This is a genomic window from Bradyrhizobium sp. Ec3.3, assembly GCF_000472925.1.
Classification (GTDB): domain Bacteria; phylum Pseudomonadota; class Alphaproteobacteria; order Rhizobiales; family Xanthobacteraceae; genus Bradyrhizobium.
The window spans coordinates 333-58,003 of record NZ_AXAS01000037.1; the positions used below are offsets into that span (position 1 = coordinate 333).

52 protein-coding genes and 5 pseudogenes (1 of these 57 only partly in view) are annotated in these 57,671 nt (G+C 59.1%); 43 read left to right on the forward strand and 14 right to left on the reverse strand.

Features of this window, described 5'->3' with window-relative positions; genetic code table 11:
- Positions 1-780 precede the first annotated feature (780 nt).
- The 4 genes and pseudogenes from YUU_RS0129765 to YUU_RS56775 all read right to left on the reverse strand — a co-directional run.
- Positions 781-1,125 carry a hypothetical protein gene (locus tag YUU_RS0129765; protein WP_027525659.1) on the reverse strand — a complete coding sequence of 115 codons (345 nt, stop codon included), beginning with the start codon at positions 1,123-1,125 and terminating at the stop codon, positions 781-783.
- Positions 1,126-1,866: 741 nt separating this feature from the next.
- The gene (locus YUU_RS55270) at positions 1,867-2,703 is read right to left on the reverse strand and encodes a hypothetical protein (protein WP_027525660.1); all 837 of its coding nucleotides are present in this window, start codon (positions 2,701-2,703) and stop codon (positions 1,867-1,869) included.
- A 602-nt stretch (positions 2,704-3,305) separates the two neighbouring features.
- Positions 3,306-4,247 (reverse strand): M35 family metallo-endopeptidase, encoded by a 942-nt coding sequence (locus tag YUU_RS60410; RefSeq protein ID WP_198031854.1) that lies wholly within the window; start codon positions 4,245-4,247, stop codon positions 3,306-3,308.
- A gap of 1,242 nt (positions 4,248-5,489) precedes the next feature.
- Positions 5,490-5,776: pseudogene (locus YUU_RS56775) on the reverse strand (transposase); the annotation flags it as partial.
- 302 nt (positions 5,777-6,078) lie between these two features.
- Between YUU_RS56775 and YUU_RS0129785 the strand changes: the two are divergent.
- The 7 genes from YUU_RS0129785 to YUU_RS0129820 all read left to right on the forward strand — a co-directional run bounded on the left by YUU_RS0129785 (position 6,079) and on the right by YUU_RS0129820 (position 12,998).
- On the forward strand, positions 6,079-7,035 hold the full coding sequence (locus tag YUU_RS0129785; protein WP_156944577.1) for a hypothetical protein: 957 nt from the start codon (positions 6,079-6,081) through the stop codon (positions 7,033-7,035).
- 242 nt (positions 7,036-7,277) lie between these two features.
- Positions 7,278-7,703, forward strand: coding sequence for a DUF3540 domain-containing protein (locus tag YUU_RS0129790; protein ID WP_198031855.1), 426 nt, complete (start codon positions 7,278-7,280; stop codon positions 7,701-7,703).
- 3 nt (positions 7,704-7,706) lie between these two features.
- The gene (locus tag YUU_RS0129795; protein ID WP_027525665.1) at positions 7,707-9,485 is read left to right on the forward strand and encodes a tetratricopeptide repeat protein; all 1,779 of its coding nucleotides are present in this window, start codon (positions 7,707-7,709) and stop codon (positions 9,483-9,485) included.
- Between the two features lie 506 nt (positions 9,486-9,991).
- Positions 9,992-10,876, forward strand: a complete 885-nt coding sequence (locus YUU_RS0129800; RefSeq protein WP_027525666.1) for a hypothetical protein — start codon at positions 9,992-9,994, stop codon at positions 10,874-10,876.
- 217 nt (positions 10,877-11,093) lie between these two features.
- The gene (locus YUU_RS52105; protein WP_371260512.1) at positions 11,094-11,819 is read left to right on the forward strand and encodes a hypothetical protein; all 726 of its coding nucleotides are present in this window, start codon (positions 11,094-11,096) and stop codon (positions 11,817-11,819) included.
- Positions 11,820-12,004: 185 nt separating this feature from the next.
- Positions 12,005-12,343 (forward strand): hypothetical protein, encoded by a 339-nt coding sequence (locus YUU_RS52110; protein ID WP_051389957.1) that lies wholly within the window; start codon positions 12,005-12,007, stop codon positions 12,341-12,343.
- Positions 12,344-12,575: 232 nt separating this feature from the next.
- Positions 12,576-12,998 carry a hypothetical protein gene (locus tag YUU_RS0129820; RefSeq protein WP_156944578.1) on the forward strand — a complete coding sequence of 141 codons (423 nt, stop codon included), beginning with the start codon at positions 12,576-12,578 and terminating at the stop codon, positions 12,996-12,998.
- A gap of 121 nt (positions 12,999-13,119) precedes the next feature.
- Here YUU_RS0129820 and YUU_RS52115 read toward each other — a convergent pair whose 3' ends face one another.
- Positions 13,120-14,367, reverse strand: coding sequence for a sedoheptulose 7-phosphate cyclase (locus YUU_RS52115; RefSeq protein WP_051389943.1), 1,248 nt, complete (start codon positions 14,365-14,367; stop codon positions 13,120-13,122).
- Between the two features lie 1,578 nt (positions 14,368-15,945).
- Here YUU_RS52115 and YUU_RS0129840 point away from each other — a divergent pair.
- The 4 genes and pseudogenes from YUU_RS0129840 to YUU_RS0129860 all read left to right on the forward strand — a co-directional run.
- Positions 15,946-16,481, forward strand: a pseudogene (locus YUU_RS0129840) (lactate dehydrogenase); the annotation flags it as partial.
- 138 nt (positions 16,482-16,619) lie between these two features.
- On the forward strand, positions 16,620-17,027 hold the full coding sequence (locus YUU_RS56785) for a cupin domain-containing protein (RefSeq protein WP_084801603.1): 408 nt from the start codon (positions 16,620-16,622) through the stop codon (positions 17,025-17,027).
- A 1,030-nt stretch (positions 17,028-18,057) separates the two neighbouring features.
- On the forward strand, positions 18,058-18,450 hold the full coding sequence (locus tag YUU_RS0129855; RefSeq protein ID WP_027525673.1) for a DUF6788 family protein: 393 nt from the start codon (positions 18,058-18,060) through the stop codon (positions 18,448-18,450).
- A gap of 1 nt (position 18,451) precedes the next feature.
- A complete protein-coding gene (locus YUU_RS0129860; RefSeq protein WP_027525674.1) occupies positions 18,452-19,858 on the forward strand; it encodes an ISNCY family transposase in 1,407 nt (468 codons plus the stop codon).
- A gap of 689 nt (positions 19,859-20,547) precedes the next feature.
- Here the strand turns inward: YUU_RS0129860 and YUU_RS58980 are convergent.
- Positions 20,548-20,730 (reverse strand): hypothetical protein, encoded by a 183-nt coding sequence (locus tag YUU_RS58980; protein WP_156944579.1) that lies wholly within the window; start codon positions 20,728-20,730, stop codon positions 20,548-20,550.
- A 25-nt stretch (positions 20,731-20,755) separates the two neighbouring features.
- Here YUU_RS58980 and YUU_RS52120 point away from each other — a divergent pair, with 25 nt between their 5' ends.
- On the forward strand, positions 20,756-21,592 hold the full coding sequence (locus tag YUU_RS52120) for an SDR family NAD(P)-dependent oxidoreductase (protein WP_084801604.1): 837 nt from the start codon (positions 20,756-20,758) through the stop codon (positions 21,590-21,592).
- Positions 21,593-22,103: 511 nt separating this feature from the next.
- Entirely contained in the window at positions 22,104-22,298 is a 195-nt protein-coding gene (locus tag YUU_RS56790; RefSeq protein ID WP_084801612.1) for a 4Fe-4S binding protein, read from the forward strand.
- A 616-nt stretch (positions 22,299-22,914) separates the two neighbouring features.
- Here the strand turns inward: YUU_RS56790 and YUU_RS52125 are convergent.
- Positions 22,915-23,352 (reverse strand): response regulator, encoded by a 438-nt coding sequence (locus tag YUU_RS52125; protein WP_051389944.1) that lies wholly within the window; start codon positions 23,350-23,352, stop codon positions 22,915-22,917.
- 157 nt (positions 23,353-23,509) lie between these two features.
- Between YUU_RS52125 and YUU_RS58985 the strand changes: the two genes are divergently transcribed.
- From YUU_RS58985 to YUU_RS58990, 11 genes are all read left to right on the forward strand, one after another.
- Positions 23,510-23,695 (forward strand): hypothetical protein, encoded by a 186-nt coding sequence (locus YUU_RS58985; protein WP_156944580.1) that lies wholly within the window; start codon positions 23,510-23,512, stop codon positions 23,693-23,695.
- Positions 23,696-23,726: 31 nt separating this feature from the next.
- Entirely contained in the window at positions 23,727-24,617 is an 891-nt protein-coding gene (nifH, locus tag YUU_RS0129885; protein WP_027525675.1) for a nitrogenase iron protein, read from the forward strand.
- Between the two features lie 100 nt (positions 24,618-24,717).
- A complete protein-coding gene (locus tag YUU_RS0129890) occupies positions 24,718-25,410 on the forward strand; it encodes a nitrogen fixation protein NifQ (protein ID WP_245288135.1) in 693 nt (230 codons plus the stop codon).
- Positions 25,411-25,513: 103 nt separating this feature from the next.
- The gene (irrA, locus tag YUU_RS52130) at positions 25,514-25,909 is read left to right on the forward strand and encodes an iron response transcriptional regulator IrrA (RefSeq protein ID WP_051389946.1); all 396 of its coding nucleotides are present in this window, start codon (positions 25,514-25,516) and stop codon (positions 25,907-25,909) included.
- A gap of 138 nt (positions 25,910-26,047) precedes the next feature.
- Entirely contained in the window at positions 26,048-27,226 is a 1,179-nt protein-coding gene (gene nifV / locus YUU_RS0129900) for a homocitrate synthase (protein ID WP_051389958.1), read from the forward strand.
- A gap of 143 nt (positions 27,227-27,369) precedes the next feature.
- On the forward strand, positions 27,370-27,696 hold the full coding sequence (gene nifW, locus YUU_RS0129905; RefSeq protein ID WP_027525678.1) for a nitrogenase stabilizing/protective protein NifW: 327 nt from the start codon (positions 27,370-27,372) through the stop codon (positions 27,694-27,696).
- A gap of 691 nt (positions 27,697-28,387) precedes the next feature.
- Positions 28,388-29,515, forward strand: coding sequence for an electron transfer flavoprotein subunit alpha/FixB family protein (locus tag YUU_RS0129915; RefSeq protein ID WP_027525680.1), 1,128 nt, complete (start codon positions 28,388-28,390; stop codon positions 29,513-29,515).
- The gene (locus tag YUU_RS0129920) at positions 29,512-30,819 is read left to right on the forward strand and encodes an FAD-dependent oxidoreductase (RefSeq protein ID WP_027525681.1); all 1,308 of its coding nucleotides are present in this window, start codon (positions 29,512-29,514) and stop codon (positions 30,817-30,819) included. The genes YUU_RS0129915 and YUU_RS0129920 overlap by 4 nt, the downstream gene beginning before the upstream one ends.
- Positions 30,820-30,857: 38 nt before the next feature.
- On the forward strand, positions 30,858-31,154 hold the full coding sequence (locus YUU_RS0129925) for a ferredoxin family protein (RefSeq protein WP_027525682.1): 297 nt from the start codon (positions 30,858-30,860) through the stop codon (positions 31,152-31,154).
- Positions 31,155-31,332: 178 nt separating this feature from the next.
- Positions 31,333-32,145, forward strand: a complete 813-nt coding sequence (locus YUU_RS0129930) for a class I SAM-dependent methyltransferase (RefSeq protein ID WP_027525683.1) — start codon at positions 31,333-31,335, stop codon at positions 32,143-32,145.
- Positions 32,146-32,343: 198 nt separating this feature from the next.
- Positions 32,344-32,541 carry a hypothetical protein gene (locus YUU_RS58990; RefSeq protein WP_156944581.1) on the forward strand — a complete coding sequence of 66 codons (198 nt, stop codon included), beginning with the start codon at positions 32,344-32,346 and terminating at the stop codon, positions 32,539-32,541.
- Positions 32,542-32,821: 280 nt separating this feature from the next.
- Here YUU_RS58990 and YUU_RS0129940 read toward each other — a convergent pair whose 3' ends face one another.
- Positions 32,822-33,172 (reverse strand): hypothetical protein, encoded by a 351-nt coding sequence (locus YUU_RS0129940; RefSeq protein ID WP_156944582.1) that lies wholly within the window; start codon positions 33,170-33,172, stop codon positions 32,822-32,824.
- A 225-nt stretch (positions 33,173-33,397) separates the two neighbouring features.
- Between YUU_RS0129940 and YUU_RS0129945 the strand changes: the two genes are divergently transcribed.
- From YUU_RS0129945 to hypE, 18 genes and pseudogenes are all read left to right on the forward strand, one after another.
- Positions 33,398-33,883 carry a hypothetical protein gene (locus YUU_RS0129945; protein WP_027525686.1) on the forward strand — a complete coding sequence of 162 codons (486 nt, stop codon included), beginning with the start codon at positions 33,398-33,400 and terminating at the stop codon, positions 33,881-33,883.
- Positions 33,884-35,039: 1,156 nt separating this feature from the next.
- Positions 35,040-36,365 (forward strand): DUF3422 family protein, encoded by a 1,326-nt coding sequence (locus YUU_RS0129960; protein WP_027525689.1) that lies wholly within the window; start codon positions 35,040-35,042, stop codon positions 36,363-36,365.
- Positions 36,366-37,896: 1,531 nt separating this feature from the next.
- On the forward strand, positions 37,897-38,988 hold the full coding sequence (locus YUU_RS0129965) for a hydrogenase small subunit (protein ID WP_027525690.1): 1,092 nt from the start codon (positions 37,897-37,899) through the stop codon (positions 38,986-38,988).
- A 22-nt stretch (positions 38,989-39,010) separates the two neighbouring features.
- Positions 39,011-40,801, forward strand: coding sequence for a nickel-dependent hydrogenase large subunit (locus tag YUU_RS0129970; protein ID WP_027525691.1), 1,791 nt, complete (start codon positions 39,011-39,013; stop codon positions 40,799-40,801).
- A 15-nt stretch (positions 40,802-40,816) separates the two neighbouring features.
- Positions 40,817-41,554: pseudogene (gene cybH, locus YUU_RS52135) on the forward strand (Ni/Fe-hydrogenase, b-type cytochrome subunit); the annotation flags it as partial.
- A 15-nt stretch (positions 41,555-41,569) separates the two neighbouring features.
- Positions 41,570-42,151, forward strand: coding sequence for a HyaD/HybD family hydrogenase maturation endopeptidase (locus tag YUU_RS61450; RefSeq protein ID WP_027525733.1), 582 nt, complete (start codon positions 41,570-41,572; stop codon positions 42,149-42,151).
- 30 nt (positions 42,152-42,181) lie between these two features.
- A pseudogene (locus tag YUU_RS61455) lies at positions 42,182-42,469 on the forward strand (HypC/HybG/HupF family hydrogenase formation chaperone); the annotation flags it as partial.
- A 177-nt stretch (positions 42,470-42,646) separates the two neighbouring features.
- Positions 42,647-42,928, forward strand: coding sequence for a hypothetical protein (locus YUU_RS61460; protein ID WP_245288129.1), 282 nt, complete (start codon positions 42,647-42,649; stop codon positions 42,926-42,928).
- 163 nt (positions 42,929-43,091) lie between these two features.
- Positions 43,092-43,943 carry a hydrogenase expression/formation protein gene (locus YUU_RS0130000; protein WP_027525692.1) on the forward strand — a complete coding sequence of 284 codons (852 nt, stop codon included), beginning with the start codon at positions 43,092-43,094 and terminating at the stop codon, positions 43,941-43,943.
- A gap of 55 nt (positions 43,944-43,998) precedes the next feature.
- Positions 43,999-44,136 (forward strand): rubredoxin, encoded by a 138-nt coding sequence (locus YUU_RS52150; protein ID WP_371260513.1) that lies wholly within the window; start codon positions 43,999-44,001, stop codon positions 44,134-44,136.
- Between the two features lie 94 nt (positions 44,137-44,230).
- Positions 44,231-44,626 carry a [NiFe]-hydrogenase assembly chaperone HybE gene (gene hybE / locus YUU_RS52155; RefSeq protein ID WP_245288130.1) on the forward strand — a complete coding sequence of 132 codons (396 nt, stop codon included), beginning with the start codon at positions 44,231-44,233 and terminating at the stop codon, positions 44,624-44,626.
- Positions 44,623-45,702, forward strand: coding sequence for a nickel-dependent hydrogenase large subunit (locus YUU_RS0130015; RefSeq protein ID WP_027525693.1), 1,080 nt, complete (start codon positions 44,623-44,625; stop codon positions 45,700-45,702). The genes hybE and YUU_RS0130015 overlap by 4 nt, the downstream gene beginning before the upstream one ends.
- Complete coding sequence (gene hypA / locus YUU_RS0130020) at positions 45,695-46,036, forward strand: hydrogenase maturation nickel metallochaperone HypA (RefSeq protein ID WP_027525694.1); 342 nt, start codon at positions 45,695-45,697, stop codon at positions 46,034-46,036. The genes YUU_RS0130015 and hypA overlap by 8 nt, the downstream gene beginning before the upstream one ends.
- Entirely contained in the window at positions 46,036-46,929 is an 894-nt protein-coding gene (hypB, locus tag YUU_RS0130025; protein ID WP_027525695.1) for a hydrogenase nickel incorporation protein HypB, read from the forward strand. The genes hypA and hypB overlap by 1 nt, the downstream gene beginning before the upstream one ends.
- The gene (gene hypF / locus YUU_RS0130030; RefSeq protein ID WP_027525696.1) at positions 46,926-49,187 is read left to right on the forward strand and encodes a carbamoyltransferase HypF; all 2,262 of its coding nucleotides are present in this window, start codon (positions 46,926-46,928) and stop codon (positions 49,185-49,187) included. The genes hypB and hypF overlap by 4 nt, the downstream gene beginning before the upstream one ends.
- Complete coding sequence (locus tag YUU_RS0130035) at positions 49,187-49,423, forward strand: HypC/HybG/HupF family hydrogenase formation chaperone (protein WP_027525697.1); 237 nt, start codon at positions 49,187-49,189, stop codon at positions 49,421-49,423. Before hypF ends, YUU_RS0130035 begins: the two co-directional genes overlap by 1 nt.
- On the forward strand, positions 49,420-50,562 hold the full coding sequence (gene hypD / locus YUU_RS0130040) for a hydrogenase formation protein HypD (protein WP_027525698.1): 1,143 nt from the start codon (positions 49,420-49,422) through the stop codon (positions 50,560-50,562). The genes YUU_RS0130035 and hypD overlap by 4 nt, the downstream gene beginning before the upstream one ends.
- Positions 50,559-51,599 (forward strand): hydrogenase expression/formation protein HypE, encoded by a 1,041-nt coding sequence (gene hypE, locus YUU_RS0130045; protein WP_027525699.1) that lies wholly within the window; start codon positions 50,559-50,561, stop codon positions 51,597-51,599. The genes hypD and hypE overlap by 4 nt, the downstream gene beginning before the upstream one ends.
- Before the next feature lie 682 nt (positions 51,600-52,281).
- Here the strand turns inward: hypE and YUU_RS60415 are convergent.
- From YUU_RS60415 to YUU_RS0130085, 4 genes and pseudogenes are all read right to left on the reverse strand, one after another.
- Positions 52,282-52,797, reverse strand: coding sequence for a hypothetical protein (locus YUU_RS60415; RefSeq protein ID WP_027525700.1), 516 nt, complete (start codon positions 52,795-52,797; stop codon positions 52,282-52,284).
- A complete protein-coding gene (locus YUU_RS52160; RefSeq protein WP_371260514.1) occupies positions 52,754-53,413 on the reverse strand; it encodes a GNAT family N-acetyltransferase in 660 nt (219 codons plus the stop codon). Before YUU_RS52160 ends, YUU_RS60415 begins: the two co-directional genes overlap by 44 nt.
- Before the next feature lie 17 nt (positions 53,414-53,430).
- A pseudogene (locus tag YUU_RS61465) lies at positions 53,431-53,624 on the reverse strand (branched-chain amino acid ABC transporter permease); the annotation flags it as partial.
- A 555-nt stretch (positions 53,625-54,179) separates the two neighbouring features.
- Positions 54,180-54,863 carry a helix-turn-helix domain-containing protein gene (locus YUU_RS0130085; RefSeq protein ID WP_027525702.1) on the reverse strand — a complete coding sequence of 228 codons (684 nt, stop codon included), beginning with the start codon at positions 54,861-54,863 and terminating at the stop codon, positions 54,180-54,182.
- Between the two features lie 440 nt (positions 54,864-55,303).
- On the opposite strand from YUU_RS0130085, the gene YUU_RS59000 reads away from it, so the two are divergent.
- Positions 55,304-55,672: a hypothetical protein gene (locus tag YUU_RS59000; RefSeq protein WP_156944583.1), complete on the forward strand. Its 369-nt coding sequence runs from the start codon at positions 55,304-55,306 to the stop codon at positions 55,670-55,672.
- 442 nt (positions 55,673-56,114) lie between these two features.
- Here the strand turns inward: YUU_RS59000 and YUU_RS52165 are convergent, their stop codons facing one another.
- Positions 56,115-57,023, reverse strand: a complete 909-nt coding sequence (locus YUU_RS52165) for a hypothetical protein (protein ID WP_051389949.1) — start codon at positions 57,021-57,023, stop codon at positions 56,115-56,117.
- A 129-nt stretch (positions 57,024-57,152) separates the two neighbouring features.
- A protein-coding gene (locus YUU_RS52170) for a hypothetical protein (protein WP_051389950.1) crosses the window boundary here: on the reverse strand, positions 57,153-57,671 show its final stretch. Its footprint extends 696 nt past the window's final position; 519 of the gene's 1,215 nt are visible here — the last part of the coding sequence; its start codon lies beyond the right edge, outside the window; it ends in the stop codon at positions 57,153-57,155.

Consider the following 57,671-nt stretch of genomic DNA (forward strand, 5'->3'; position numbering starts at 1 on the left):
ANGNANGNAAANGNNNAAANGGGAGCAATGAAGGGCGGAGGACNGCACGAATTCTTTGTGGTGAATCTGACCAATGAAAAGCTGAANGGGCACGTTTTGTGGAGAAGCGGCGGCAACGAGATCAAGCTCGATGTCAATGGTCTTGAGCCCGGCAGGGGTTCGCCGCGAAAGCAGTTTTTCCCGTCGAGCGGTAACCGGGATTATTGGCGCTGGTCGGAACGGTTCAGGGAGTACCAGCTGAANTGTTACGATGGCGACACCTATGCTGTCGTAACCATCAGCCGCTACGGAATCGGGGTGCTTGTTACCGCCACGAGCCCCGATACGTGGAAATGGTAGCATAGCGCGACGCGGTGCCGCGCTTCGCGGCCTCGACCATGGCCGCAGTCCCACGCCTCATCCAACTGGCCCAACTTGTCCGTCACCGTCGCCAGCCTGAGAGTTGCGGGCGGACATCCCTGTCGTTGCCAAGCAGATACCCCATCCGCTCCGCGTGCTTAGACCGCCCACGCGGTGGCTATAGCTCAATGCTTCTGTCCGCTCTCGCGTGCCTTGCCATCTCTCCTAAGGGTCGGCAGGAGAACCTTCTCGATATAGGTACGGAAGCTCACGCCATCGATTGGCCCCTCGATGAACCATGGCGCATCGATCCGGTCATGGCGCACGCCGGCTTGAGTTGTTGCACTCTCGGCCGATCGCCGAGAGACTATTGGCAGGCAGGCCCTTCGGCGCTGCAAGGCCCGGGCTCACAGACTCACATCTTGCAGCCAGTCGCATTGTTCAGCGACGAGCGTGATGCTTGAGATATAGGCTCTCATCACACCACTGCGCCGTGTAGATCTCGTTCATGATGGCAAACGTTGTCGTGGGCTCAACGTCGGTCGGCAGGAGGGACCATTGGCGCAGTAGCCAGAGCATGGCATCTGGGAGGTATTGGTCGCCGTGAGCAAAGTCCTGGGGAACATACTCTCCGATGTCCGGAAGGCCGTGCAGTGCTTGCGAACCGCCTTGCCCGGAGGACGATGCACCGGCTGTGGACGATGCCGCTACCGCAAATGATGGAACAGTTCCGGGGCGCACCTCCACCGGTCCCTGGTGTTCAAACCCAGGTTGCGGAATCAGCATAATGTCAGCGCCGAGCAAAATTATTTAAGGTCGCGACCTCGCTTCTTCCTCTCCCTGCCCACTGCGCCGAATACAGCCAACCATGGATCCGCAGATGTGTCGGCCGAAACGGCCCCGGCAGGAGTCCGTGTGTGTCGAGTGCACGGATCAGCACGGGAGGAGCCGGTTGGATGCCGTGCTCCCAGCCCAAACTGACCATACTTCCAAAATCGGCCTCCGACGGGCGAGCGACGAAACTCGATGACGCTTCCGGAGTACCGGCAAATGAAGATCGTCCGGTGGCTTGACCCCACAGCGGCGATGCATCGTCGATGCCGCTTACAAACGGGGGAGGTACCTGCGACGCGCCGTGCTGCGGAGCGCCTTCGGCCGCCGCATCGTCTAGAAACGACATGATCAGTTCTTGATCGCCCTCACTGAGGTCGAAGTCATCTGTCCATCCCGCAGCCTCCGACGATGCGCCAGGCGCCGCCGAGCCGCCATACGCCGAGGATAGCTCCCCACGTCCGGCAGGCGATAATGGCCGAAGCACAGCGTAGGCCGGGGTAACTTGAGCATCGTGACGCGGCTCATAGCTCGTGGACACATCCGGCGCGACAACCATGTACTGAGTGCCCGGCCCGGCGCTCGATTGCGCCGGCTCGCGGCACAATTCGCGAAGGTGCCCCAACGCAGCCGGCAACTGGTGGTTATTATAGTGTTCAGCATCCTGGGTCTGCGTATTGTCGTACAGGCGGCTAGCTATCGACCTCTTTTTTGCGCCTGGAGCCAATTACTGAATCCGCGTAGAGCAGAAGCGTAGTTGCGGACAGTGGCTGGTTGCACAGGCAAGGGTGCCATCCTAAAGTCGGAAATAAGCCTCTCATCCTCAGCACACATCGCTTTGATGGGGCGGCCAGCGCTGCTGGTGATAAGATGCCCGACCGGCCTCCCGGCAACGACGTTTTGAAGACATGTCAACGCCAGCGAAAGAAGTTGCGGCGAAGAAGGCTTGAGGGTGCTCGTATAGACCTGCAAATCGGCATCCAGCTGGCTCAACCGACCGGCCATTGGCTGCCTTCCAGTCTGGCGAAGCCAGACGCCGAACCTACTCGCTACGCTTTCCAGCGTCTCCCTGTAGTGTTTTTTGTGGTCTCTTTCGGTTTCTATTGCGAGTCTTGAAATGAGTTGCGCATCACTTTCGAAGAGCTGATTCTGCCGGTCAGAGGGCCTGGGTCCGGGGGTAAGACGCTCGATCGCCCTCCCGGCACCGACAGCTCGAAGGTGTTCCAACGTTACATCAAGAGCTCGTCGGTCAGAAACGCTGAGCGCGGTCGTATAGGCCTGCAAATCGCCATCCAGCTGGCTCAACCGACCGGCCAGTGGCGGCCTTCCAGTCTTGCGAAGCCATCCGCTAAACTTTCGCGCGACGCGACTCTTCCATAGCACGTAACGTTTGTGGAAGCCGGGTTCCTCGGCTTGCTTTGCGAAGAGAGCAATTAGTGCCGCATCAACTTCGTAGGGGCCCGGTTCTGGCTGGGCGGAAGAGTTACCGGATGAGCCGTGCTTTTGCTTTTTGTGCGGCGGACTGTCCGTCATCGTCGATCCCTCCTTCAGAACTTACTCAGCGCGTAATCAGTCAACCACCGTTTGCAGGCGTTTGGAGCATATTCTGCGTCGGATTTTGAGCCAAGGGTCAATCGGTGGGCGACGCTGTCGTCCGCGAAGCGAGGATAGCAGAAGCCTGCAGATCCACGCTTAAAGTCCAGTCGATCTCGAGGGTGCCAGTGTGGAAATCGTCGACAAGCGGGTCTGTGAAGCATCGACGCAAATTTCGGCGTGGCGGCGATGCAGCAAGAGAAGTGAGAAAGTCCCTGCCCCATCTCACCCCGATGCGGCCGCTTGCGGTAATCGAAGCGAAGTACAGGGTTAGGTTACCTGTCTGGAAACCGAGCCTCGTCCAGCCTAACTCTGCCCAATCGGCGGTGGGAATTGGAAGCTCGGGGAACTCGATGAAGAGAGTTTCGATCTGAGCCGTGTCATAGGCGAAGCGCCGCCCTCCTTCTTGCGCCACGCGATCAGCACATGTTTCGTCCCAGGCGCCAGATCGAGCGCCGCTCGTTCAGATGGATCGACCGGGATGAGGCGGCAACCGGAGTGCAATTCGGATCGAATGCTGTCGCTGGCGTTCCAAAGAAGGCTCATCGGCGGCTGACCTCTTCGGCGAACAGGCCGTAACTATCGGCGTTGGTCATGTATTGGGTTGTCGATAGGCGACGGAAGCTTGGCTCGTCGAGATAGGCATGGTCGTCAGTGCCCAAAAGCAGATGTGTTGCCTCATGCACAACGGTTGCGGATCGGAGGCGGTCGGAATTGGCGAAGTGCCGTTCATGCAGATTGATCCCGCTGTCGGGGAGCAAGCGCCGGATGTGATTCATGGCATAAGATCCACCAATCACTCCCATGGTGAGGGTGCCGAAGAATATCGCAGCTAGTGCTCCGGCATGCTCTACGCGCAGTTCCTCAACTGACCCACTGCTACGGAACGACGCCGAGCCACGCTCGAACGCCATCCCTCCTGCCAGAAACAGACCCAAACCAGACCATCCCGAGCTCACCGAGCGGGACCGCAACGATCTTGGAACGATACGCCACTCCGGCCAGGTCACTGGGCCGGCCCTGACATAAGCAAGCGTGGCGTCGTTGGATCTCGGCCGGATCCGGTATAGAGGAGCGTCGACGAACCACGCTTTGAAACGCTGCCCTTGTGTTATTGGCTTGTGGCGATTGAGATAGGTGGCCACCTTCCTATAGCTTGCGAGGATTTCCCGGATGTCGGCGAGGTCCTGTCTGCGAGTGCCCGCGACACCAAAATATCCGCTCAAGGCCGGTCTCACCTCTTGCTCGACGTCTTCTCGCATGCGGGGATCCAAATAGGCTTCTAGCTTCTGGATGGTGATGCGGACGAAGCCATTCGCCCGTTCATGGTCTCTTGCAACAGTGTCTTCGTAGTTGTGCAATAGTTGAGGCGTACCGCGTACCTCGACCCTGTTGGTGCCTGAGGGATTGATCACCGAAAACGGGTCATCATTGATATAGCTGTCGATATTGATGATGTGGGCGTCATCGGGATAAGGATTCATTTTTCGGCGCCCCATCAGGCCGGGCAAAGGGCCAACTGCCTGGAGTTCCTGCCCGTCAGACGTGAGCCTCCGGAGGTGAGGCCGCGCCGACTTGAGAGAGTCATGAACGTCCCCATCGAGTGTTATGGACTCTTCCATATCGGGAGCCAGTAATCTTGGGGGGGACCGAGTATCAAGACTGGTGCTACGTTCGCCGGTCAATAACGTCTCGGTTTGGCGGACGATGATGTCGTCTGGTCTGCCTAATAGCCCGAACGTGGCTGTGTAGCTCACGTGACCGATCATGAAATTTGTTTGCGGACGAAACGCGCTCGGCAGTACTCCATTGGAAAGCATTGCGGCCCTGAGCTCGGGCGACGCGGGTTGGTCGCCGTGCTGCCAACCCCGAGCGTACATTGCTAGATTTGGAGTGGCAGGCGCGTATACACTTTCGTCCGGCAAATAGGTGGGCCACGGCCTCCGGGCGGGGCTAGGTGTATTCCAATTGTCGGCAGGCAACTGGCTGACTAGGTCCACTCCCAACCGAAACTCCGTCGAAAGCGGGAATGTCGCGGGTTCATCAACCACTGCCAAAACTCCCCTTCTGCTTCTTGCCGACGAAGCTCCATAGCTCGTCCTACTTAAGGCGTTCGGTGCGGATCTCAACCATGATGTCATGCAATCCCATGCAACCCATGCCAGGCGGCGTGTCGAAAAAAATACTTAAAAGGCTTCAAAAACGCTATTCCTGACACTTCACGGACACTCGCGAGGTTAGTCATCGAGAGTGTTGCGTTTTTCCCGGAAATAAGGTGGCATCAACGGGAAGCTCTGCTTCCGATCAACTGACGATTTCCTAGCGGCGCAATTCTGCGACGCTCGCTGCGGAAAGGCCCAGTTCCTTCAGAACCTCGTCGGTATGTGCCCGAGCATGGGCGGCGGCAGGCCGGGTTGCGCTCGTCTCCGACGAAAGTGACGGGATGTCCGACGCAGTTTAGGCGACCCGCCGCCGGATGATTGTATTCCATGATGAGCGTATCCGCCTTGGTGTGCGGATGTTCTAGCCGTAATTCTCAAACGGCCAATTGCTCTGCGACGGGGATAGGAGGATCTGGCGAAGGCGACGAGGGGCCGTGGCGCTGAAGGCGCGGGTGGCGATTTGATTTTGAGCGTCTCCGTTGGGCCTTGTTGGTGATGTCGCCGATTGGACGCGTCGCGGCTTCGCGTGTCAGGCCGGCGAGGCGCGAGCCTTGGCGGCTTCGGTCAGACGGCGAGCCACGTGTCCCCACTCCTGGCGGCTGGGCAGGCCGACGCCATGGCGATCTTGATGCGGCGGACGCTGATGCACACCAGTGCGCCGATCTCAGGAGCTTGAGGCGGATGGTGCCGCAGGTGGCGTCCGCAAAGGTGGTTTCGGCAAGGCCGATGCGCCGCAGGGCACGGATCAGCACATAGGCCATCGGGCCGAACCACAGCCGAAGTGTTGGCGCGCTGGTCGCCGCGGAAGTGCGGTCGACATAGAGGTCGAGCTTACACTCCTTGATGCGGTTCGCTGCCGCCCAACTTTGGTAGGTCGACAATTCTACAGTCTGTGTGAATGTGGGCCTGTTGATGAATGGAGCCAGCGCGGCTGGCGCTGGGCGTCATCTCTGGTCTTGTCATTGGTCCGGGCCGCGCCAAGGCTGGATCGGACGATTTGTCAATCGGCGGGTCAGCGGCAACCAGAGTGGGCATGCCAACCAACACAACGGTGCCAACCCGAATGCCTTCGGGCTTTCGATATTGACGTCTCAAATCCGCTTGGTGACGCAGCGCTAGGGCGCCTACAGCCAAACGATTAGGGAATTCAACGATGCCAAATGCCAGCATGCGACTGAGCGTTCCAGAAACTTTTTCTTCCCCTCTGACCAAGTCGAGTTATCTGCGCCTCGGCTCTTATTCGGACGAAGAGGCAAACCTTGTCACTGGTCTCACGGCGACAGTCAACGATGATCCGGCAGTGACCCGCGAGCATGAGAGCGACAACGCTGGCATACTTGCCTTCACCAACAAGGACTTCCAGACAAATGTCGAAGGCGCGGCACTGTTGAAAATCGGGTGCGGCCAAACGATGGAGGTCACGAACGGCAACGTCCAGCACAAGGTGCCAAAGGGCATCTATGAGATCTCCGCCGAGAATGGCGTGTCAATCACTGCTGGCAGCGCTGTGACGTCCGCAGACATCATCCTGACGGCTTCGAACCGGGTCAAATTGGTCAATAAGGGTGACAAAGTAGAAACAACCACTGGCAACACCGAAAAGCGGATTATGGGCAACACGGAGGAATTCTTCGACGGAACAAAACTCACTTGTATGCGCGGCGCGGCTACCCAGCTGACGATGGGCAGGAAAGTATCAATCTTCTTTGGAGAAGCGTTCACCTATAAGATTTCAAGATCATGTTCATTTAATCTGAGCGATACGCAATCTGTCACGGTTGGCAACAACCTCAACGTTGTCAGAGGCCACGACGTCAAGCAAGTGATCGGCAAGTCGACTAAGTGTGTTTTTGGACCCGACTTCAAGTCGGCAGATAGTAGTCAAACAATTCTCAAGACAAGCAGTTTCAAATACGTGCCCGTTGAAGACCTGAAGGTGGTCGGCCGCGACAGCAAGATCTGCAAGACCAGCATGTCCGTTACAGAAAAACATGTGAGGCAGGGCAAGTTAAGCACGGCGCAGCACGAGCTTGTCATCCGAGCAGCAGAGACCATGTCCCGCACCGGTAAGAGGGAAGTCATACAAAAGGACCAGACAATCTTCCTGTAGCTGACCGGTGAGCAAGAATGACGATGACGATCCGCGCCACAAACGCCCACATTTTGTCGACGGCCGAGCGCTTGCTAGAAGGCGAACATAACACGGCCCGTGTCGTGTCAGTCAGCGCATTGCGGTGGACGTCGAATTCGCTAGCACTCAGCACAGCTGACGGTAGCTGTCGGATATCCCTCGCCCGACCTTAGCCACAGGACATGGTGTGCTCGCTACCTACGTGGATCAAGCGTTTTGTCGTGACCGTGCTCGAGCGGGCGGCTTTCAACGGTCCTGTGGTCGGCCTACTTGGAGGTCACAACATTACGATTGAAGCCAAGACCATCACTCTTGCGGCGCGTCAGCGCGCCTCCTTTTGCGCCGATAGTGTCGATCTGCAGGCCAAATTGTTTTCGGTACTCGCGAATAAAGGCACCTGGATCGGTAAACTCTACACGTTAATGGCGGATCATGTCCGATCCTCGGCGCGGCCCCAGGAAGCGAGCACTGGGTCGCTCACCGTAAAGGTAGTTGACCGTGCCACGGTGATTGAGCGCATCGACGTTTTGCAGACCGAAACCCGAGCCATTAGGGTTACTGGCATTGCTTCTGAGATAGCCCACATCAAAGTCGTCGCGCTGAGCGAGGAACTCCGTCTCGACGGCAAACGCGTCACGGTTGCGTAGCCGATGCCGTCCGCTGGCATGTCCGCTCCGAGCTGGCAAGACCGGGTTAAAACGGCCCAGGAGTTTATTGCCGCCGGCCGTATCGAGGAGGCAGAAGCGCTACTGGAGGAGATCCCTGCCACAAGCGATCCGGATGCGCTCAATGCAAGGGCCACATTGGCGCTTGCGCGGCGACAGACCGAGTTTGCGTTCGATATGCTGGCTGAAGCGGCGACCATTTACCCCGAACACGCGAGCCTCATCACCAATCTCGGTATCGCCCACCAATTGCTCGGCCGCGCTGAGGAGGCGATGATCTGCCTCGAACGCGCGGTTGCTCTCGCCCCGCGCAACAGTGCGATTAAGCTAGCGCTCGCTCGAGCCCTGTTGAGCCGCGGCAACGTTACGGATGCCCGCGCGATAACGGAGACCGTTGTCGACAACGAGCCAGGCAATACGCGCGCTCTCCTTCAATTCGGAGCCATCGAGTTCGCGTTAGGCCACACTTCGTCGGCTGAGACCGTCCTGCTTCGTGCGCTCGAGATTGCTCCAGACGATCCTGATGCGCTGGGCCATTTGTCGGCACTTATGCTCGAACGAAGCCGATTCGACGAGGCGCTCAAACTTGCCGAACGCGCGCATCTGCGCACCCCACTCGATACAGACGGCCTCTTGCATCTGGCTTATTGCCGCGCCGCAACAGGGCGCTGGTCGCAAGCGGAGGCGACCTGCGAGAAGTTACTGGCCTATGCGCCGGCTCATGTTGGTGCCCGCGAAATCTTGGCCCGCGTTACGATTGCCAAGGGTGAAATGGACCGAGGCATTGCGCAACTGACGGAATTCGTTCGCGCTCAAAAATCGGACCACTCCGCCGCGATTGCTCTGGTGCGTGTCCTGCAACTCGTTGGCCGGTTCAATGAAGCCCTCAAGCTTGTCGACCGCGTCGCGCAGGCGCTGCCAGAGAATGAAGCAGCGAAGTCTTTACAGAAAACGCTCGAACTGACGCTCGGTCGCTTCCCGTCACCCGATCCGACCGCCTTAGAGCCTGTGACGCCGATAAGCGTCCCCTCGACGACCGGCGCACTCGAGTTCGTAGCGCTCGTTCGCCTCTTGCGCCGGCTGACGAGCCAGCAAGATGTGCATGTGGTCGCGGAGCCACGTTATCAGGCTCTTCTTGCCCACCTCGCTGAGCCGGTGATTATGGACGAGCCGAGGCCTGGACTCTCAGCTACGCCGTTGCAATCGCTATTGCGCATTCTGTCGATCGACGCCTGCACCATTGCAGATGACGTTCCGTACCTGCGTCCCGATGCCGAGCTATTCGCCAAGTGGCGCGATGCTTTGGCCGTGTTCGCAAGGCCGTTGGTAGGAATCTTATGGGAGAGCGGCGCTCTCGGCCTATCGATGGAGCAGGTCGCCGCTGTGATTCCACACTCCGTCACGCCGATCAGTTTGATGAGTGGAGCGCAACGCCACGACATGAAGCGATGGCGTCTGCCGATCGATGCCGGTGTGCATATCGAGCGCCCCGCGGAATTGATCGCAGCGATCGCCAATCTCGACGCCGTGGTTGGGCCCGACAGCTTCGCCGTTCATATCGCCGGAGCACTCGGAGTTCCCGGCGTGGTTTTCGTGCCATGCGGTTATCCCTGGTATTGGGCCCAGGCTGGCGGAAAGCCACTGTGGTACCCGTCGTTCGAAGTCGTCGCGCAGGAACGGTTCGGCCATTGGTCTGAGGCGATCGAGCAAGGTGGGCGTAAACTGGAGGCACTGCTGCGCGGGTCAACGAGCGAATTGGGGTAGCGTGCTCCCTCGATCACATCTGGAAGGCTGCGGCCATTTAAAGACAAAGCGAGATGGCCCGTTTTTGGGGCCCTCAGTTAAGTTGGAAGGCGGCCGCTCCGTCAAGCGCCAATAGAAACGCCCGGCATTTTGCGCGGCGTTTCTATTTGGCGGGTACTATGCTGGATAGTAACTGGGAGATGATCAAGGGGGCCCCGGCCATCACATAGAGCAGCTAACAGCTAGATGGAGCGGATGATGACGAAAAGGACGAGACGGAGTGTGCTTACCCTGATCGCCGCCACCCAGCTTTGGTAGGTCCGCAATTCTACGGTCTGTGCGAATGTGGGCCTGTCAGTGAATGGAGCCACCCCAGCGCAGTTGGCTGAAGCGCCGGCCAGGGATCCAAGTCATCGCCCGCGATCGTGCGGGACTGTCGCCCTATCCTGATCAAATTCACCCCCTCCCGCTTTTGGCGCTGAGGTGGAGAACTTGCTACGATCTAGCTTCGGACGCGGGAGATTTGCGTGGGCCCAGACAATTTCGATCCATTCGATCCAGTCGATCCAGGTTGGCTGCAGGCGTACGACGCCATGTTGCAACAACAGGCAGAGCCGGCCGCGCCAGGAGCGGTAGATCAGGTCGCGCACGAGGACTCTGAGCAGCACTTGGCCGAGGAGCGCCAAGGCGGTGCTGCTCCCATCGCAGGGGGCCGCCCACCGCGCTCAAACCCTGACTATCCTCATCTGTCCGATAACGACGAGAACCTCATCAGCTCGGCTCTCGAGGCCAGGGTTGTGCGCGAGAATCTAACAGAAGGAACAGCACGCAAATACGCTAGCGTTCTTCGTAGATTGGGCGATCATCTCGGGGCGCGAGGGCAAGCCATTGATGCAATCGATCACGATTCCTTGGTCGCTCACGCCCAAAAGTTTTTTTCGGATGTCCCTCATGTTGGCTCCGCGTTGACGTCCCTTAGGAGATATCGTGAGCTTGGACCAATTGATGTGGGTGCTGCTCCCATCGCACGGGTCCTGCCGCGTTCAGACCGTAACTATCCTCATCTGTCCGATAACGACCAGAACCTCATCAACTCGGCTCTTGAGGCCGAGGTTAAGCGCGGGAATCTAACAGAAGGAACAGCATGCGCTTACGCTCGCGCTCTTCGTCGATTGGGCAATGATCTCGGGGCGCGAGGCCAAACCATTGATGCACTCAATCATGTTTCCTTGGCCGCTCACGCCGAAGCGTTTTTTCGGAATGACCCGCATGTGGGTTCCGCGTTGACGGTCCTTCGGAGGCATCGCGAGCCTGTCTCTGTGGAAGACGAGATTCTCATCGACCGGGAAAGAGGCTCATCTCATATCAAGTTGCGATTGTACGAAAACGTACAGACCCTTGAAGGGAGATAAATTCATGCGCTCTATGAAGCGCGGGTTGCCCGGTGCGTTGTGCTATACTTTCGATGCTGCCGCTCTTGAGTGCTCATAGCGTTCAGGCGCGGTGCGCGGGTCATTCTTATCTCGGCCCCTCTCATTTGGGACATGCGCATCGCGGCTGATGCGGTTTGAATGAATTCATTGGAAGTGATGCATTTGGACAGTTGATATTTGAGTAGCGGAGATTGCGGTGTCGGATCATTTGGGAATCGCAGCCATCCCCCGTCGCCGGTATCTCGTTCTTGTGATGCTCTGGGCTGCACTCCTGCTCCCGTTTATCAGCCAAGCCACAGCCCAATGTACGGCGCGAGACGTCCTGCAGAATCGACTGAAGCTTCCGACTGCCGAGCAAGTTCGCACGCCTAAAGCTCCGACTGCATCCGCGGCCGATATCCAGACCTGGAAAACAATTGAAGTCGGTACCCTCGCGGGCTCGTTTGCTCTTGTTGGGGCATTGGATGCAGCAGGTTGCAAGAGCGGCGGCCAGGCTGCGGAAATTCTCGCCCGTCCCGCCGCTACCGTTAGCGCGACCAAAACGGACGTCGAGCTGGTGGCGGTACCTGCGACAGAACTCGGCTTTGAAGGCGACACCGCGAAGCTGGCGGAAATTTATGCGCTGGCGCAGCAACTGGGCTTCCAGCTTGCAACGGCAGAAATAGGCGCGCAGTTGCGGCTGCAGTATTTCGAGCAGCCCATCGGGGAATTTCTCATCGTCGGAATGGAACCGATCAGGACCTGGGGCGGCGAGCCGGTCATTCTGAACATTGCGAATGGCGGGGCCGGGCTCATCCTCATTGGGCAAGATGGCAGAGCTGACGCCGACATACCCGCGATGTCCCGTATTGTTTTCGTGAGATCTATTAAGGCGGCGCCAACGCAAGGGATCGGCGAGGCCGCGGCAGTCGCGCATCGTTGATGCTGGCGGCGACACGAACGATCATTGCATCTGACGTATTTCAAGAAAGGTGTGCTCAATGTCCAATCGATTAACGATCGAAGCGCCGACCTACGAAGTAAGCGGCTCGTCGATCACGACGGGCCGACTGGCGGCTATCGCACCGGCTAACGCCGAGGGCGGCTAAGATGTTCAGGAAGCTTCTTATGCCTGCGCTACTCCTCGCGGTAGGGTTCGGACAAGGTCCCGCGCATGGCCGCGATGAAGGCCAGTATGTGAACTCGCCCATGAAGGCGTGGTTCGAGAGCCTGCGCAGCAAGAATGGCGAACAATGCTGCGCCGAAGCCGACGGCAGGTTTATCGCCGACGTCGATTCGGAGAGCAAGGACGGACATTACCGCGTGCGGATCGAGGGTGAATGGGTCGACGTTCCCGAAGATCGCGTGATCACCGCACCCAACCTGGTCGGGCGTACAATGGTTTGGCCCATGTATATGGACGGTCATCCGATCGTCCGCTGCTTCATGCCGGGAAGCATGACCTGAGGGAGAGATTTGTGCTGATACCTCGAGGTTTTGCAGGCGTCCATCCCGCGCAATTGTGGAATGACGGAGAAGCGTATCGTGAAACAAAAACAGGGAGGACATCCATTGCTGACAAATCCCCGATCTGAAAAAAATCGAGAACCCACGTCGGACACGTGTTCTGGCGACGTGTGTTTGTTCTGTTGTGGCTCTGATCGGCGCTAGCGGTGTCACGATGGGCACAAGCGGGATCATGCTTCCTGAGACGATCGGACGGTACGAATGCAACGTGTTCGGTTTGCCTGACCAGGACCAAATAGGCGACCGGAGCGGGCATGCCCTGGTCAGCCAGCAATACACGTGCCTTGGAACTTACGGTATGTTGATGGGCGCGGTGTATAGCGCGATGGTCATCGGCGAAGCCGACGGCCCTCAGACATCCGACTTTTTCGGTGGGGGGGATCCACTGAACCAGCGGCGGATTAGCGGTGACGCAACTCGTCGAATCGAGGGCACCCTCGTGATGAAAGACTGTATTCCTTCCGGCATCGCGACATCTGGACGAGCGCTCGTCAAATTCGCCTCCGGCAGCCTGATCGCAGTATCGGGAAAGACCCTCATTTTTAGCACCAAATCGACCGGCCCAAACAGGTTTGACCTGGAGTTCACGGACTGAGTGCAGTAACGCAGCGATCCACGAGCGTTATGGGAGAGAGACGATGATCGCTCTGATGAATCTGCCCTGCAAGCCCACATGCAAGATCCGTCCAAACTGCCACGTTGACCTAGCCGTATCCTCAGAGGCGGAGCGCGTTTCGAGCATTTTCGTGCTGATTCCTGATTGCGTCGTCCACTGGCAGTCTCGCTGTGGTGTGAGACGCCTTTTGTAGATACTCAATCGTTTCTCCAATGAGCGACATCGAGAGGCAATTGGTGTCCTTTACAAAAGTGTGCCGGCCAATCCCGGTGGGCACCACTAAGTTGAGCGCGCCATTTCTGTGTTTTTTTGTGGCGTCAAACGCGCCCTCGACCAGTGATCCGTCCAGTTTTGCATGATAGATCGGCAGCCCCGCGTTAGTGAGCAGGTGAACAATGCGCAGCGCCTCCCGCTCTGTTATCAACGACAATCGCGACGCCAGAATTGCGCTAAACGCAATGTCAATTGCGACGGCGAAACCGTGATGCAGTTGGTAACCTGTCGCTGCTTCCAATGGATGGCTTAAGGTGTGACCAAAGTCGACCGCACGCTCCAATGTTACCGTCTCAAAAGGGTTCTCGCTGAGCTGAGTAAGCATTCCCGAAATCGACCGCCTCAGAACCTTCTTTGCGACAGCCTCTGGCTCTTGAAATCGCGTTCGCGTCAGATCGGTGACCGTCGCCTCAACATCCTCGAACAACGCACTATCACAAACGCACGCAAGCTTCACGATCTCGGCGATGCCCTGGAGGATGCCATCTTCGCTGAGGGTTCTAAGGAACGTCGGAATGACAGCGACCGCTTTCGGCGGGTAAAAGCAACCGATGTAGCTCTTGAGGACGCCAAAGTTGACACCGCCCTTGAGTCCGATGCCCGCGTCCACCTGCCCGATTAGGGTGGTCGGAATCCGCACATGAGATATACCCCGTCGCAGAAGAGAAGCGGCGAGACCAACGATGTCGGAGCACACGCCGCCGCCGATCGAAACAAGAACACCGCGGCGATCGATATCCGCTTCTTGGGCCTGACGACAGACAGCCATGACAGCATCAATAGATTTTGTTGTTTCTGTGCATGCCAGCACGAACACACGCGGCTCGACGTCTAGCACCGACCAACAAGCGCTGAGCTGTTGCGAATAAAGGCGATAAACGGTTGGCGTCATAACGACGAGGATACGATGGTCGTTCAGATGAGTCTTGATCCATCGCGTGAAAGAGGCTGAAGTGACATCCTCAAACAGGTCGACTACAAAGCGCCAAGAGCGGCTCGCTCCAAGCGATAGTTCAAGCTCCGGCGCAGCGACGTCGGGATGTTCAGTCGGCGAAACGGCCAGCGAAGGTTTCATGTCGATCTCCTAGTAGTCCTCTAACTTGACGAGTCTTTCGGTCAGTCGCCCGAGAAATGAGCATTGTCACCAAGGGTCCTCCGATGGTGGTGCGCTCCGACAGCTGCGAGCGAAGGTGCCTTGGATGCTCCTTGAGGTGGATGTGCCGCGTGATCCGGCAAGTGCCGTCGTTCGGACAATCGGCTGTGGATCTGACAAGTTCCCGCGTGCAACCGGCACGCTTCAGTGACTGCTAGGATTGAGTTCGCGCGGATTCCTTGCATGGCTTCGAATACCGCCGCGAACAGGTTGACACGATGTGAGTGTTTTCCGACTTTGATGAAGGGCTTGGCACCAGCGCCAAGCACACTTCCTGGCGCTTGTTTGTCGACACGCAGAATGGAGAGGCAGAATGGAGAGAAGGTGTCAGCCATCACTGTCGGACCTATTGTGGGACAGCAGCCGGACGCAACCCGACGGCCCCACAGCTTGCATGGTACAACGACAGGAGATCGCAGATGTTGGAGATCATTGATACCGATCTCCAAGTCGCTTAAAATAGACTCCGTCCAATCAAGCCGCTCCTCAACGACACGCAGGCGCCACCGAAGTATTTGGGTCGGCGGCTGGGCATACGCTCTGCGACAGAACGACCAAGCGCTACGTCGTGCATAAATCCTGCTTCAGTTGATCAGCTCTCGAGAGCTTCAGCACCTGCAAGTTTTGGTAGGCGGAGCCCCAAAGTGGCAAGCGAACCCGATCGCGATGGACGCGCGCCATGGAAAGTTGCCCCCTCGGCGTCATGAGGAATTGCCCCCTCCTAGGATAGCCGAGGAGAGAGTGAATGAACGAGGAACGAATCACGGAAGGCTCGTCGTGGAGTGATCCGCGGGGCAGGTGATGAAGACGCCGGATGACGTGGCGGAGAAGTTGCGCCAGAGGGCGTGCGGGTGGGGTCTGAAGCGGATTGCGCGCCAGCTGTGCTGCAGTCATCACACGGTGAAGGACTACGTGGCGGCGGGCGGGGTGAAGGCGTTCAAGTCGCCTGAGCGCCCGGTCGCAGGGCTGCCGAAAGCCGCCAGATCCCCCGCGAATAGCTTCGAGAGATACGAGCTCAGATATGTCCTCATCTGGGACCCCCGCGGGACTGGCACTAACGTTGCCGCCAGTGCTGGAAGGACGCGGCAAACATTTGAGAAAAGATAAATTCTCGAAGTTCGCCACGCCCGGCGCGGCATGGGGTGGCCGAGCTCATTATCTAGCGGTGGCTATCTGATCGGCACCGCTGGGACGGTGGTTGTTGGTTGTGACGACCTCGTTCATTCGGCTGGTAGCGGCTCGACCGTACTCCGCTGCAGACGTTGAGGCGTCCGCCCCGGACATCACATGGGGCGCCTTGCGACCTCGGAAAGGATCATGAGCCCAGCGACGGCATCAGGCCCAATGACGCCAAACGGCTACCGGGGCGGCATCACGTCACCACCCGCGCTCGCCCTGTCTACGCAATATGGCGGGCTCCGATAGGTCGAGCGCTACCACCGTCAAGAAAAAAGGAGAGATCACTTGACATCAGTTCCGCAATTAAAGGGCCGAATGACATGGATTCCGGCCGCCGATGTCGTCGCCTTCGTCAAGCAGACGATGGATGCCGAGATCAGGATCCATCACATGCCAGAACTGGCGTCGTGGACCGTGGAGGCACGTCAGCTCGCATGGATGGCGGCGGTACGTCGGAATGTGGCACCGACCGCTGGCACGCCGGCGAGTTGCTCGCCGACGCGCTCAACAGCAGGGTGCCGCAGATCTTCGACACCATCAAGGAGGAGATGAGCGAGCGGCGCGTGCTCAATGTCGTCGACACCGAGGCCGCGAAAGCAAAGCTCCAAAAGATCAAGGACGCCTTCCAGCGCTGGATCTGGTCCGATCCGGATCGCACCGATCGCCTGGCCAGGGTCTATAACGATCGCTTCAACAACATCGCGCCAAGAGCCTTCGACGGCTCCCACCTGAAGCTTCCGGGTGCCTCTGGCGCCTTTGTTCCTTATGGGCACCAGAAGCGCGGTATCTGGCGCATTGTCTCGGCCGGATCGACGCATCTCGCCCATGCGGTCGGAGCCGGCAAGACCATGAAGATGAAACAAACCCGAACTCGATAACCGTAACACGATTCCGAGGGTTGCGGTCACTTCAAAACCGAACCGCCGTCACGGCGACGATTTTGCCCTCGGCTTGACATCCCGGTAGTATGACATATTCAACACTAAGATAAAGCGATGCGGTTTGAGAAGGTCGTCATGCCTGACCCTGATCTTTTCCCAAAGACATTTGATCGCTGCAATTTGTTCGAACTGCCTCTCGAGCGAGAGTGCGCCCACTGCGGGGAAGGGGATGTATTTTCCCGTCGCATTGCTGTACCGGGCAATTTTGCAGGCTCGTGCAATTTTGTTGATTACGCAGAAGTCCCTCCCGGCTCGTCCATTGGACGGCATCGGCATAAGCCGAATGAGGAGGAGTTCTATCTCGTTCTTGATGGGCATGGTGAAATGTGGAGAGACGGCGATGTCTTTCCTGTCCGCGCTGGCGATCTGATCCGCAACAGCCCAGGCGGAGCGCACGGTCTGAGGAACGTTGGTTCAAAAACCATCCGTCTGTTTGTGTTCGAGCTGGCAGTAGCGCCATGATCTCGCAAGAAGATCGAACGGCGCTTGTGGTCGACGCGCAGGGAGCGGATTTATGCCTTTTGGCGCTCGCGCGAACATAAAGGCTGAAGTACGCCATGACAGGCTTTGCTTCTAGGTGAAATGGGCCTAGCTGTCCGGGTTAACGTATTGATCGTGACATTAGCCGGTGGATACGGAGCTAACACGACGCGGTCAGCCCTGACATCTTGGGACGCGAGCAGACGGCGCAGGAGAAAAGGGATGGTTGAAGCGTCCGGCGCAGGTTGTCAGGAAGAAAGTGCGCCAGCTCCGGCACACATCGCCCGTGCATTCTGACAATGTGTCCGCTCATGAATCAAGTTGCGTGGGAAATCTGAGGCGGCCCAGTCGGTCAACGCATCGCCTCCGCAATATTCTGACTCAGAGCTCGATGGAGCTTGAATCGCACGTTACGTCAAGTTGTAGATCGCACCATAGGTGATACCGACCTAGGAAGGTGGCGATTTATGACGTTCTCACAATGCATGTGGGGAAAGGAGGGGGTTGCTCTCCTCTTCATTTTGCTTTCCATCTTCTTTGCTAGCTTTGGGTTCGCCTATGCCGCGCTAGAATCACGGTTTCGGCGACGTGACCAGTACAGACTGGACGTGCTTGATGCGCCCCCCAGTGTCGGCTCTCCAGACGCCTGCGACCGCGAGAGCCGATAAGGGCAGGGATGATTTCCGAGTAGCGGAAGGTTCTCTTATCGTTCAATGGCTCATGCAGTGGAGAGCGGGATGCATACATCGAATCCGCAGCTGCTCATGAGAATAACGAGCCGCAGCTCCCGCACGCACGTATTTGAGGGCTCTCCCGCGTCCGCGTGGCAAACGCACGAGGCAGCGTGTACACCGAGATGATGTTGTACGAGGTAGCAGCCACGAGGGGGCAACTTCGAAAATCCAAACAACTAGCCGCTCCTAGTTACTTTCCGGCGCAAAATTCGGTCTGGTTCGCCTTTGAATAGAATCGGCCGGTGGGCTGAAAACTGCAAGGTCGGACGGAATTGCAGTTGACGTTGGTCGCTGCTGCTGATGCATTCTTGCGGATGAAACGCGCGCAAGCTCTCCGGGCCCGCCAGAAGCTGGCCAGCAAATTGCCGGTCACCGGCGAGATTCTGCGTGGCTCGCTGCTGGAGCGTACTGTCCGACATACCAAAGATTGCCCGAAATGCGCGCGCGGCGAAGGGCACCAGGTCTTCGTGCTGACGGTGAGCTACGCCGGTGGACGAACCCGGCAAATCAGTGTGCGCCGCGAACGGGTTCCCGAGGTTCGCCGCTGGCTCGACAATTATCAAAAGCTGAAGGAGGCGATCGAGACGATCTGCGAGCTCAATCACGATTTGCTGCGTCCGGAGAGAGCCGCGACAAAGCGCCGAGCACGCGGGGGCAAGAGCCGTGATTAAGATGCGGCGGGCGCAGCTGAGCTTCGGCGACGGATTGATCACTGAGGAAGTGAGCGATCTTCGTGAAGACTGGATGACACACGCCGACCAAGTGCTGGCGGACGAACAAATCGTAGCTGCCGTGTACGAAGCGTTGGCGAAGCGGCATCCCAAGAGTCGCAGCCGCGGCCGACCGGGCGCTCCAGCCGAAGTGGTGCTCCGCTTGTTGATTCTCAAGCACATCCGTAACTGGAGCTATGGCGTGCTGGAGCGCGAAGTGCGCGCCAATCTGGTGTACCGGGACTTCACCCGCGTCGGCGCCGCCAAGACGCCCGATGCCAAGACCATGGGGCGCTGGGGCGTGGCGGTGGGGCCGGACGTGGTCAAACAGATTCACGAAAGGCTGGTAAAGCTCGCACGAGACAAGGGGGTGACGGAAGGGCACAGAATGCGCGTGGATACAACGGTGGTGGAGACCAACATCCACTATCCGACCGACTCGAGCTTGTTGGGAGACGGTGTTCGGGTGCTGATCCGCACAATGAAGAAGATCACAACGATCGCTGGCGAGGTCGGAGCCGCGCTGTCCGACCGTAGCCGGACCGTGAGGCTGCGGGTGCTGGAGATCGCGCGCGCGGCGCGCTCCAAAGCCAAGCAGAGCCGGGAGAAGCTCACGCGGGCGTATGGCAAACTGCTCAGTTCGACCAGCCGGGTGGTGGGACAGGCGAAGCGGTTCTCCAAGGAGATCGCCGAACGAGTGAAGCGCGCCTCGAGCGCCCGCAAGCAGCTGATGCTGGAGGGCCTGCGTCAGGAACTCGATGCGATGGTGCCGCTCATCAAGCAGGTGATGAAGCAGACCAGAGCGCGCATCTTCCGTGGTGATACGCGCTCTGAAGGCAAGATCCTCAGCCTGTTCGAGCCATCGACAGAAGTCATTCGCAAGGGCAAAGCGGGCAAGCCCAACGAGTTCGGCAAGATGGTGAAACTACAGGAGGCCGAAAACCAGATCGTGATCGACTATGAAGTCTACGCTCAGCGACCGCACGATTCGGAGCTGCTGATTGCAGCCATCGAAACGCATCAAACGATGCTCGGACGTGCGCCACGCCTCGTGGCGGCAGACGCCGCCTTTTACTCCGCAAAGAATGAGGCAGCCGCGAAAGCGAAAGGCGTCAAACGCGTCTGCATCCCCAACCGCTCAACCAAGAGCATTGAACGCAGGTGCGAGCAGAAAAAGCGCTGGTTCCGTAACGGCCAAAAATGGCGGACCGGATGCGAGGGCCGCATCAGCGTAGCCAAGCGGCGACATGGGCTTAACCGTTGCCGCTACAAAGGCGAGGCCGGCATGAAGCGTTGGGTCGGCCTCGGTGTCGTCGCCGACAACATCGTCAATATCGGCCGTGCAATGGAAAAGCGGACCGCCCCATAGACAGCCTCGCCATCTGACTCTGCAACACCCCACCGGTCACCTCCGGCGACTTTTGCGTTGCCGGACGCCCTCGACCACTCTCTCCAAAACATCAATTTTGCGCCGGAAAGTAGCTAGTCCACTGTTCGTGAAGCTTACAAAGCGATTGGCACATTCGACGTGCATCGGGCGAAGCCGTCGTGCTGTTGAACAGAAACGTTCCAAGACGGTACTGCGCGATTCGCGTCGAATGTCCTGTTAAGCGGCGCCACCGGATTAATGGTCGCAAAAGCGAGAGCGTCAATGGCACGGCGCCTTTCTTGTAGCTTGTCGTTTTGTCGTGCAAACGCAAATTTGCGGAGCTTACCAACTGACGCTACGTCCGATTCAAGTTCTATCGAAGCGCTCGCGCAAATTTTGCTTTGCTGCTGTGGAGCAGGCTATGCGCCTCAGTTTTGCCACGCTAGTCGCTTCAGTCAGAGCAGCATCATCACGGACGTACTGGTGGTGCTAGAGGCGGGACCCGGCGCATTTTACACGCTGCAAAGTGCGCCGGGCGCCTCGGTTGATCGCGAGCCGCAATGCGTCGAAGTCTGAATCGATAGCGCCGAAGTGCGTTGTCGGAGGACGGTTGGTGGGCCTTGACGCGTCGTCTCGAGCTGCAAACCAGCTGGAAAACCAATGGGGGCACCTGCACGAACATGGCCTTGTCAGCCCGCATCGCCACCTGAGCCGACCTCAACGCCGCATTTAATTCGAGAGGCAACGAGCTTCTGCACCGAACCGACGAAGATGTCGGTCAGCTGACATCTGGCCGAGGGCATCGCGTCCTGCATTGCCGGCCTTGGTCCAATAATTGCTAATTCCCGCTCGTAGATGCCGAGGTTGCGCATCTAATCAAGTCCTAAAGGAGCTCGCTTGCCCCTTCATGAATCAAAAGGAGACAGCGTTGCTGGCCCGACCTCCGCGCCGGATCTCGCGCTCTGTCCGTTTCACGACGATAGGTCGCACGCGCAGGCTGGCGGAAGGAAGACGCTTGTATTAACCGGCGCTTCGCGCGGCATTGGCCACGCGACGGGCAAGTTGTTTTCGGAGGCTGGCTGGCGAGTCATCTCCTGTTCTCGACAACCCTTCGATAGCCGATGTCCCTGGGAGTCGGGAGTCAATAACCATGTGCAGGTTGAATTGAGCGATCATCGCGCGTTACCGGGCGCGATTGCCGAAATCAAGAAGCGGCTCAATGGAGAGCCGCTTCACGCGCTGATCAACAATGCGGGCATCTCCCCAAAGGCGTCGGACGGAGGCCGACTGAATTCGCTAACAACATCCATCGGAACTTGGATGAGCGTATTTCACGTCAATTTGGTCGCGCCGATTCTGCTTTCCCAAGGTCTGTTCGAAGAGTTGAAAGTGGCATCTGGCTCGATCGTCAACGTCACCTCAATCGTTGGCACTCGTGTGCATCCTTTCGCCGGTACAGCCTATGCGACCTCCAAGGCGGCGCTTGCCTGTCTCACGCGCGAGATGGCGCATGATTACGCTCCGTTCGGGATTCGGGTCAACGCGATCGCGCCAGGCGAGATCAAGACCGACATCCTCTCGCCGGAAACCGAAGCGAAGCTGGCGCCGATCATACCGCTACATCGTGTCGGCACGCCCGATGAGGTTGCGAAGGTTATTTTCTTCCTCTGTTCAAGCGCTGCGAGCTACGTCACAGGTGCGGAAGTGCCGATCAATGGCGGACAGCACGTGTGATATCGGCGGACAGAGCAGACGCGAAAGTACTCTTAGTCGCGCTGGCTTAAGACGAGATATCGGCTTGTCCGTCGTGCATTGTCAATTCGACGGTCGCAAACGGGACAAAATGCCCGCATAGACGACAAAATGGCTGTCGCTAGTCCGACAGCGTAAGTAGAACTTCCCACATGACCTACAGTGATTCGAAATTTGAAGCCGGAGAAGTGCGAGGCAGTCGGGTGAGGCGCCGTTCATAGTGACAGCGCGAGCTGCTGGTAGGCTTGGTGCAACTGAACACGGGAAGAGCCTACGTCGCCTCTCTCGGGATCGCTGCAGATCGGCTACACGCTCAGGACATTGGTACCTTAATAATTCTGGCGGGCATCACGAATGCGAGGTGCCGTCTGGCTCGCGATAGCACACGTCTCACGGATAGTGTCGGGCTATCCAATCTCTCGTGTGTGGCACGATGCTTGAAGGGAAAATGCCGAAGTCGAACGGTATCGTTTACTCACAGGAGTCGCAATTCATGGCTTACAAGATCGTCGCCTCGCAATGCTCGGTTTGCGGTGCATGTGAGTTCGAGTGTCCGAACGGCGCGATCAGTCTAAAGCGCGACACATATGTGATTGATCCCAAAAAGTGCACAGAGTGCGAGGGGCACTGCGATACGCCGCAATGCGCGGTCGTCTGTCCAGTCGAGGGCACATGCGTCCCCGCCTGACGACGTCGAAGAGGATGTTGCCCCGACCGATAGAGTCGATCGAGAGATAGTCGGCGCATGCGCGCCGAATTGTCAAGCGGCGCGGCGAGCTTGCGGTAGCCTGCCGGTCAGTGTCATCGTCGCCAGCGATTAATAGATGATTGGCAGCTTAGCAGAGTGTGCGCGGCATCGCGCTCGACCAATCGCTATCGCTTTGAGGCTCTGATAGCCAGAAGGGCTCTGTCGGAAGATCGCAGAAATTCACCGGAGAGGGAACGGACTTGCCTGAATGCCTCCATGACCGCTGGAGGCCTATTGGACCATGACCGGGACAGCCCAGGCGTCGAGGACCCCAAGAGCCCGAATTTCAGGACATAATGCGCGCGGAGGTCGAAAGAGATGGTCTCCTCCTTTCGACGAGTTCGATCGGAGCATCCCGAGGGCGGCCCGAGGCGGTGATGTTGGAGGTCTGCGGCGCAAAAGCTCGCGGTCGAAGCGGGCTTCAATCCGGTGTCTTGCCCAAACCGCCAAGGCGGAGCTCAAAAAGTAGATAAAGGTCTCATGCCGCTCGCAGAGGTCGTCTGCTTGCTGGCGCAGGTGGACTGCAATTCGGCATCCGAAGACGCATAACAAACGCCTAATCGAACGCGACACAAATGACATGGGATGGTTCGCCAGGAAGGTCCGGTACGCCCAAGGCTGCACTGACGGCACCGCAGACAGAACTGAACGAGATTGGATTGCTGATGACCCCGTGTGCGCCCCGTTCAAGCCCGGCCTGCACCACAGGATCGGAGTTCCTTTCCGCTACGAGGAGGATCTTGGTGCTCGTGAACACTCTATTGAGTTCGTCCAGAACCGTCTCGCCTCGGTCCCGCAGGATGGCAATGCCGATCAGTACCACGGCGGGAGTCTTCGTGGACGACGACATAGCCTCATCCACCGCGGCAAAAGCATGTGTCTGATAGCGCTCGCGCAAGATGTAGTGGAGCGCGGAACGCACCACCTGCTCAGGTTCGATCAGGAAAATGGTCGGACGGTCTTCACTCGCTGAAACGTCGGTTTCGAACTGCATGGTACCCTCGGCTCGTTCATTGATGCGCCTCAAGCAAGCTCCGGACCGGATTACGATCAGCGATGAGCGGTAGGATAACTGCCGTTTTGGCTAGTCGGTAAGACGAGCGTTGCCTTGTTTCGGACGAGCGAGAGCGACGAAACGTCGAGCCTTGCCGATGTCGGACTTGCAACAAAGCCCATCTGGACCGGTATCTATCTCCACTTACTTCGTTTTTCGTCCCGAACAGGCGCTGGCACGCTCGTTGCAAAAGTCATTACCCGAGGGCGAGGCTGTCGAGCATCGTATTCGACTGCGCCGTGATGCGGCGAGCTGGACGATGGATCACGACAGAGCGCAGTAGGCAGATCGTCAATCGGTTGATGGAGAGCAACATGGCTTCACTGAGACAAATCGCGTTTTATGGCAAGGGTGGTATCGGCAAATCGACGACCTCGCAGAACACCCTCGCCGCACTCGCCGAGATGGGTCACAAGATCCTGATCGTCGGCTGCGACCCGAAGGCGGACTCGACCCGCCTGATCCTGCACGCCAAGGCTCAGGACACAATCTTGAGTCTCGCGGCAAGCGCCGGCAGCGTCGAAGACCTCGAGCTCGAGGACGTCTTGAAGGTCGGCTACAAGGATATTCGCTGCGTCGAATCCGGTGGTCCGGAGCCGGGCGTCGGGTGCGCCGGCCGTGGCGTCATCACCTCGATCAACTTCCTGGAAGAGAACGGGGCCTACGAGGACATCGATTACGTGTCATACGACGTGCTCGGCGATGTCGTCTGCGGCGGCTTTGCAATGCCGATACGTGAGAACAAGGCGCAAGAGATCTATATCGTCATGTCCGGCGAGATGATGGCGATGTATGCCGCCAACAACATCTCCAAGGGCATTCTGAAGTATGCCAATTCGGGCGGCGTGCGGCTGGGCGGCTTGATCTGCAATGAGCGGCAGACCGACAAGGAACTGGAACTGGCGGANGCGCTCGCCAAGAAGCTCGGCACCCAGCTGATCCACTTCGTGCCCCGNGACAACGTCGTCCAGCACGCCGAGCTNCGCCGCATGACGGTGCTGGAATATGCGCCGGACTCCAAGCAGGCAGACCACTATCGCAATCTTGCGACCAAAATCCACAACAATGGCGGCAAGGGCATCATCCCGACCCCGATCGGCATGGATGAGCTTGAGGACATGCTGATGGAGCACGGCATCATGAAGCCGATCGATGAAAGTCAGGTCGGTAAGACTGCTTCCGAGCTCGCCGCGCTGTCAGCGTAATCCATCTTGCCGGCCTCCAAAGGAGGCGCGCATCAAGACTGATAGGATCCAACCAATGGAGTTGTCCGTGAGCGCAGCGCAAGAGGGGCTAATCGCTGCGATGTCGATTCCGTCGGGTGGGACCCCCGCTGACAGGCAGCTTGTCGGAATTGAACTCTACCATGGTTTAACTGGCTGCGATCCGGCAGACGCTGACGTAAGGGATAATGACAAGTTTGACCGGCATGTGTTCGCCTCAGTTCTTTGTGCCGCTGTAATGGATGGAGGGCCGCTTCCGGAGCGCACGGGCCTGACCGCGGATGAACTCAATGAACTCCTGGCACAATGTTTCCCACCCGCGCCAGTGCAGGCCATCATCTCGATGGAAAACTCCGGTTCAGCCAGTGACGAAGAGATCATGCTGCGCGACCTCCTGCTCGGCGAGCGATCGGTCAAGGGCGAGATCAGTCGCTGGCTCGCTGCCATGGTCGCAAGGCGTGCGATGGAACCGAACCATTTGTGGGAAGATCTCGGATTACGCGAGCGGGCCGAGTTGACGCGCTTGTTAATGCTCCATTTTGCGCCGCTGGCGGCGCAAAACACCAAAAACATGCGCTGGAAGCGCTTCTTCTATCGCAGATTGTGTGAGAACGAAGGTTTGGTGATGTGTACGACGCCGGTGTGTACGCAATGCTGCGACTTCAATCACTGTTTCGGTGAGGAGAGTGGCGAGAGCCGGATGGCGGAGCGTCGCCGCGAACATTTGCGGGGAATAGAAAGTCGTGCCGGAGCCGCAGGCAACCCGCAGGTGTGAGCAATCGACTATGCGCTCCGCCAGAAGCTGCGAAGGACCCCCGCATGCTGCGATGCCTGGATCCTTGCGCTTTGGCCTTGCCGGAAATTGTGCGAAAGCGTGCATGCGGCGGCTGCGTGATGCGGGCCTGCGGCCGACGCGCCGGCGCGTGCTGCTGGCTCAGTTGCTCTTTGCAAGGGATGACCGCCATGTCACTGCCGAGATGCTCTTCAGCGAGTCGATCGAAGCCAACATCAAGCTCTCGGTTGCGACCGTATACAACACGCTAAACCATTTCACGCAAGCTGGCTTGTTGCGCCGGATCACGCCCGACGGCTCAAGGTCGTTCTTTGACATGGATACAAGCATACACCCGCATTTCTATCTCGTCGGCGAAGACATTTTGATCGACATCCCCGAAAAGCTCCTGCTCGCGCGGATGCCCGAGGCCTTACCGGACCACCAGATCTCCCGGCTCGACATCATCGTCCACATTCGCCGTAAGCCAACCGACATCTGATATGTCCGACTTTCGACATTGTTACATTTACGGCAACTTCAGTCGCTGCTTAGAAGTGAAGTGATTTCAGGCAGTTCTTCAACCACCGCCCTGGCACGGCTGTTGCTCACCATTCAGCGGGAAGGACGGAATCTGCACATGGCCTTCGGTGGAACGACTCTGTCAGGCAGCTCGCACACACGACAGATAGTCCTGAACGACACCACGTTACGCGACGGCGAGCAGGCTCCCGGCGTGGCCTTTACAACGGCGGAAAAGCTATCGATCGCGCGCGCGCTAGCCAAGGCCGGGATCACCGAGATCGAAGCCGGTACGCCGGCGATGGGCCATGAAGAAGTCAGCGCGATCCGCGCTATTGTCGAAGCTGGCCTGGCCGCGAGAATCATTGGTTGGTGCCGGATGAAATCTTGCGACGTCAATGCGGCAATCGATTCCGGCGTCTCAATGGTCAATGTCTCGATCCCATCCTCCGACGTGCAAATCGCTGCCAAGCTCGGCACCGACCGGGTTGCCGCGCTCGAGCAGGTGAGGCGGGTCGTCGGTTACGCTCGCGACAACGGGCTCGATGTCGCAGTCGGAGGCGAAGATTCCTCGCGCGCCGACGTCAACTTCCTGATCGAGCTGATCACCGCAGCAAAAGACGCGGGGGCCCGGCGCTTTCGTGTCGCCGATACGCTCAGCGTGCTCGACCCGGACGCAGCCTTTGCGCTGGTGGTGGCGCTACGTGCCGCCACCGATCTCGAGATCGAATTCCACGGCCACGACGATCTGGGCCTCGCCACCGCTAACACGCTCGCCGCAATCAAGGCCGGCGCAACGCACGCCTCGGTGACTGTGATCGGCCTCGGCGAACGTGCGGGCAACGCGCCTCTGGAAGAGGTCGCTGTCGCGCTCAAACAGCTCTATGGATGCGACACGGGCGTTGTGCTCCCGGAGCTCGACAATGTCGCGGCTGTCGTCGCGGCCGCTGCCGTTCGCAGCGTTCCGCTCAATAAGGCGATCGTCGGTGAGCATATCTTTACCCACGAATCCGGTATCCATGTCGATGGCCTCCTGAAGGACCAACGCAGCTATCAGGCGCTCGATCCGCGGCTGTTCGGTCGCTCTAACCGCTTTGTCGTCGGCAAACACTCAGGGCTAGCCGCTATCACGGCGCTGCTGAACGAATTGCAGGTTTCCGTGAGCGCTGAGGAAGGCAAGGCGATCCTTGCGCGGGTAAGGCAGCATGCCGTCGAGCATAAGGGCGGGGTCGCGCGCGAGACTGTGATGGCGATCTGGCGCGAAGTCCGCGAGCGCTCCATGCTCAACGGAATGTGAGGCCGCCGCCATGTCCCGAATAGTCGCCATTTATGTCATCGAGGCCCTCGTTAAGCCGCCACGCCAGCGGTCTGCCCCTCGTTTGACAGGCATGCCTGGCCCCCCATCATTGCACACGGTAGAAGAAAAGATGGAGAAAGCGAATGGCTGACGGAATCCTTTTGCGATTGAGCAAGGCGGCTGCGGCCGAGGAGTTTTTTGATTTACTCGGCGTCAAGTACGAACCCAAAATTGTCAACGTGGCCCGGCTCCACATACTGCAGCGCATGGGGCAGTATCTCGCAGACGAAGACTTGACCGGTGCGACCGATGCAGCGGTCGCAGAACGTTGTAAGGCCGTGCTGGAGCGGGCATACACGGACTTCGTTGGCTCCTCCCCAATCGATCAACGCGTTTTCAAGGTTCTCAAAGAAGCGACCGCGCCACAGGCGAAGAAGGCGTCAAACTTGGTGCAACTGGAGACGTTTTAGTGACAGCACTTCATCATACTCGGGTTTGAAAAACTTCTCTCACTCCTCCTGGTCGTCCCACTAGGACGGGAGTACGCAGCGTAGTCCCAGATTGCTCGGAGGCCGTTGTGTTTGCGAGACCTCGGAAGTTGCGACGCCGTGCTCACACTCCGTTGCGGTGGCTATGTCGCGTGGAGGCGACCATAAGATGGACCTAACGCCTCTGTTCGGTCTCCGACGCGTGTCGCCGTATCCTTGTCAGCTCTAGCGCTTCTGGCTGGACGAAAGTCATGTCGCCGTGGTCGTAAGCCTCTGTATTGATATCAACTTTCGATCACGCCCACAGTTGGTACGACACTTGCTGTCTCTATTCGCAGCAAAGCCTTGGAGAAGCGCATGCATTTCGACGTCTGCTACAAGCAAGTCGCGGCTTTCCCGCGGATTCGAGTGCACGCCCTGAGCAAGACCATCATGCTTCAGAGGGGGAAGACCAACCCTCAAGTTCTGCTTTCTCTCCCGCAATGTGGCTTCTGCGGCTTGCCGTCAGTGCCAACGCTTGTTTGGACCGGAGCCGCGCGGCAAAGGCAGCTGTAACCGAGATCCGGCGAGGAACGGCCGCTGGGCTGAGAGAGATGATCGTCGAGCGTCAGGCGAACCTGGAAGCCGATCTCGCGGCTGGGCGCTCGGCTAACAAGGTAAGGAACCCAATTCCATGAGCTCTACACCCAAAAGTCGCGCTCCGGCCGTCGCCTCAGGGCGCGCCGCGACCAAGAAGGAGTTGCCCGATCGCTTTAAGGCTTACAAGCATGTCTGGGTTTTCGTCGAGCAGGAACGTGGTGTTGTGCATCCCGTGTCCTGGGAACTCATGGGTGCTGGCCGTAAGCTCGCCGATAAGCTCAAGGTTGATCTCGCCGCTGTCATCATCGGCCCGGAGGGCGAGGCGACGCAGCAGGCCGCTGCCCAGTCCTTCTGCTATGGCGCCAACCTCGCATACATGGTCGCCCACAATCTCTTGGCCGACTATCGCAACGAGTCCTACACCAAGGCCCTGACCGATGTCGTCAACACCTACAAGCCGGAGATCCTGCTATTGGGAGCCACTACGCTCGGCCGCGATCTCGCGGGCTCGGTCGCCACAACGCTGCTTACGGGACTTACTGCGGATTGCACAGAGCTCGATGTCGATACTGATGGATCGCTCGCTGCGACGCGGCCGACCTTCGGCGGCTCTTTACTCTGCACGATCTACACGCTGAACTACCGTCCGCAAATGGCTACCGTCCGCCCCCGCGTGATGCCGATGCCAAAGCGCGTCGCACGCCCGGTCGGCCGCATCATCACCCACCCACTCGGTCTCGTCGAAGACGACATCGTCACAAAAGTTCTCTCCTTCCTGCCCGACCGCAACTCAGCAAAATCAAATCTTGCTTATGCCGACGCGGTCGTTGCGGGCGGGCTTGGGCTCGGATCACCGGAGAACTTCCAGCTGGTACACCAGCTCGCGACCGTGCTTGGGGCCGAATACGGCAGTTCGCGACCGCTCGTGCAGAAGGGCTGGGTCACCTCTGATCGCCAGATCGGCCAGACCGGCAAGACCATCCGACCAAAACTCTATATTGCCGCCGGCATTTCGGGTGCGATCCAGCACCGTGTCGGCGTCGAAGGGGCCGATCTCATCGTTGCCATCAACACCGACAAGAACGCGCCAATTTTCGACTTCGCTCACATAGGCATCGTTACCGATGCCATACATCTGTTGCCGCCGCTCACCGACGCGTTCCGCGCGCGGCTGTCGCCACATTCCCGTGACCGGAAGCAGGTCGAAGGAGTCCGATCATGATCGCGGAAAAATTCGATGCCATCGTCGTTGGCGCAGGCATGGCGGGGAATGCGGCAGCGCTCACCATGGCCGAGCGCGGTATGAAGGTATTGCAGCTCGAGCGCGGCGAGTATCCGGGCTCAAAGAACGTGCAGGGCGCGATCCTCTATGCCGACATGTTGGAGAAGCTTGTTCCCGATTTCCGTGACGAGGCTCCGCTTGAGCGACACCTGGTCGAGCAGCGCTTCTGGATGATGGACGACCGCTCGCACACCGGCTTGCATTACCGCTCCGATGACTTCAACGAGGAGAAGCCGAACCGATACACCATCATCCGCGCTCAGTTCGACAAATGGTTCTCGCAAAAGGTTCGCGAAGCCGGCGCCACAGTATTATGCGAAACGACGGTCACAGACCTGGCCCGAGACGCCCATGGCAAGGTGATCGGCGTACGGACCGATCGGCGCGACGGGGAGATCCATGCTGACGTCGTCGTGCTGGCGGAGGGCGTCAATGGCGTGCTCGGTACGCGCGCTGGCCTGCGCGAGCGGCCGAAGCCCGAAAAGGTTGCGCTCGCAGTCAAGGAAATGCACTTCCTGCCGCGGGAAACCATCGAATCGCGCTTCAATCTCAGGGGTGACGAAGGCGTGGTGATCGAGGCCGTAGGCACGATTTCTCGCGGCATGACCGGCATGGGCTTTATCTATGCCAACAAGGAATGCATCTCGCTGGGTATCGGCTGCTTGGTCGCCGACTTCCAGCGCACCGGCGAGACGCCTTACGGCCTGCTCGATCGCTTCAAGCGGCATCCTTCGGTCGCGCCTCTGATAGAAGGCTCCGAGGTGAAGGAATATTCTGCCCATCTGATCCCTGAGGGCGGCTTCAAGGCAATCCCGCAACTCTACGGCAAGGGCTGGGTCGTGGTCGGCGACGCCGCGCAGCTTAACAACACAATTCATCGCGAAGGATCAAACCTCGCGATGACGTCGGGCCGGATCGCGGCGGAAGCGATCCTTCAGATCAGGTCGCGGAACCAACCAATGCTCCCGCAGAACCTTGCGCTATACAAGAAGAAGCTCGATGAATCCTTCGTGATCAAGGACCTAAGGAAGTACAAGGATATGCCGGCGCTGATGCACACCCGGTCGCAAAACTTCTTCCTGACCTATCCGCAACTCGTCTCCAAGGCTATGCAGAACTTTCTGCGTGTCGACGGTACGCCTAAAGTCGACAAAGAGAAGCTCACACTTAAATCGTTCACCAAGGCGCGATCGCGGAGCGGCCTGTTCGGCGACGCCTTTCGCCTCATGCGCGCCTGGCGGTGAACGGAGAAACAGCAGCGACCAACGACGGAGACCAAACGATGTCGATCGAGCAATCCATGCGTGTCGAGGACAAGCTATTCTATAACCGCTATCTCGTCGATACCGGCCGTCCCCACATCAAGGTGCGGCCGCACACCAAGCCTTCGCCGCAGCTTTTGTCGATGCTGAAGGCCTGCCCGGCGCGCTGCTATGAACTGAACGAACAGGGCCAGATCGAGGCCACCGTCGATGGCTGCGTCGAATGCGGCACTTGCCGGATAATCTGCGAGGAGACCGGCGACATCGAATGGAGCTATCCCCGAGGCGGCTACGGCGTGCTGTTCAAATTCGGCTAAGCCAATACGGGCGGCTTTCACAACGATCCGAAACCACGTGCAAACTTCGAGGCACCTTCCGTGGGACTAGCCGCGGGCTAGACCGCGAGAATAATGGCTCTTCAGCCGAATGGCAGGCCCTATTAGGGATTCTGCGCATGATCAGAGCAGATCTAATTCAATCATCGCAGAGGGCTTGATGACGACTGAACATTTCGCCTCCTACGTTCTGAGGGGCGGAGAGGAGGGGCGGGCGCGTCTTGCAGTGATCGCCCGTGTGCTGGCTGAGCCGACGCGCTTGCTGCTCAATCGATCCGAGCCGCTCGAGGGCTGCACAGCCGTCGATGCGGGCTGTGGCAGCGGCGATGTGACGTTCGAACTGGCAAAGAGGGTCAGCCGAGCCGGCCAAGTCATAGGTCTTGACTACGACGAAGACAAAATCGTCCTTGCGCGAGCAGAGGCGAGGCGGCGTGGCATCCCCAATGTCGAATTCTGCTGCGCAAACGTCACACACCATTGGCCGGTGCATGGCGCGTCGCTGGTAAGCGTGCGGTTCGTGCTGACCCATCTCGTCGATCCTGGCGAGGCGCTCGACCAGGCGTACGAGGCGCTCCGTCCTGGGGGCATGATCGTGGTGCAGGATATCGACTGTGACGGCGAGTTCTGCGATCCGGCGTCGGCTGCATTTCTGCGCAAAGGCGAACTCTTTGTTGAGGCGGTGCGGCGACGTGGCGGCGACCCCTTGATCGGCCGCAGGCTTCTCCGTCCTCTCGAAGCCGCTGGCTTCTCTGATGTTCATTCCTCAATGGTCCAGCCATACGGGCGAAATGCTGACGTCAAACGAGTCCCGTTGCTGACCTTCGCGGCTATTCGCGACGCGCTGATTCGGCTGGGGCTCGCTAGCATCGAGGAGATCGGCGGCGTCACGGCCGAACTCGAAGCGTTCCTCGATAGGCCTGACACGACCGTCGGGCTGCCACGCATCTTTCATGCTTGGGGGCGAAAGCAGTGAAGCTTGAGTCTGCCGCTTGGTATCAAATCAAGCCGATTCCGCGATCGTTGGGCAGCGCGTGGGGGCGGGCGTGCCCTAAGCCGTCCTCGCCTGGGCCGCGGGCGCGAACAGTGACCACCAGCGAACGCAGACGATAAGGTTGCTCAGCGTTTTTCTCACCACCTCACTCCACCAAACGAAGTACGCCAGGACAAAGCTGTGACGACGACGATCAGCGAGGATCTTGCTGCCATGCGCAGTCATCGTAATCGCATCCACCGCTATCGCGGTTTGCTTGAGGGGCAACCGACTGACCTTGAACGACAATATCTCGAGCAACGTTTGTCCGAAGAGCGCTGTGCCTTCGATGCCCTAGTGGCGGGTAGCTTTCCCCTGGTTTTCAGAATCCCAACATGAAGCCGGTCGAAACCATCTGTTCCTGTCACATCAAAGGTCGCCACCTTGTGCCAGGTGTCGCCCAGTGTCAGGCCACTCAATGCTCTTGGGATCGAAACGCGGCGCGCCAGAGACTGTATTTGCCGCAAGCCAAATCGTTGTGCCGCTCGTTGGACTATCCGCCTTTCGCGAGCCAGGCGCTCCGCAACAGGACCTTACGACATCGAGAGCCATCGAGCGTATCATCTGCGGCTCGTGATCGGCGCCCGCGTGTCATCAGAGGTGGCGCTCCTGCATATCATCAAACGTTGTACGCGAAGTAGGAGTCTTCCTTGTAATCGAACATGTAGGCTTCACGACGCGTGACCTTCACTGAGAAGCAGGATGACGTGTCATGATCAAAGCCGCTGTACGCCCCTGAGCCGTCCGGCATAAGCTCGAAATGAGATCCCTCTCCCTGGTGGTATAGGTTCGGTAAGTCGCCGCTGACGCAACTATGGCTCATGTAATCATATCCGCTAACTCGGTCCTCACGCACCAAGGCGCTGATGTGATGGGCATCAATCTCGTATTCGTACACCCTGATGACAAGACGCTGGAGACTATGAGCCAATGCGACCGCCGCAGCGGTCGCCCGAATGCGCGGTTTCACATTGTCTCCTTGCTGATTGGCCGTCGAAACCAGGCGAGGGCGGCTGATGTCTAGCCCCGAACGCGCCAAGCCCACCTGTCGATGACTTGGTAATTTCGTGCCTAAGAAAGCAAGCGGTGTGCCGAACCGCGATCGGGGCGAGATCGCGTCCGAAGAGGACTTGAATCGGACGTTGCGTCAAGTTGTACGTAGCGAGCAAAACTGGTTCCAGAAGACATAGCCAAAATGAGACAATCCTTCTTTGTTGCTACAGTATGTACCGTATTCGGCTTGATTGGGATGAGTGGAGGTGCGCTCGCGGACACAATCGGGCACTACGACTGCACCATAGTCGCGACAGCTCGAGAGCCGGTCGGCGATCGGAATGAACACGACATCGTCAGCTTCCAATATACGTGTCGTGGCGTAGATGGGTTAATCAAGGACGCCATAGTCACAGCAATATCTGTCGTTGAGTGTGATAACGACAAGGGAACCTATTTGGCTTCTTTCGGTCTTCACCGCTCGCCCGCTGGCTTCGCGGCTGAGCAGCTGTTGGATGGCGTCGGCTACATTGTCATAGAGGGCGACAGAGCTGTTGGCGTCGAATCGTACGGTAAGACGTCGTTTAAGTTTGCATCCGGTACCTTGGCGGACCTCCCAGAAAAGACCGTCAAATTCACGGCCACGCCCACCGGATTGGGTCGATTCAAGCTAGAGTTTACGGACTGAATTGCTCGTCAACTGAAGGCGTCGTTGTCCACTTGCAAGTAGCGAGACGTCGCTGACTTGTCTCTGACTGCTGGCAGGCTGCAGGAGTTTTGCGTGTCTGCTGGCGACGCGGGCCTCCTCGCCGACGGTCGTCCGGCGGAGTCGCTAACTTGCAGCGGCTCAGCAAGTTGTCGATCCGCACGCCGTTCTGCGCGCGTCACGTGGAAATGGAGGAAGGCCGGCTCAGATGCACGGCGCTCATATTGCGCGTTCCCCTTTAGATATGAACCAGGCCAAGACCTTGGTCAGCTCTTCGACAGATCGTTGGGATATAACAGCTCCAAAGCGTTCAGCCAGTACGTCGATTGTACTGGGGACGCCCCAGCCATGGCTGCCCAGTCGTGCCCCTTGACCCGGCAAGTCAGGCCAAATTCGAGCAAGAGGACACGAATTGGCATGCCGCGGCTAGAGGCGCAGGTCTCGGTCGCTGTGGAGCGATACTCGGTCCCGCGCAAACGAGCTGAGATCGAAGCAAGACAAAGAAGTCGAAAATCTCCGATAACTAGCTGCCAAGCCTAGCTGGATCGCAATGACAGCACATAATGCGCGATTGCTCATCTGGCGTATCACAGCCGTGCCGGCAAGAGCGCCGTTCGGATACACGGTGCTGGCGCGTCCGGTGACTTGGGGAACCGCGCAGATCCGTTTGTTCGGTAGCGCGCGCGTGGCTGTCCCACCATGAACGTGCTTGACGACAATAATCGACCGTTGTCGCTAGACGTGGCGGTGGGCCGGAAACGCTACACGCGTCTTCGTCTGTATCCCACTGGCCCAAATCCTGCACTGCACAAATGCGAGACGCCTGAGCTTACCGAATGGAGGCGCATTTGAACCTTGATCAACCAAAACGACGATGCAGAGGTGGCTCCGCTGCTGGCGAACAATTGCCGCATTTCGCCGAAAAGGCTGTCCGGCGCGAGGCTGAGGTCACCAACGACGTTAGCAGAACCCTCGACGAGCTCGTTCCAGATCAATTTGCAGGCGCCGATCTGGCTTGCACAAGGACTTTCCTAGGAGCCGAAGGCCACCAACCTGATCTTGATCGCTTGCCCGGGGATGCGCCCGCTCGCCGGCGCCGACCATGCCACTCGCGGTGATGCGGGCTTGGGAGATCTCGATGGTCGATCAATTGGATTTAGCATCATTCAAGCTGCACCCTGAGCGTGACGCTGTGCTCGGCGAAGTGCATGCGCGCCCGTTTACCGGTCTCGTTTCATCGCTTGGCATGGTCCGCTTCGTGTTTCTCGCAAAGGGCGACGATGCCGCACGCGATCGCCGCCGGTTTATCGAGTTCTGCCGGGCGCATAAGGTCCCACCGCCGGAGGCGTCCGCGAAACATCATCAGATCGGGTTCGGACCGGTGGTGCTGCGCTGGGAGCAACATTCGGAATTTGCTACTTTCACGTGGATCTGGAGCACTGCGAACAGTCCAGCAACTCGGCAATTCGGCGATGTCCGTGACAGCGTTCGATCACTAATCCGCGCACTATCGCAGACCGGAGAATTGCTCGCCGCGATCAAGTTGGAAGTAGAGCGGGGTGCTTCTCCAACGGAACGCGCCGAGCAGATTTTTGACAAAAGTAGTCTGGCGATGGTCCACGTCAAGGGCGGCGCAGGCGCTGTGGCCTCCGACTTCCGCGCAGACGAGAGAGGTTTCACGAGAATTCTGGTCTACGATCTCGGACTGACGCCGCACGATCTCGGCGCACTGGTACAACGTCTCCTGGAAATCGAGACCTACCGCTCGTTAGCGCTGCTTGGTCTGTCGACCGCGCTGGAGCTTGCGCCGTCGGTCGATCGGATCGATCGCCGTCTCGTCGAAGTGCTCGAGGAGATGCAGGGCGCCGAAGGGCTGAAGGTCAACAACCATCTACTTGAGGAACTGACCGCATTGGCCGTCTCCTTCGAAAGAGACGTCGCCGGCAGTCTGTTCCGTTTTGGTGCCAGCAGAGCATACAATGAGCTGGTGCAATCCCGACTGTCGATCATCGAAGGCGAAGATGTCGTGGGCTATCCGACCTGGTCGTCGTTCCTGGGCCGCCGTATGACGCCCGCGATACGAACCTGTGCGACGATGGAGGAGCGTCAGGCCAATCTATCAGAGAAGTTGGCTCGTGCCGCCGATCTGTTGCGAACACGCGTCGACGTCGAAATCGAGCAACAGAATCGCGATCTTCTACACTCGATCAACGAGCGCACGAGACAGCAACTCCGGCTGCAGTCTACGGTGGAGGGGTTGTCAGTCGGGGCCATCGGATACTATGTGGTCAGCCTGTTTGCCTATCTCGCAAAGGGCGCGCAGGACGTCGGACTGCACGTAGAGCCCGCGTCCGTAACCGCGGCGTTCGTGCCGATCGCCGTCGGCGTGATCTGGCTGGTGAGCTACAACATTCGGAAACGGCACCTCAAGCCCGACGATGCACCGTCCAGGGTTCGCAAATAAGTTTGCCAAGGGCGAGAAACGCTGTGCGCGCGAGGCTCGGCGATGTGCATGTTTCAATTTCGTGTGGATGCCCGGCCGCTGCGTGATCTGCCGTCGTGAAGGCTGACTATTCGAGTGTTTTTGTGGATAGGCTGACGTTCTGTATTGTCATAGATGCAACGGATCGACGAGGCAATCAGACGGCTCGGCGTGGTTCCGTACGAGCACGGGACGTTTAGGTCGCACATCGTGCTTTGTCGGAGTGTCTAGAGTGTTACAGTCAGTCAGTCGGAGTGATGTTCGGTTTGCTACAAAATTGTCCGTGCATGACCGAGCGAAGCGCATCAATGCGGATGACCGCAAGGGAAGAGCGCCCGAACTGAAATGTGCTGCCCAAAATGGCCGAAACAGCCCGCTGAGACCGCTTTGATCTTGACGAAGGTCTCGCAATCGGGCGCGAATAGATACAAGTTGACATCAGCTGAATTCACGCGGTTCGAGGATATGAGAAGCTTGCAACACATGTAAGCTCGCCTCGGCACACCACTTGCTTTATTCAAACCAGCATCACCAGGCCCCCCCTGGTGGTGTAGGGGCGGACTCGGCGCTTTCCAGGTCCAGGCGTCGAGGCCGCCCTGCGGTACTTTCTAGGGGGCGCCGTCGGGGAACGATATCAAAGGGTATGTTGGGATGCCTACCGCTGCGGTCGCGTTCGCCCGCTCTTTTGAGCCGTCTTATCATCAAGCTGTACGAACCCGAAATCCGGCGCATGGCAGGATCAGCGTTGCCGAGCGTCGGGACCGTGCGAGCGGTACGGGCTTGTCAGCCTTTGCGATCCCTTGGGGGAGGTCCGCTTCGCGCGATGGACTCGATCGTAGAATCTGAATCTTCCAGCCGAGGAATTCCGTCAGAGGAATAACGGAGATTGAGCTCTACGAAGTCGGAAAGCGGCGTAGCTGCGACTTACGTTGCGGCTAATGCGCCGAATCGCCCACGAGCCAATGGAAGACGCTGTGCTGGATACGATCGATGTCGAATATTCCACTCGCATCCCCCACGTAATATTGGCCTATGCCACAATCGTACAGCGCTCCGCACGCTCGAGCGATACACCCATTATGACGACTGGAAGAACATAGATTCAACCGGCTTGAAGGGCCCTTGATCTATCTGCGCGCACCGCGATCACGGTCGATGCCAGAGGATGGGCAAATTCGGTTAAGATGCAAGATTCTGAATGGCCGAATGATCGGGATCTCTGAAATTCGCCTCGCCGCCGGAGCCATTCAATTGTGCCTCGGCACTTCATCGCGCCGAACGCCAATCGAACCGGCAAGGTCGCCTTTGCCCACGATGGACACTGAAGAGAATCTGCGCTTCAGGCAGACAGAGAGGCGTTAATCGTTTTAGGCGGCGCAGTCGGTGAAGTCATCAACCAAGGCCGCTCGTAAGCGCCAGATCCGAAATGATGGCGCTCACGCACTGAGGGTTGGCCCGCTTCTTGCTGCCCGTGCGTCCATCGATGCGTCAAAGCCGAAGACGAGAGGGGTTCATGGAGGTAGCGACGGAAACATTCTATAGCGTAATCAGGCGACAGGGCATCACGCGCCGAAGCTTTCATAAATTCTGCAGCTTGACGGCGGCGAGCCTCGGGCTTGCGCCGCTGGCGGCGAGCCGCATTGCAACCGCGCTCGAAACAGAGCCACGAATGCCGGTAATTTGGATGCATGGGCTCGAATGCACCTGCTGCTCTGAGAGCTTCATCCGTTCCGCTCATCCCTTGGTGAAGGATGCCGTGCTGTCGATGATCTCGCTCGACTATGACGACACAATTATGGCGGCAGCCGGTCATCAGGCCGAAGCGATCCTCCAAGAGACCCGCGCCAAGTACAGGGGCCGGTATGTGCTCGCGGTCGAAGGCAATGCGCCCCTGAACGAGGGCGGTATGTTCTGCATCGACGGCGGCAAGCCATTCGTCGAGAAACTGAAGATGATGGCCGAGGATGCGATGGCGGTCATCGCCTGGGGCACGTGTGCCTCCTGGGGCTGCGTTCAGGCGGCCAGGCCCAATCCGACGCGGGCAACGCCCATCGACAAGGTCATAACCAACAAGCCGATCATCAAGGTGCCGGGATGTCCACCGATCGCCGAGGTCATGACCGGCATCGTCACCTTCATTATCACCTTTGGCAAATTGCCCGAGCTCGATCGCCAGGGCCGGCCCAAGATGTTCTATTCGCAGCGCATCCACGACAAATGCTACCGGAGGCCGCATTTCGATGCAGGCCAATTCGTCGAGGAATGGGACGATGAGGCGGCGCGCAAAGGATATTGCCTGTATAAGATCGGCTGCAAGGGACCAACTACCTACAACGCCTGTTCAACGGTGCGCTGGAACGGTGGCATCTCCTTCCCGATCCAGTCCGGCCACGGCTGCATCGGCTGCTCGGAAGACGGGTTCTGGGACAAGGGCTCGTTCTACGACCGTCTCACCAACATCAAGCAGTTCGGCATCGAGAAGAATGCCGACCAGATTGGCATGGCGGTAGCGGGCGCCGTTGGAGCTGCGGTTGGCGCACATGCCGCGGTGACGGCCGTAAAATGGTTTGCCAACAAGCGCGAAGACACACACCAAGATCACTAGTCGATCTCAGGGACCGCAAGCGATGGGCATCCGGACACCCAACGGATTCAAGCTCGACGATTCCGGCAGGCGCATCGTTGTTGATCCGCTGACCCGGATCGAAGGTCACATGCGGGTCGAGGTCAATGTCGACTCCGACAACGTGATCCGCAATGCAGTCTCCACCGGCACGATGTGGCGCGGTATAGAGACCATCTTGAAGGGCCGCGATCCGCGCGACGCCTGGGCCTTCACCGAGCGGATCTGCGGCGTCTGTACCGGAACGCATGCGCTCACTTCAGTGCGCGGTGTCGAGAACGCGCTCGGTATCACCATTCCGGAGAACGCCAACTCGATCCGCAACATGATGCAGCTGTGCCTTCTGGTGCATGACCATCTCGTGCACTTCTATCACCTGCATGCGCTCGACTGGGTCGACGTGATCTCGGCACTCAAGGCCGATCCGAAAGCGACATCGGCGCTGGCGCAGTCGGCCTCGTCCTGGCCGTCGTCCTCGCCCGGCTATTTCAAGGATCTCCAGATCAGGCTGACGAAGTTCGTCGCATCCGGCCAGCTCGGACCGTTCAAGAACGGCTATTGGGGCCATGCCGCCTACAAACTGCCCTCCGAAGCGAACCTGATGGTGGTCGCGCATTATTTGGAAGCGCTCGATTTTCAGAAGGATATCGTCAAGATCCACGCCATCTATGGCGGCAAGAACCCGCATCCAAACTGGCTGGTCGGCGGTGTGCCCTGCGCAATCAACGTCGACGGCACCGGCGCGGTCGGTGCCGTTAACATGGAGCGGCTCAACCTCGTCTCCTCCATCATCAACCGCTGCATCGAGTTCACCGAAAAGGTCTATCTGCCCGACATCGTTACGATTGGCTCGTTCTACAAGGACTGGCTCTATGGCGGCGGCCTCTCGGGCAAGAGCGTGATGGCCTATGGCGACATCCCGGAGACGGCTAACGACTATTCGGCCGGCAATTTGAAGCTGCCGCGCGGCGTGATCATTAACGGCAATCTCAATGAAGTGCTGCCAATCGATCATGCGGACCCCGAGCAGATCCAGGAGTTCGTCACCCACTCCTGGTACAAATATGCCGATGAGTCCAAGGGCCTGCATCCCTGGGAAGGCGTCACCGAGCCGAACTATGTGCTCGGTCCCAATGCCAAGGGCACCAAGACCGACATCAAGGAGCTCGACGAGGGTGGTAAGTATTCCTGGATCAAGGCGCCGCGCTGGCGCGGCAATGCGGTGGAGGTTGGGCCACTCGCCCGTTACATCATCGGCTATGCGCAGAACAAGCCCGAGTTCAAGGAGCCGACAGAAAAGCTGCTCAAGACGCTCGGCCTGCCCCTCATCGCGCTGTTCTCCACACTCGGCCGTACCGCGGCGCGGGGGCTGGAATGCCAATGGGCGGCGCACCAGATGCGCTACTTCCAAGACAAGCTGGTCGCGCGCATCAAAGCCGGTGACTCCTCGACCGTGAATATCGACAAATGGAGGCCGGATAGCTGGCCGCAGGAAGCTAAAGGCTACGGCTTCACCGAGGCACCGCGCGGCGCGCTCGCGCACTGGATCAGGATCAAAGAAGCTAAAATCGACAACTACCAGTGCGTGGTGCCCACCACCTGGAACGGCTCGCCGCGGGATCCCAAGGGCAATATCGGCGCCTTTGAAGCCTCGTTGATGGATACGCCAATGGCGGATTTGCAACAGCCGCTGGAGATTCTGCGCACCATCCACTCCTTCGATCCGTGCCTGGCCTGTTCGACGCATGTGATGTCGCCAGACGGCCAGGAAATGGCGACGGTTAAGGTCAGGTAAGGAGGAAGGAACGCCATGATGAGTGCAGTTGCGCCCCCGGCGGAAACTGAGCCGGACCTTGCTGCGGACGCGACCGATGCCGCCGGCGAGCACGCCATCGCGCGGCCCGTGTATATCTACGAAGCGCCGGTGCGAATCTGCCACTGGGTGAGTGCGTTTTCGATTTTCGTGTTGGTGGTTACCGGCTATCTGATCGGAACGCCGCTGCCGTCGTTCGCGAGCGAAGCGTCCGACAGCTTCGTGATGGGCTATATCCGCTTTACCCATTTTGCGGCAGGGCAGGTGCTCGCGGTCTCCTTTCTCACCCGCATCCTATGGGCCTTCGCCGGCAACTACCATTCCCGGCAGATATTCTACATTCCGGTGCATCGTAGGCAGTTCTGGAAGGATGTCTTGCACGAGATCCGCTGTTATGCCTTCCTAGAGCCCAAGCCGAAGATGTATCTCGGCCATAATCCGCTGGCGCAGGCCGCGATGTTCACGTGCTTCACGTTGGGCGTGGCCTTCATGATTGTCACGGGGGTGGCCCTCTATTCGGAAGGCACCGGGAACGACAGCTGGCAGCACAAGCTGTTCGGCTGGGTGTTTGCGATCTGGTCGAACAGCCAGGACGTGCGCACTTGGCACCATCTGGGCATGTGGATGCTGATCATATTCTTTATACTGCACGTCTATGCCGTCATTCGCGAAGATATCATGTCGCGCCAGAGCATCATCTCCTCGATGATCTCCGGTGTACGTCAGTACCGAGACTCGGCGAGCAGGCCGGTGCCGACATGTTTACAGCCAACGCGCATCCTGGTGCTCGGTATCGGCAACATTCTTTGGGCAGACGAAGGGTTTGGGGTGCGAGCGGTGGAAGAATTCCATCGCCGCTACGCCGTACCCGATAACGTCACCATCCTGGACGGGGGTACACAGGGGCTCCAACTTGTAAACTATCTTCGGGAAGCTGACTGCCTGATCGTATTCGACGCGGTCGATTATGGCCTGGAGCCTGGACAGTTGAAGGTCCTGCGTGACGAGGACGTGCCGCGCTTCACCGGCGTTAGGAAGATGAGCCTGCATCATACCAGTTTTCAGGAGGTTATCAGTGCAACTGATCTGCTCGGACATTGCCCAAAACACCTCGTGCTGGTCGGTTGTCAGCCACTCGACCTCGAGGACTGGGGCGGGTCCCTGACACAGGCGGTGCGCAATCAGATCGATCCTGCGGTTGAACTTGCCAGCTCAATCCTAGCTGAATGGGGCGTGAAGGTAACGGCACGCATTGCACCATTGCGGGAATCCGAGTGGTTGCTCGCCAACGGCATCGATCACCTGCATTACGAGATGAGAGCGTGGACCTGAACGGTCAGCGAGCTGTCGGAGACATCGCAGATGTGTCTTGGTTTGCCCATGACGATTATCGAAACCGACGGAATCTCGGCGCTTTGCGAGTTTCGCGGCGTACGGCGGCGTGTCTCGGTACTTTTGCTCTCCAGTCCGCCTGTCCATGCCAAGGTGCTGGTCCATGTCGATACGGCGGTTCGGCGTCTAGAGGATCAAGAAGCGCGACTGATTGCCGATGCGATTGAAGGCATCGGCGCAGCGCTCAATGGCGACGCTTGCGATCGCTTCTTCTCCGACCTGATCGACCGCGAGCCGATACTGCCCGAGCATCTCCGGCTCGACCTGGCAAATGGCCATCTTCGGCACTCCAACACGAACGATACGACAAGTGCCGGGCTCAGGAAAACTGCTGCGAAGCTGGAAGACGAGCCTCTGGTCCAAAAAGATGACTGTGATCCGGTCTCAGCAGCGGCCTTTTCCGCATGGGAAAGTATCTGACATGGTCAGAACCGGATGGCTTATGCAGCAGGAACGCCTGATGTGCGGCGACGCGGCCGGCCCGAGGTCGATTTTACTTGCCTTGATCGCTCTCCAGCCGCGTCCGATGAGGCAGGAGCGGTGACCGTGTTGTTGTCGGCGGGCGATCCCGAAAGACTTGCGGAGGCGACTGACGCTGCCGGCGTTCCGCCCGAGCTGATCAACGAGTGTGTTGGGCGGCTGCGTGGCGCGGTGATCGCACGCAAGGCCGAGAGTGACCTCGCTCAGGGCTCTTTATGCGAGTGCAGCCGATGGTGATGTGGCTCGCCAAGGCGCAAACACTCGGGCTGATCGCAAGAACAATTAAGGCTTGGTCAATCTATGTCGACCGTATCTCCAAGCCGATCGGCCGACTACCCCGAGGGGCGGCCGCAGTCGTAGGAGCCGCTGTCTCGTACCATAAATCACAGGGTGTCGGACTATGAAGGCGGGCTTCTGGTCAGAGGCTGAAGACGCGGAGCAGCCAGTCTACCGCGAGCAGAGCTTGGACGCAGCTGGCGGCATCCTGACCGCAGCGGGCGCTTTGGCGAGGCTTGCGTCGCTCGACAGTGTGGAACTGGCCAGGAAGTGCCCGAGGGCGGTCGAGCTATTGTCGAACCTCGCCATCACTATCGCCAGCCAAGAGGTCGCCGCCTCGACGCGACTGTTCAGGCTCGGCAATCTCGACGATCTCGAACGCAAGCTGATTGCCGATGTGCTCGGCGAAGGCGAAGTGGCCGGCCTCATCGCGCTGCCGGGTGGATCGCTCGCGCAAATCCAGGAATCGGTGCTGGCCGGGATCTGGCGCGTGTGGCTCGAGACGGATGAGGCATCCGAGTATCTCGAGGTCGGGGCCATCCCGGAAATCGTGAAGCGCGCGGCCGCCGATTTCACGACAGTAGATTTCGAGATCGGGCAGGTGCCGGAGGGCTCGATGAACGTGCTGCCGGTGCTTGCTGAAATCCGAGAGCGTGCGCTGGCCTGGCGCCCGGGCATCCTCTCGCAGATCATCAATTTTACGCTGCTGCCGATGAGTCCGGTCGACATGAGCTTCCTCCATGAGACGATCCGGAACGGACCGATCCAACTCGTCTCGCGCGGCTACGGCACATGTCGCATGTTTGCGACCGGAATCCGCAATGTCTGGTCGGTGCAGTTTTTCAATGCGATGGACACCATCATCCTCGACACGCTCGAAGTCGGCGGCGTGCCGAAGGCCGCGCTCGCGGCCGACGAGGATTTCGAGGATTCCGCCGAGCGGTTGCGCGAAATCATCGAGGCCTATTTCAAATGAAGGGTTTCGAGCTTTTTGACGTGCGCCAGCATGTTACCGACGGCACGCGGCTGGAATGCGGTATCCGGTCTATGATCCCGCCGACGGCGAGGCGCAGTTCGCGCCTAGCACGCGGATCGCGGCGTTGCCGGAGGACCGGCACCGTCCGAATTGCGACGCCTCGCGATCCAGCTTCCTGGCGATGGAATGGTGATGGGCAAGGCGCATACCCAGCTCAGCGTGGCCAATGCCGTTGTGTGGGGCGAACGGTCGGCCGGCGCTTATCGCAAGATCGGCGATCGCGCGGTGTGCGATCTGCCGATGCGGCGGTCGGTTTCCGCCTTTTCAACGGCACCATCGTCGCCATCATGGTGACGCCCTGGTTCATGACCGTAGTGAGTCAGGCGGACGACCTCGTGCAGAAGGCGTTCGAGCCCCGGCTGCCGTTGAACTTTCCCGAGCGGAATATCGAGTTCGCGCTCAGCGAAGTCGAGGCGCTTGGCCGGATCGCAACTTACTCACTGTTCTCTATGATGTTCGATTTCGCAGACATGATTTGGGTGCTGGCGACGGCAGAGGCCGCGTTCCCGGCCCTGATGCTGCCGGCTAACGCGGCGGAGGCGGTCCACTGGCAAGAGCCCGCGACAAGCACGACCGATCGGTGTGACTTTCTGCATGGCATTGTGACGGAGCGGCATGCATGAGCCCGGCCTTCCGCAACGAGATCGACATCACGGTCTGGCGCGCTGGCCGCACCATCGCGGACGTTGCAATCCTGCCGCGCAGCCGACCGCCTTTGACGCGCCTGTTTGCGGGAAAGCCGGTCGCGTCGTTGCTGTCTGTCCTGCCGCGCCTATTTTCGCCGTGCTCGGCAGCCCATCAGGCGGCATTCCTGTCGGCGGTCGAGGCTGCGCACGGCAAAGCATCCTCTGCCGAGACATTGCAGCGCCGCGTCACGGCCGTGATCGCCGAGCGTCTGACCGAGCTGTTGCGGGGGCTGTTCGTAGGTTGGCGCACGCTGGACGGCCGGAGTGCCGCCGTGGCTCGTGCAGCGATGCTCGCCACGACCGTGCTCAGCGCCGGCGAGGGGCCGTCACGGGGCGGGGCCGTGTCGCAAATCAGGACGTCGCTCAACGCGCTAGGCATCTCAGGCGAGGAGCTGGCGCCCGCGCCGGGTAGCGTACTGGCCACGCATCTTGCGAGCCTCAATGGCAACGCGCTGTCGCTTTCGGTGGTCGAGCAGTCATTCTTGTCAGCGGCCGACGATCTTGATGTCGTCATGCGGATGGTTGCGGACGGCCCGGCCTTTTCCGATGCGCCCGATCTTAACGGCCGCATTCCGGAGACCGGCGTCTGGGCGCGCCGGATCGGGCGTGAGTCGACTGTTCCGCGGGACGCCGGCCCTGCCGAGCGCCTGAACGCGCGGATCACTGAGATAGCCCGGCTTTGCGCCTGGCTTGAAGGCAGGACGCAAGTGCTGGAAAATGGCATCATCGAGAGCTATCGCCTCGGTGCCGGCAAAGGTGCGGCCGCTGTCGAATGCGCGCGCGGCCGGCTTTACCATGCCATTGCGCTCGATGACGACGATTGCATCGTCCGTTTCGAATTCCTGGCCCCGACAGAATGGAATTTCCATGTGCGCGGACCGCTGGTCCGCAGGCTGCGAGGCTCCCTGCCGGCCGACGGGCGGCAGGGACAGGACGCGGTGCGCAACCTCGTCAGCTCGTTCGATCCATGCGTCGGCTTCACACTCAGCTTCCGCGAGGTCGATCATGCATGAAATGGCGCTATGCGAAGGGATCATCGGGATCGTCGAGGAGGAAGCGCGCAAGCACTCGTTCTCCAGGGTGAAGGTGGTATTCCTCGAGATCGGAGCGCTCAGTCATGCTGCGCCGGAGGCGATGACGTTCTGCTTCGAGGCGGTCGCCGCGCGGACCGTCGCCCGAGGCGCGAGGCTCGAGATCGTCGAGACGCCCGCAATAGCCTGGTGCGTGGCCTGCTCGACGAGCATCGAGATCAGGCACCGTTATGGGCCATGCCCGTCCTGCGGCAGTCATCAATTGCAGGTGACCGGCGGGGAAGAAATGCGCGTCAAGGAACTGGAGGTCGACTGATGTGTACGGTTTGCGGCTGCAGTGACAGAAAATGGGTCGTCGAGCATGCACATGATTATGATCATGATCATGGTGGACACCATCATCACCCTCGTGGACCCGGCCACGGTCACCATCATCATGGTGGGACCCATGTTGATGAGCATGGCGACGTCGGGCTGCTCGATTGCGGTGCGAATCCGGCTGGCCGCCGGATTGCCGGCGTGAGCCGCGATCGTATCATCCAGGTCGAACGCGACATCCTCGGCAAGAACGAAAGGCTCGCCGGCGACAACCGCGCACGCTTCCGTGCTGACGGTGTGCTCGCGTTCAACCTGGTCTCGAGCCCCGGCGCAGGCAAGACCTCGCTGTTGGTTCGCGCCGTCGTTGAACTGAAAGACAGCTTTCCGATCGGCGTGATCGAGGGCGACCAGCAGACCTCCAACGACGCCGAGCGGATCCGCGCGACCGGCGTGCCGGCCATCCAGGTCAACACCGGCAAGGGCTGCCATCTCGATGCCGCGATGGTGGGCGCGGCCTACGACCGGCTGCCTCACCTGAACGGCGGCGTTCTTTTTATCGAGAATGTCGGCAATCTCGTCTGTCCTGCGGGGTTCGATCTCGGCGAAGCCTGCAAGATCGTGGTGTTCTCAACCGCCGAGGGCGAAGACAAGCCGCTCAAATATCCCGACATGTTCGCTGCCTCGTCCCTGATGCTGATCAACAAGATCGATCTTCTCCCCGTGCTCAGTTTCGATCTCGCCAGGACTATCGAATTCGCGCGGCGGGTTAACCCCCAGATCGAGGTGCTGACGGTGTCGGCGCGCACTGGTGAGGGATTCGCGGCATTCTATGCCTGGATCCGCAAGCAATCGGAGAAGATGAAGCCGGTCGATATGGCCACCGCGGGATGATCATGCGCGGTGAGACCACGGCTCAGAATGGACAGCGGCTACGCCTGCATGTGCGCGGCGCCGTGCAGGGCGTCGGCTTCCGACCCTATGTCTATGGTCTCGCCGCGCGTTATCGCCTCGGCGGCTTCGTCGCTAACGATCCGCACGGCGTTGTGATCGAAGTCGAGGGCGAGCGCATGTCTGATTTCGTCGCTGCACTGCCGCTTGAAAAGCCGCCGCTCGCGCGGATTGACGAGATTTCCATCCAGAGCATCGCTGGCGTCTTGAGCGACGAATTCTGCATTCGCGCCAGCGAGCAGGGCAAGGTGTCGACGCGGATCGTCGCGGACGCCGCGATCTGTCCGCAGTGCCTGAGCGAGCTGTTCGATCCGAGCAGCCGCTTCCATCTTTATCCCTTCGTCAATTGCACCCATTGCGGTCCGCGCTATACCATCGCCGAGCAGCTGCCCTATGATCGCTCCGCCACGGCGATGAAGCGCTTCGCCATGTGCGCGGCGTGCGCGAGCGACTATGCCGACCCCACAAGCCGGCGATTCCATGCCGAGGCGATCGCCTGTCCGCAATGTGGCCCGAGGCTCAGCCATAGTGCCGGGGAGATCGCCGCTGCGATCGCTGCGGGCAAGATCGTCGCGATCAAGGGGCTCGGCGGCTATCAACTCGTCTGCGACGCGCGCGACGATAGTGTCGTGCAGCGCCTGCGCCGGCGGAAACAGCGGGACCAGAAGCCTTTTGCCGTGATGGTGGGCTCCGTCGATGCGGTTTCGGAGATCGCCGTGTCCAACATGGCTGAACTTGCCCTGCTGGAATCCTCGCCGCGGCCGATCGTGTTGTTGATGTCACGCCAACGGCTTGCATCCGTGATCGCACCGGAGCTGTCGCGCATCGGCGTCATGTTGCCGGTCGCTCCGCTACATCACCTGGTGTTCGATGAACTGAATTCGAGCCATCCGCGGACGGACAAAAACTGGGCGATCGTCGCAACCAGCGCCAATCCGGGTGGCGAGCCGCTTTTGATCGACAATCGGGAGGCGGAGCAGCGCCTTGGCGCCATTGCGGATCTTATCGTCACCCATGATCGCGACATCGCGACGCGCGTCGACGATTCGGTCGCGTCGGTCGTGGCAGGACGGATGCGGTTCATTCGTCGGGCGAGGGGCTATGTTCCCGAGCCGGTCCGGCTTGCGCGGTCGCTGCCGCCCGTGCTCGCCGTCGGCGGTGCCTTGAAATCGACAGTCACGGTCACGCGTGGCAACGAGGCCTTCGTATCCCAGCACATCGGCGATCTCGATACCGCGGAAGGCATCCGCTTCTTCGAGGAAACTGTCCGGCACCTGATCGCGACACTGGATGTCGAGCCGGTCGTCATTGCGCATGACCTGCATCCCAACATGGCATCGACCCGCTTCGCCGAGGCGAGCAGCCAGCGGCTGATCGCTGTCCAGCATCATCATGCTCATGCTGCCTCGGTCATGGCGGAGTACGGTATCGAGGGATCTACGCTCGCGCTCGTGCTCGATGGCTTCGGCTATGGCAGCGATGGCGGCAATTGGGGCGGCGAAATTCTGCTCTGTGAAGGAGCGCGCTTCCAGCGGATCGGACATCTGGCGCCGCTCAAGATGCCGGGCGGAGAGCGCGCTGCGCGCGAGCCATGGCGAATGGCGGCGAGCGTGCTGCATTCTCTGGGGCGCGGCGAGGCGATCCCGCGCCGGTTCGCGAGCCGGCCGCAGTCCGCGCGCCTCTGCGCGTTGCTCGACCAATCCGACGTGCCCGTGACGACCAGCGCCGGCCGGCTGTTCGATGCGGCGGCAGGATTGCTTGGTCTCTCTTCCGTCCAGAGCTATGAGGGCGAGGCCGCGCTGAAGCTGGAGGCGCGCGTGCGCGGCTGCCGTGTCGCAGACGATGGGTGGGTCATCGAAGACAGCGTGCTGTCAATGCACCCGCTGCTCGATCGCCTTAGCGCCGATGCGCTCGATCCGACCGAAGGAGCCGAACTCTTCCATGGCACCTTTGTCGCCGCTTGCGTTGACTGGATCGCGCGTGCGGCGCAGCAGACAGGCCTCACGAGCGTGACTTTAAGTGGCGGCTGCTTCCTCAATGCCATCCTTGCTGAAGAGATCGAGCGCGGCTGCCTCGCCGTCGGTCTCAGGCCGTTGCTTCCGCGCCAGGTGCCACCCAACGACGGTGGCCTGAGCCTCGGGCAGGCCTGGATCGCGGCCCTGCTACTCCTCGACCACCAAGGCTCAGAAGGAATCGCCTGATGTGTCTCGCCATACCCGCTGAGGTCAAGAAGCTTCTCACTGAGAATATGGCCGTGGTCTCCATCGATGGCGTCAGCAAGGAGATATCCGTAGCGCTGATTGAGGATATCGCCATCGGCGACTACGTGATCATCCACGTCGGCTACGCTCTGGCCAAGATCGATCCGCAGGAGGCGAGGCGCACGCTCGAGCTCCTGCGCGAGCTCAGCATCGAAGGGCAGCGAGCCTCGCAATGAAATATGCCGACGAATTTCGCGACAAGGCGATTGCGCTGGGGCTGTCGAAGACGATCCACGCCGCGGCCGATCCGGAAAGATCCTATCGCTTCATGGAATTCTGCGGCGGCCATACGCACGCGATCTCGCGCTATGGCCTTGAGGACATCCTGCCGAGCAACGTGCGGATGATCCACGGCCCCGGCTGCCCGGTCTGCGTGCTGCCGGCCGGGCGAATCGATATGGCGATCCGGCTCGCCGAGCGGCCCGATGTCATCCTGTGCGTCTATGGCGACCTGATGCGTGTGCCGGCTTCGCAAGGTGCTTCGCTGCTCAAAGCAAAGGCCGGCGGTGCTGATATCCGCATGGTCTATTCCACCATCGATACGATCCGGATCGCAGAGGAGAACCCCGCCCGCGAGGTCGTGTTCTTCGCCATCGGCTTTGAGACCACGGCGCCGCCGACGGCCGTCGCGGTCCGTCTGGCCGAAAAAAAGCAGCTTTCGAATTTCAGCGTGTTCTGCAACCACGTGCTGACGCCGCCGGCGATGCAGAACATTCTGGAGAGCCCCGACATCGGCAATATCCGCCATGTCGAGATCGATGGTTTCGTCGGGCCGGGCCAGGTCTCGACCATCATCGGCACGGCGCCTTACGGGTTTTTCGCCGAGGAGTTCGGCAAGCCGGTCGTGATCGCCGGTTTCGAGCCACTCGACATGATGCATGCTATCCTGATGCTGGTCGGGCAAGTCAACGAGCATCGCCACGAAGTGGAAAACCAGTATCGCCGCGCGGTGACCCGCGACGGCAATCTGCGTGCCAAGGAGGAGATTTCCGACATTTTCGAGCTGCGCGACCAGTTCGAATGGCGCGGGCTGGGTCAAGTGCCCTATAGCGGTCTGAAGCTGAAGCGTGCGTTCGCCAAATATGACGCGGAAGTCCGCTTCGACATGAACGAGCTTCGCGTTGCCGACAATCCCGCCTGCGAATGCGGGGCCATCCTGCGCGGGGTGAAGAAGCCGGTCGACTGCAAGCTGTTCGGCACGGTCTGTACGCCGGAAATGCCGGTGGGGTCCTGCATGGTCTCCTCAGAAGGCGCCTGCGCCGCGCATTGGACCTATCGCCGCTTCCGGGATCAAGAGCAGAGGGGAGCGTCATGACAGGCCATCAACGCAAGCTCGACATCAGGAATGGCTGCATCGACCTGTCTCACGGCTCCGGCGGCCGTGCGATGGTGCAGCTGATTTCGGGGCTGTTCCACGAGGCCTTCGGCAATGAATGGCTGGCGCGCGGCAATGATCAGTCGGCCTTCGACGTCGGCGCCGGTCGCTTGGTGATGACGACCGATGGCTACGTCGTCTCGCCACTGTTCTTTCCGGGCGGGAATATCGGTTCGTTGGCCGTGCACGGCACGGTCAACGACATCGCAATGGCCGGGGCGAGGCCGCTTTACCTGTCGGCGAGCTTCATCATCGAGGAGGGGTTTCCCTTCCGCGACCTCAAGAGAATCGCCGATTCCATGGGAGAAGCAGCGCGATTGGCCGGCGTCCACATCATCACGGGCGACACCAAGGTGGTCGAGCGCGGCAAGGCCGACGGCCTGTTCATCTCGACAGCCGGCATCGGTGTGGTTCCCGACGGGCTCAATCTCTCCGCGGAGACCGCATGCGTCGGAGACCGCGTTCTGATCTCGGGCACGCTCGGCGATCATGGCATCGCCATCATGTCCAAGCGGCGGAACCTCGCCTTCGAAACCGAGATCGCGTCCGATTCGGCGGCGCTGCACGATCTCGTCCAGAAGATGGTTCAGGCCGGAGCCCCCGGCATTCGCCTGATGCGTGACCCCACGCGCGGCGGGCTTGCCGCGACCCTGAACGAGATCGCCCAGCAATCCGACGTCGGCTTCCGCTTACAGGAAGAGGCAATCCCGGTGAAACCGGGCGTGGCGGCGGCCTGCGAGCTCCTCGGACTCGATCCGCTTCATGTCGCCAATGAAGGCAAGCTGGTTGCGATCGTGTCGCCCGATGTCGCCAATGCCGTGCTCGCTGCCATGCGGGCGCATCCGCTCGGCTGCGATGCCGCCGACATCGGCGAGGCGATCGCCGACATGCGTCATTTCGTGCAGATGATCACCAGTTTTGGCGGCGGCAGCATCGTCGACTGGCTATCGGGCGAGCAACTGCCGCGCATTTGCTGAGGATGAGGCATACAGGATAGGACTATGGCACGTTGACCGGCGGCATGGACACGGTCGCGTGCGGCGCGAAAGCATCTTGGTGGCGGCCCTTTACCACCAACATGATTGCAAATGCCACAATGAGAAGCAGGAACTTACGCATTCGACGAAGTTATCCCGGAAGCTGTATCGCAATTGTGAAGCTCATAACATCATGAGCTGAATGGGACTAAATAATATTGGCGCACAAAGGACTCGGTGGCTCGTTGAACAGCTCCTAGTTATTCGATTTCTTTGCTCGCGCCGCAAGTCGGCTAGCCATCCTCAGATGCGCCGGAAAAATGCACTTACGCCCGGAAACAGCAGGATTGTTGCGTCGAATTCGAATAATTTTTGACGTTTCAGGCAGTCAACCGGACACTTTCCCCTTTGGTGCAATCGAGGGCTGTATGATGCACAGCCATGACCTTGTTTCCGCTAGCCTACTGGCGCTGACCGCGACGGGCCTCGCGCTGCTCTGCTCGAGCCTGCTCGCCTTCGCCTTCATTTGAAGTCAACGTAGCGTTCGCGCCTCGCGGCTTAAGGTTGGCCCAGCAACGATGGCTAACTCTCAAATGACTAAGAATCAAGAAAGCGCAAGTTGGATCCACGGCAAACCGCGCGATCTCTGCCGGCGTGGATTTGCGCAGTCGCAGGGCTTCTTTCATGGCCTGTGTCGCCTGCACGAACCCTCGTAAGCCGCATGCTGGAATCGGACGCTCCTGAAGAGATCGACAATAGTCTTTGCCGGTGAATAGATGCGGACAGGGACATTCTCGATCGTGTGGTGTTCGATACCCTTGTCGAACACATTGGGTCCAAAGCGGATAATTTCAATTCCGGGACGCTCGATCCTCGGCCGCCATTCGCGCGCCTTTAGGAAGGCTTCCAGGACATCCTCGTCCGACGCGGGTGTCCCACCCAACGCGGTCTCCCTTGGATACGCATAAATCCCACCCGAAAGCTTCCTGAGTGTGCAGCTCTCAACCGATTCCCTCAAGGTGCTGGTCGACAGATCCCGACCCACGGGCCAAATCCGCCCGTCGATAGGCGTACCCCGGCTCAAATGCCGTTTAAGTTCCTCGAGTGGCGGGCCGCGCGCTTCAGCAAGACGTTCGGCCTCGGCCCTGATCGGCTCACCGCCCGCGCCATGGACGAGTGTCCGCTCCTCCGAGAGCATGCCCCGCGGCTTCCAATGCAAGTCTTACAGCCGTTGAATCCGGGCCGGAGCGGGACAGTGCGCGTTGCCGCCGAGAGTCTAATCGCGATCGCCCCTTAGCAATACCTTGCGGACGTGGGCTAGCGAGGCATTGCAGCGGCAACTTCAGGCGTGGGCCGATCTCTGCAAAGCCAGCCTTGAAGTACAATGCCAAGCTGGAGTTGCGGCTCCACATCTGCTGCTTGGGCGCCGCCAATTCAAGTTGGCCCCAGGACTTTACCCTCCCCAGGCCTACGGCAGCCTCAATGAGACGCATCGCAACCCCTGACGATCGCTGGTCCGGCACCACGTAGAGTTCGGTGATCGTGGCGTACCTTCCGCGCGCGAAAAGAGCCGCGCTTTCCGACAACATGATGACGCCGACCGGGCGATCCTCGGCGAAAGCTAGGAACCCATAGATACGCTCTTCCATAGCAAGGAGTTCGGCTACAAGCTGGGTATCTGGCCCGGCTTGTACCTGGCCGCGCCCAAGTTCGGCGGCTAGCGCAGCAACCATGTGGGTCACCGTTGGGGCGTCATCGACAGACACTTCGCGCGTCGTTACCATATGTGATCCTCCTCCGAGCTCAAGCAACATGGCATCCGATTAAGCGGCAGCATCGCGACCAGCGTGGTCGCCAGCGCGACCGCAAACGACGTTCCACGCACCACTCGACTGACGAAGGCCAGCGCCGCTAACAGCAGTATCGCGCCTTGAGCGAAGTTCAGGACACCGGAGGCCTTGTAAATCAGCCAAAACTGATGGCGATCAGCAAATGTATTCCCCCGGAGAGCAGCGCGAGAGCTATTAACCGACATCGTTGTCCAGTGGCTAAATCCTCTCAGACAATCTTCGAATGCGCGAGTCCAAGACAAACTCTTTTTGATAGGGCGAAGATAACCAGACCTTTGTATTTTCCCAGTAGACGCATCGATCCTTGCTCGCAGTGAAAAACACGGGCACGCATCAGGAGAGGACGAAATCGTGCAAGTAGCTGATAACCCCACGCGCGCAGCTGCTTTTGGCGTCCGCTGGCTCATGCGCCCGCCGCGCGCCTAACCTGTCGTAAGCTTCGTTCATTGCGTCTCTCACCTTAGCCGACGAGGCGGCCTGCCTCATTCATCGTCCAGTTCGCTAGCGGTATTCCAGTTTGAATCCACTCGTTTTAGATCGGCCACCGATCAACCGGTGCACGGCGATATTGCTTCTTGAAAGCGCAGCGCTCGTCGAATTTGTTCAACTGTCGCTGGGAGCCGCTCGGCGAGCTCAGGCTCGGCGATCAACTGTCGTAATTGAAGTCCGCGCTGGACGCGCAAACGCAAAATTCTCCTGCCACAATGCCAATCTCCAATTCCAATTGTAGCTAGTTGTGCAAGTCGATGCGCGCAAGCAATCCTCGGTCCAGGATCGCGATTTCGCGTTGAGTATTGCCGATGAACTCAAGAATGCCGGCCTTGTGCAGCTGAGACACCGCGCGCGATACCGTTTCGAGCGTCAAGCCAAGGTAATCAGCGATATCGCGGCGGGACATCGGCAGCGAGATTATGCCGGCGGCGGTCAGACGCTCGTCCATTTCCAGTAAAAACGCAGCAACCTTCTCAAGCGACGTTTTGCGTCCCAGTAGCAGCATGTGGTTTTCCGCGTGCTGTAGGTTGCTGGTCGTCAGACCAAGTAGGTCGCGCGACACGAGGGTATCTTTCTCGGCCACCAGCTCGAGGCTTTGTCGCTTCATCAGGCGAAGAGTGGTCTCAACAACAGCTTCAGTTGTAAAGCGGTGCGTTCCACCGTTCTCGAGCCCGAAAATATCGCCAACCAGATGAAATGCACCGATCTGACGCCGGCCGTCGGAGAGCAGCTTGTAACTCCGCACCGCACCTCGTGTTACGAGATAGACGTACTCGGCGGGTTCCTTTTCACCGTAGATTTCTCTCCCTTTTTTGTACGTGAATTCGCCTAGATTGACGATCGCGTTTGAGCCGCTCGCCAAGCGGAAGTGTTTGAGTGAGTTTGGGCGAGGCGTTTGGTCTGTCGTGATGCGAACAAACATCGGCCCGCTCCTAAATCAAAACCCAACTCGAATAAAAACTGTTGCGAGACAAAGTGCAGTGTCGCCTGCACGTCTAGCAGCGTTCAACGACTCTAATGACGACATTAGTTTCCACAAGAATCGCAAAGCCGTCAACCTCGCGTTTTGAACCAGGCCCGACACAATCTGACGATAATGGATCGGTTGCTGATAGCTTGCGGCTTGGCATTGAATCCAAGCTCACGGACCGTCGTGAGATCTGGCAAAGGCTACACCAACGATTTCCGGCGTCCTGAACCTGCTTAAGGGTGAAATGCGTCGCCGTTCTGCAATAACTCGCCGTATCTCGACTTAACCGGACTTTCGGTCCTGTGAATACGCGCGACGTATCGTTGAGGTGCATCAACAAAAGATCTGGTCGGCGATGCTACCGAGTTCGTCTTCAAATTATGGAGGCTGAAATGCATCTTCGTGTACGATCAATTTTCGCCGTGGCCGTTCTTGGCTTGATACCGATCTCTGCAGACGCCGCTTCAGAGTGCCCGGTCACTGGCGTTCAGTCGAGTTGGGGTGTGAATTCAAGCGGCTACTTCAGTGTTTCGGCCGGTGGCACATGTCTATTGCCGCTCAAAATGGACGGAGTGATTGCCGCTTCGACCATCTCGCAAAAGCCCGCACATGGGACGCTAAAGAAGCTGAATGTATCGACATACACTTACACGCCCAAGGCAGGTTACAAGGGCGGCGATGCGTTTGCCGTCAGCTTTACGGGAAAGGGCCCCTCGGGTTCGGGAAAGTCAGTCATCACAATGAACGCGACAGTTCAGTGACACGCGTGCCGTAGTCGGTTTGGTGATGGACCTGCTGGCCTAACGTCGGGAGTGACCTTGCTCCCGGCGTTGCTCAAAGGCTGCCGATGAAGCAAGAGCACTGCCGTCTGCACATTCTCTGCCGATTAGGATTCGGCGGGCAGGAAAAGATGTTCCCCGTCAAGATCGCATCGCCATTGGCGAAAGACGCGGGTTCATGACCTCGCGGTCAGTGCCCAGCCCCGAGGTTGCCCTGATCAGTAAGGGAGGCAGCGAAACATGTTCGTCCGCCGTGATCGAAGCCGCACACACCGGTGCTCAGTATCCGGGTAACCGCCGAAGATGTTCCCACTCGATTTGTCAGAGGTGCAACGACGGCCGGGTACGAGACAAACCACATGACGACCAATACCGAGGTTGCTGTCGCTGATCGTGAATTTATCATCGCAATCGCTCTACCGCTTCACGGAAATGCCGTTGCGGCACATCTACGGCGTCGCCCCTTACATCTGTATTCCCGGATCCAAGTCGCCGTCTGCTCAAGTCCACCGAACCCGAAGAAGTGCCCTCGTAACGATCGCAACTCAGCCTTGGTTTCCATGTCGTGTAAAAGACGATCAATTAGCTCCTGTGGCTCATAACCGACGACCAGACGGCCGAATTTCTGGCCTAGGGAGCGCAGTGCTTGAGCAGAGTTCGTTACGCCACACATGTGAGCCAAACGCATGACGCTCTTCAGCGTGGCAGGTCCCGCCAATCCGACGCGAACGTCGTCTGCTATTCCTCGCGCCCGCAAACGTCTGATATGTGCTGCTATGGCGTCTGGCTCGAAACAAAACTGGCTCACCACCCACGGCGTCATCCCTTGCCGAACTGTCAACGAAACCTTTTGGCCGAGTTCGTCATCTAGCACGTCGGTTGGGATGTGCGGATGGGGCTGCGGATAGGTGGCAAAACCAAGGCGTTCAAAACCATAGCGAGCGAACAAGCCCGTCTCAAGTACCGCTCGACTGGAAGGAAACGGCCCGACGACCCGCGCAACGTCGCCCCCCAGCAACAATGCCCGATCGACGCCGGCCTCTTGCAGTCGGGCCAGTGTGGTCTCGAGCTGATTAGGGCTCTCGTATCTGCGTGCAACCACGTGAGGCACCGGAACGAAGCCCGATGTCCTGAGCTCTAGCGCTCTTGCGATAACCGTCTCTTGTGGCTCTCCCGATATACTCGCAAGATATATCTCTGTCCCGGGCGAAAGCACGCGCCTCGCCATCTCAGCCGCGCGGGTATCGCGAGGAATGATTTCAATGGAATACTGACCGAGGAATTGCCGGCAAGCCTCATCCTCGCTGCAAGCGTGGGCCTTTGACGCGGTCATGAACGATTCCTTTTCGGCCGCAACACGAGCGCACAGCAATCTTCGGCCAGAGGCTCGACGTCATCAGCCAGGACTTGATTGAGCTTCGAAGCAGGCGAAAAGGTCCCGCATTTCGCCGGAGGGCGTATTTCATGGCTTGTGGTTTCGGGAGATGACGTAAGACTCGTCCCAGAACCAAAGTCCCTTATGCTTGCGCAAGATCTCCTTGGTGCACGCCAGGTATCGATCGTCCGTCATCGCCCGGGCCAGTCGCTCGTCCTCAATCTGTGCCACGTAGTTCGCGTTATTCCAGGCTGCAAACAGCGTTGACGTCCCGATGGATGTAGCGTCCGCGTCAATTTCGTTGGGCAAGGTGTACATCACGTACTTGAATTTTGACTGATCATCGGTCAGCGTATTGAAGTTGTACTGACGCGCCTCATTCCCCATCGCGACTTTCGTCTCGCGCAATATATCTCGTCGATCGTTTGCGAAAGGCTGTTCCCCGGCCCACACGCTCTGAATGATTTCCAGACCTGGATCGTCGCCGCACGAATGAATGCCGACCAACCTGCCACCCGGAGCAAGCGCAAGCGCCAATGGTGCAACGACCTTTTGCGCTTTGAACTCCTCCGACGCTCGTGCCCGATAGGGCTGCGAGGCGATGAC

Bases quoted from the DNA above. Each gene is read 5' to 3' on its own strand.
- YUU_RS0129820 (WP_156944578.1), top strand. From the start codon at position 12,576: ATGCTTCCTGAGACGATCGGACGGTACGAATGCAACGTGTTCGGTTTG.
- YUU_RS56790 (WP_084801612.1), top strand. From the start codon at position 22,104: ATGGCTTACAAGATCGTCGCCTCGCAATGCTCGGTTTGCGGTGCATGT.
- YUU_RS61460 (WP_245288129.1), top strand. From the start codon at position 42,647: ATGGCTTATGCAGCAGGAACGCCTGATGTGCGGCGACGCGGCCGGCCC.
- YUU_RS0129915 (WP_027525680.1), top strand. From the start codon at position 28,388: ATGAGCTCTACACCCAAAAGTCGCGCTCCGGCCGTCGCCTCAGGGCGC.
- YUU_RS52110 (WP_051389957.1), top strand. From the start codon at position 12,005: ATGCCTGCGCTACTCCTCGCGGTAGGGTTCGGACAAGGTCCCGCGCAT.
- YUU_RS52160 (WP_371260514.1), bottom strand. From the start codon at position 53,413: ATGTTGCTTGAGCTCGGAGGAGGATCACATATGGTAACGACGCGCGAA.
- hypE (WP_027525699.1), top strand. From the start codon at position 50,559: ATGACAGGCCATCAACGCAAGCTCGACATCAGGAATGGCTGCATCGAC.
- hypD (WP_027525698.1), top strand. From the start codon at position 49,420: ATGAAATATGCCGACGAATTTCGCGACAAGGCGATTGCGCTGGGGCTG.
- YUU_RS58985 (WP_156944580.1), top strand. From the start codon at position 23,510: ATGTCGGACTTGCAACAAAGCCCATCTGGACCGGTATCTATCTCCACT.
- YUU_RS0129765 (WP_027525659.1), bottom strand. From the start codon at position 1,125: ATGCTGATTCCGCAACCTGGGTTTGAACACCAGGGACCGGTGGAGGTG.
- YUU_RS0129925 (WP_027525682.1), top strand. From the start codon at position 30,858: ATGTCGATCGAGCAATCCATGCGTGTCGAGGACAAGCTATTCTATAAC.
- YUU_RS0129795 (WP_027525665.1), top strand. From the start codon at position 7,707: ATGCCGTCCGCTGGCATGTCCGCTCCGAGCTGGCAAGACCGGGTTAAA.
- YUU_RS0130035 (WP_027525697.1), top strand. From the start codon at position 49,187: ATGTGTCTCGCCATACCCGCTGAGGTCAAGAAGCTTCTCACTGAGAAT.
- YUU_RS0129890 (WP_245288135.1), top strand. From the start codon at position 24,718: ATGTCGATTCCGTCGGGTGGGACCCCCGCTGACAGGCAGCTTGTCGGA.
- YUU_RS0129970 (WP_027525691.1), top strand. From the start codon at position 39,011: ATGGGCATCCGGACACCCAACGGATTCAAGCTCGACGATTCCGGCAGG.
- YUU_RS52125 (WP_051389944.1), bottom strand. From the start codon at position 23,352: ATGCAGTTCGAAACCGACGTTTCAGCGAGTGAAGACCGTCCGACCATT.
- nifV (WP_051389958.1), top strand. From the start codon at position 26,048: ATGGCCTTCGGTGGAACGACTCTGTCAGGCAGCTCGCACACACGACAG.
- YUU_RS55270 (WP_027525660.1), bottom strand. From the start codon at position 2,703: ATGACGGACAGTCCGCCGCACAAAAAGCAAAAGCACGGCTCATCCGGT.
- YUU_RS0129860 (WP_027525674.1), top strand. From the start codon at position 18,452: ATGCGGCGGGCGCAGCTGAGCTTCGGCGACGGATTGATCACTGAGGAA.
- YUU_RS52115 (WP_051389943.1), bottom strand. From the start codon at position 14,367: ATGAAACCTTCGCTGGCCGTTTCGCCGACTGAACATCCCGACGTCGCT.
- hypA (WP_027525694.1), top strand. From the start codon at position 45,695: ATGCATGAAATGGCGCTATGCGAAGGGATCATCGGGATCGTCGAGGAG.
- YUU_RS0130085 (WP_027525702.1), bottom strand. From the start codon at position 54,863: ATGTTTGTTCGCATCACGACAGACCAAACGCCTCGCCCAAACTCACTC.
- hypF (WP_027525696.1), top strand. From the start codon at position 46,926: ATGATCATGCGCGGTGAGACCACGGCTCAGAATGGACAGCGGCTACGC.
- YUU_RS0129785 (WP_156944577.1), top strand. From the start codon at position 6,079: ATGCCAAATGCCAGCATGCGACTGAGCGTTCCAGAAACTTTTTCTTCC.
- YUU_RS52165 (WP_051389949.1), bottom strand. From the start codon at position 57,023: ATGACCGCGTCAAAGGCCCACGCTTGCAGCGAGGATGAGGCTTGCCGG.
- hypB (WP_027525695.1), top strand. From the start codon at position 46,036: ATGTGTACGGTTTGCGGCTGCAGTGACAGAAAATGGGTCGTCGAGCAT.
- YUU_RS60410 (WP_198031854.1), bottom strand. From the start codon at position 4,247: ATGAATCCTTATCCCGATGACGCCCACATCATCAATATCGACAGCTAT.
- YUU_RS56785 (WP_084801603.1), top strand. From the start codon at position 16,620: ATGCGGTTTGAGAAGGTCGTCATGCCTGACCCTGATCTTTTCCCAAAG.
- YUU_RS0130000 (WP_027525692.1), top strand. From the start codon at position 43,092: ATGAAGGCGGGCTTCTGGTCAGAGGCTGAAGACGCGGAGCAGCCAGTC.
- YUU_RS0129965 (WP_027525690.1), top strand. From the start codon at position 37,897: ATGGAGGTAGCGACGGAAACATTCTATAGCGTAATCAGGCGACAGGGC.
- YUU_RS52150 (WP_371260513.1), top strand. From the start codon at position 43,999: ATGCGGTATCCGGTCTATGATCCCGCCGACGGCGAGGCGCAGTTCGCG.
- YUU_RS60415 (WP_027525700.1), bottom strand. From the start codon at position 52,797: ATGCTCTCGGAGGAGCGGACACTCGTCCATGGCGCGGGCGGTGAGCCG.
- irrA (WP_051389946.1), top strand. From the start codon at position 25,514: ATGCGGCGGCTGCGTGATGCGGGCCTGCGGCCGACGCGCCGGCGCGTG.
- YUU_RS0129945 (WP_027525686.1), top strand. From the start codon at position 33,398: ATGAGACAATCCTTCTTTGTTGCTACAGTATGTACCGTATTCGGCTTG.
- nifW (WP_027525678.1), top strand. From the start codon at position 27,370: ATGGCTGACGGAATCCTTTTGCGATTGAGCAAGGCGGCTGCGGCCGAG.
- YUU_RS58980 (WP_156944579.1), bottom strand. From the start codon at position 20,730: ATGCGCAACCTCGGCATCTACGAGCGGGAATTAGCAATTATTGGACCA.
- YUU_RS0129920 (WP_027525681.1), top strand. From the start codon at position 29,512: ATGATCGCGGAAAAATTCGATGCCATCGTCGTTGGCGCAGGCATGGCG.
- YUU_RS0129930 (WP_027525683.1), top strand. From the start codon at position 31,333: ATGACGACTGAACATTTCGCCTCCTACGTTCTGAGGGGCGGAGAGGAG.
- YUU_RS0129960 (WP_027525689.1), top strand. From the start codon at position 35,040: ATGGTCGATCAATTGGATTTAGCATCATTCAAGCTGCACCCTGAGCGT.
- YUU_RS59000 (WP_156944583.1), top strand. From the start codon at position 55,304: ATGCATCTTCGTGTACGATCAATTTTCGCCGTGGCCGTTCTTGGCTTG.
- YUU_RS0130015 (WP_027525693.1), top strand. From the start codon at position 44,623: ATGAGCCCGGCCTTCCGCAACGAGATCGACATCACGGTCTGGCGCGCT.